General features: G+C 45.8%; 53 protein-coding genes (1 of these 53 running past the window's edge). 32 read left to right on the forward strand and 21 right to left on the reverse strand.

Annotated features, from left to right (window positions below; translation table 11 throughout):
• Positions 1–272 precede the first annotated feature (272 nt).
• The 3 genes from QUA38_RS02110 to QUA38_RS02120 all read left to right on the forward strand — a co-directional run bounded on the left by QUA38_RS02110 (position 273) and on the right by QUA38_RS02120 (position 1,295).
• The gene (locus tag QUA38_RS02110; RefSeq protein WP_333158778.1) at positions 273–443 is read left to right on the forward strand and encodes a ribbon-helix-helix domain-containing protein; all 171 of its coding nucleotides are present in this window, start codon (positions 273–275) and stop codon (positions 441–443) included.
• A gap of 83 nt (positions 444–526) precedes the next feature.
• A complete protein-coding gene (locus QUA38_RS02115; RefSeq protein WP_333158780.1) occupies positions 527–865 on the forward strand; it encodes a hypothetical protein in 339 nt (112 codons plus the stop codon).
• Positions 849–1,295 (forward strand): DUF5958 family protein, encoded by a 447-nt coding sequence (locus tag QUA38_RS02120; protein ID WP_333158782.1) that lies wholly within the window; start codon positions 849–851, stop codon positions 1,293–1,295. The genes QUA38_RS02115 and QUA38_RS02120 overlap by 17 nt, the downstream gene beginning before the upstream one ends.
• 216 nt (positions 1,296–1,511) lie before the next feature.
• Here QUA38_RS02120 and lepA read toward each other — a convergent pair whose 3' ends face one another.
• Positions 1,512–3,326 (reverse strand): translation elongation factor 4, encoded by a 1,815-nt coding sequence (gene lepA / locus QUA38_RS02125; RefSeq protein WP_006632512.1) that lies wholly within the window; start codon positions 3,324–3,326, stop codon positions 1,512–1,514.
• A gap of 327 nt (positions 3,327–3,653) precedes the next feature.
• Here lepA and QUA38_RS02130 point away from each other — a divergent pair, with 327 nt between their 5' ends.
• The 3 genes from QUA38_RS02130 to QUA38_RS02140 all read left to right on the forward strand — a co-directional run bounded on the left by QUA38_RS02130 (position 3,654) and on the right by QUA38_RS02140 (position 7,928).
• Positions 3,654–3,881: a type II toxin-antitoxin system CcdA family antitoxin gene (locus tag QUA38_RS02130; protein ID WP_333069950.1), complete on the forward strand. Its 228-nt coding sequence runs from the start codon at positions 3,654–3,656 to the stop codon at positions 3,879–3,881.
• 561 nt (positions 3,882–4,442) lie between these two features.
• Positions 4,443–6,341 (forward strand): ATP-binding protein, encoded by a 1,899-nt coding sequence (locus tag QUA38_RS02135; protein ID WP_333158784.1) that lies wholly within the window; start codon positions 4,443–4,445, stop codon positions 6,339–6,341.
• Between the two features lie 777 nt (positions 6,342–7,118).
• A complete protein-coding gene (locus QUA38_RS02140; protein WP_333158786.1) occupies positions 7,119–7,928 on the forward strand; it encodes a GAF domain-containing protein in 810 nt (269 codons plus the stop codon).
• A 309-nt stretch (positions 7,929–8,237) separates the two neighbouring features.
• Here the strand turns inward: QUA38_RS02140 and QUA38_RS02145 are convergent, their stop codons facing one another.
• Positions 8,238–9,776, reverse strand: coding sequence for a PAS domain S-box protein (locus tag QUA38_RS02145; RefSeq protein ID WP_333158788.1), 1,539 nt, complete (start codon positions 9,774–9,776; stop codon positions 8,238–8,240).
• 320 nt (positions 9,777–10,096) lie between these two features.
• Here QUA38_RS02145 and QUA38_RS02150 point away from each other — a divergent pair, with 320 nt between their 5' ends.
• The 7 genes from QUA38_RS02150 to QUA38_RS02180 all read left to right on the forward strand — a co-directional run bounded on the left by QUA38_RS02150 (position 10,097) and on the right by QUA38_RS02180 (position 18,360).
• Positions 10,097–10,747 carry a DUF3386 domain-containing protein gene (locus QUA38_RS02150; protein WP_333158790.1) on the forward strand — a complete coding sequence of 217 codons (651 nt, stop codon included), beginning with the start codon at positions 10,097–10,099 and terminating at the stop codon, positions 10,745–10,747.
• Positions 10,748–11,024: 277 nt separating this feature from the next.
• Positions 11,025–11,261 carry a NifU family protein gene (locus QUA38_RS02155; RefSeq protein ID WP_006632519.1) on the forward strand — a complete coding sequence of 79 codons (237 nt, stop codon included), beginning with the start codon at positions 11,025–11,027 and terminating at the stop codon, positions 11,259–11,261.
• Positions 11,262–11,439: 178 nt separating this feature from the next.
• A complete protein-coding gene (locus QUA38_RS02160) occupies positions 11,440–13,686 on the forward strand; it encodes a glycoside hydrolase (RefSeq protein ID WP_333158792.1) in 2,247 nt (748 codons plus the stop codon).
• A 354-nt stretch (positions 13,687–14,040) separates the two neighbouring features.
• Positions 14,041–16,608 carry a PAS domain S-box protein gene (locus tag QUA38_RS02165; protein WP_333158794.1) on the forward strand — a complete coding sequence of 856 codons (2,568 nt, stop codon included), beginning with the start codon at positions 14,041–14,043 and terminating at the stop codon, positions 16,606–16,608.
• A 359-nt stretch (positions 16,609–16,967) separates the two neighbouring features.
• Complete coding sequence (locus tag QUA38_RS02170) at positions 16,968–17,360, forward strand: response regulator (protein ID WP_190655560.1); 393 nt, start codon at positions 16,968–16,970, stop codon at positions 17,358–17,360.
• A gap of 462 nt (positions 17,361–17,822) precedes the next feature.
• Positions 17,823–18,041, forward strand: coding sequence for a hypothetical protein (locus QUA38_RS02175; RefSeq protein ID WP_190655558.1), 219 nt, complete (start codon positions 17,823–17,825; stop codon positions 18,039–18,041).
• Positions 18,042–18,147: 106 nt separating this feature from the next.
• On the forward strand, positions 18,148–18,360 hold the full coding sequence (locus QUA38_RS02180) for a hypothetical protein (protein ID WP_333093764.1): 213 nt from the start codon (positions 18,148–18,150) through the stop codon (positions 18,358–18,360).
• 191 nt (positions 18,361–18,551) lie between these two features.
• Here QUA38_RS02180 and QUA38_RS02185 read toward each other — a convergent pair whose 3' ends face one another.
• On the reverse strand, positions 18,552–18,695 hold the full coding sequence (locus QUA38_RS02185; RefSeq protein ID WP_015176459.1) for a chlorophyll a/b-binding protein: 144 nt from the start codon (positions 18,693–18,695) through the stop codon (positions 18,552–18,554).
• Positions 18,696–19,323: 628 nt separating this feature from the next.
• Between QUA38_RS02185 and QUA38_RS29240 the strand changes: the two genes are divergently transcribed.
• The 4 genes from QUA38_RS29240 (at position 19,324) to QUA38_RS02200 (ending at position 22,253) form a co-directional block, all read left to right on the forward strand.
• On the forward strand, positions 19,324–19,551 hold the full coding sequence (locus tag QUA38_RS29240; RefSeq protein WP_445305021.1) for an HNH endonuclease: 228 nt from the start codon (positions 19,324–19,326) through the stop codon (positions 19,549–19,551).
• Between the two features lie 120 nt (positions 19,552–19,671).
• Positions 19,672–20,868 (forward strand): ribonuclease III, encoded by a 1,197-nt coding sequence (rnc, locus tag QUA38_RS02190; protein ID WP_333158796.1) that lies wholly within the window; start codon positions 19,672–19,674, stop codon positions 20,866–20,868.
• A gap of 43 nt (positions 20,869–20,911) precedes the next feature.
• A complete protein-coding gene (gene rnc / locus QUA38_RS02195; RefSeq protein ID WP_333158797.1) occupies positions 20,912–21,604 on the forward strand; it encodes a ribonuclease III in 693 nt (230 codons plus the stop codon).
• A gap of 49 nt (positions 21,605–21,653) precedes the next feature.
• Positions 21,654–22,253 carry a DUF1824 family protein gene (locus tag QUA38_RS02200; protein WP_333158799.1) on the forward strand — a complete coding sequence of 200 codons (600 nt, stop codon included), beginning with the start codon at positions 21,654–21,656 and terminating at the stop codon, positions 22,251–22,253.
• A 133-nt stretch (positions 22,254–22,386) separates the two neighbouring features.
• Here the strand turns inward: QUA38_RS02200 and glgA are convergent, their stop codons facing one another.
• The 6 genes from glgA to QUA38_RS02230 form a co-directional block, all read right to left on the reverse strand.
• A complete protein-coding gene (glgA, locus tag QUA38_RS02205; RefSeq protein WP_333158801.1) occupies positions 22,387–23,814 on the reverse strand; it encodes a glycogen synthase GlgA in 1,428 nt (475 codons plus the stop codon).
• A gap of 568 nt (positions 23,815–24,382) precedes the next feature.
• Positions 24,383–25,210, reverse strand: coding sequence for a trypsin-like peptidase domain-containing protein (locus QUA38_RS02210; RefSeq protein WP_333158803.1), 828 nt, complete (start codon positions 25,208–25,210; stop codon positions 24,383–24,385).
• 357 nt (positions 25,211–25,567) lie between these two features.
• Positions 25,568–26,539: a hydroxymethylbilane synthase gene (gene hemC, locus QUA38_RS02215; RefSeq protein WP_333158805.1), complete on the reverse strand. Its 972-nt coding sequence runs from the start codon at positions 26,537–26,539 to the stop codon at positions 25,568–25,570.
• A gap of 48 nt (positions 26,540–26,587) precedes the next feature.
• Positions 26,588–26,812, reverse strand: coding sequence for a hypothetical protein (locus tag QUA38_RS02220; protein WP_333158808.1), 225 nt, complete (start codon positions 26,810–26,812; stop codon positions 26,588–26,590).
• A 288-nt stretch (positions 26,813–27,100) separates the two neighbouring features.
• Complete coding sequence (locus QUA38_RS02225) at positions 27,101–28,105, reverse strand: hypothetical protein (protein WP_333158810.1); 1,005 nt, start codon at positions 28,103–28,105, stop codon at positions 27,101–27,103.
• A 146-nt stretch (positions 28,106–28,251) separates the two neighbouring features.
• Positions 28,252–28,812 (reverse strand): hypothetical protein, encoded by a 561-nt coding sequence (locus QUA38_RS02230; protein ID WP_333158812.1) that lies wholly within the window; start codon positions 28,810–28,812, stop codon positions 28,252–28,254.
• Positions 28,813–29,002: 190 nt separating this feature from the next.
• Between QUA38_RS02230 and QUA38_RS02235 the strand changes: the two genes are divergently transcribed.
• The 3 genes from QUA38_RS02235 to QUA38_RS02245 all read left to right on the forward strand — a co-directional run bounded on the left by QUA38_RS02235 (position 29,003) and on the right by QUA38_RS02245 (position 31,722).
• On the forward strand, positions 29,003–30,088 hold the full coding sequence (locus QUA38_RS02235; protein WP_333158814.1) for a T4 RnlA family RNA ligase: 1,086 nt from the start codon (positions 29,003–29,005) through the stop codon (positions 30,086–30,088).
• A 119-nt stretch (positions 30,089–30,207) separates the two neighbouring features.
• Positions 30,208–31,056, forward strand: coding sequence for a phosphatase domain-containing protein (locus QUA38_RS02240; protein ID WP_333158816.1), 849 nt, complete (start codon positions 30,208–30,210; stop codon positions 31,054–31,056).
• A gap of 75 nt (positions 31,057–31,131) precedes the next feature.
• Complete coding sequence (locus QUA38_RS02245) at positions 31,132–31,722, forward strand: Uma2 family endonuclease (protein ID WP_333098243.1); 591 nt, start codon at positions 31,132–31,134, stop codon at positions 31,720–31,722.
• Positions 31,723–31,875: 153 nt separating this feature from the next.
• On the opposite strand, the gene QUA38_RS02250 is transcribed toward QUA38_RS02245, so the two are convergent.
• Together QUA38_RS02250 and QUA38_RS02255 are read right to left on the reverse strand one after the other, a co-directional pair.
• On the reverse strand, positions 31,876–33,411 hold the full coding sequence (locus QUA38_RS02250; RefSeq protein ID WP_333158819.1) for a mercuric reductase: 1,536 nt from the start codon (positions 33,409–33,411) through the stop codon (positions 31,876–31,878).
• A gap of 16 nt (positions 33,412–33,427) precedes the next feature.
• Positions 33,428–34,159 (reverse strand): TVP38/TMEM64 family protein, encoded by a 732-nt coding sequence (locus QUA38_RS02255; RefSeq protein ID WP_333158820.1) that lies wholly within the window; start codon positions 34,157–34,159, stop codon positions 33,428–33,430.
• Positions 34,160–34,237: 78 nt separating this feature from the next.
• Here QUA38_RS02255 and QUA38_RS02260 point away from each other — a divergent pair, with 78 nt between their 5' ends.
• From QUA38_RS02260 to QUA38_RS02270, 3 genes are all read left to right on the forward strand, one after another.
• A complete protein-coding gene (locus QUA38_RS02260) occupies positions 34,238–35,266 on the forward strand; it encodes an isochorismatase (protein ID WP_333158822.1) in 1,029 nt (342 codons plus the stop codon).
• A gap of 170 nt (positions 35,267–35,436) precedes the next feature.
• On the forward strand, positions 35,437–35,925 hold the full coding sequence (locus QUA38_RS02265; RefSeq protein ID WP_333158824.1) for a hypothetical protein: 489 nt from the start codon (positions 35,437–35,439) through the stop codon (positions 35,923–35,925).
• A 45-nt stretch (positions 35,926–35,970) separates the two neighbouring features.
• Positions 35,971–36,156, forward strand: a complete 186-nt coding sequence (locus QUA38_RS02270) for a hypothetical protein (protein WP_333158826.1) — start codon at positions 35,971–35,973, stop codon at positions 36,154–36,156.
• Between the two features lie 3 nt (positions 36,157–36,159).
• Here the strand turns inward: QUA38_RS02270 and QUA38_RS02275 are convergent, their stop codons facing one another.
• Complete coding sequence (locus tag QUA38_RS02275; protein ID WP_333158827.1) at positions 36,160–37,182, reverse strand: cysteine peptidase family C39 domain-containing protein; 1,023 nt, start codon at positions 37,180–37,182, stop codon at positions 36,160–36,162.
• Between the two features lie 416 nt (positions 37,183–37,598).
• Between QUA38_RS02275 and QUA38_RS02280 the strand changes: the two genes are divergently transcribed.
• From QUA38_RS02280 to QUA38_RS02295, 4 genes are all read left to right on the forward strand, one after another.
• Positions 37,599–39,053 (forward strand): methyl-accepting chemotaxis protein, encoded by a 1,455-nt coding sequence (locus tag QUA38_RS02280; RefSeq protein ID WP_333158829.1) that lies wholly within the window; start codon positions 37,599–37,601, stop codon positions 39,051–39,053.
• 10 nt (positions 39,054–39,063) lie between these two features.
• Positions 39,064–39,351, forward strand: a complete 288-nt coding sequence (locus QUA38_RS02285) for a hypothetical protein (RefSeq protein ID WP_333158831.1) — start codon at positions 39,064–39,066, stop codon at positions 39,349–39,351.
• Positions 39,352–39,761: 410 nt separating this feature from the next.
• A complete protein-coding gene (locus tag QUA38_RS02290) occupies positions 39,762–41,219 on the forward strand; it encodes a CHASE3 domain-containing protein (RefSeq protein WP_445305022.1) in 1,458 nt (485 codons plus the stop codon).
• Between the two features lie 10 nt (positions 41,220–41,229).
• Complete coding sequence (locus tag QUA38_RS02295) at positions 41,230–41,517, forward strand: hypothetical protein (protein ID WP_333158831.1); 288 nt, start codon at positions 41,230–41,232, stop codon at positions 41,515–41,517.
• Between the two features lie 148 nt (positions 41,518–41,665).
• Here QUA38_RS02295 and QUA38_RS02300 read toward each other — a convergent pair whose 3' ends face one another.
• Entirely contained in the window at positions 41,666–41,899 is a 234-nt protein-coding gene (locus QUA38_RS02300) for a hypothetical protein (RefSeq protein WP_333158835.1), read from the reverse strand.
• Between QUA38_RS02300 and QUA38_RS02305 the strand changes: the two genes are divergently transcribed.
• A complete protein-coding gene (locus QUA38_RS02305) occupies positions 41,898–44,663 on the forward strand; it encodes an HAD-IC family P-type ATPase (protein WP_333158837.1) in 2,766 nt (921 codons plus the stop codon). The genes QUA38_RS02300 and QUA38_RS02305 overlap by 2 nt on opposite strands.
• A gap of 97 nt (positions 44,664–44,760) precedes the next feature.
• Here the strand turns inward: QUA38_RS02305 and QUA38_RS02310 are convergent, their stop codons facing one another.
• Entirely contained in the window at positions 44,761–45,972 is a 1,212-nt protein-coding gene (locus QUA38_RS02310) for a leucine-rich repeat domain-containing protein (RefSeq protein WP_333158839.1), read from the reverse strand.
• A gap of 849 nt (positions 45,973–46,821) precedes the next feature.
• Between QUA38_RS02310 and QUA38_RS02315 the strand changes: the two genes are divergently transcribed.
• The 4 genes from QUA38_RS02315 to QUA38_RS02330 all read left to right on the forward strand — a co-directional run bounded on the left by QUA38_RS02315 (position 46,822) and on the right by QUA38_RS02330 (position 52,392).
• Entirely contained in the window at positions 46,822–48,207 is a 1,386-nt protein-coding gene (locus tag QUA38_RS02315) for a CmpA/NrtA family ABC transporter substrate-binding protein (protein ID WP_333158841.1), read from the forward strand.
• A gap of 79 nt (positions 48,208–48,286) precedes the next feature.
• The gene (gene ntrB / locus QUA38_RS02320; protein ID WP_333158843.1) at positions 48,287–49,129 is read left to right on the forward strand and encodes a nitrate ABC transporter permease; all 843 of its coding nucleotides are present in this window, start codon (positions 48,287–48,289) and stop codon (positions 49,127–49,129) included.
• Positions 49,130–49,361: 232 nt separating this feature from the next.
• Positions 49,362–51,362: a nitrate ABC transporter ATP-binding protein gene (locus tag QUA38_RS02325; RefSeq protein ID WP_333158846.1), complete on the forward strand. Its 2,001-nt coding sequence runs from the start codon at positions 49,362–49,364 to the stop codon at positions 51,360–51,362.
• A 184-nt stretch (positions 51,363–51,546) separates the two neighbouring features.
• A complete protein-coding gene (locus tag QUA38_RS02330) occupies positions 51,547–52,392 on the forward strand; it encodes a nitrate ABC transporter ATP-binding protein (protein ID WP_333071208.1) in 846 nt (281 codons plus the stop codon).
• A gap of 597 nt (positions 52,393–52,989) precedes the next feature.
• On the opposite strand, the gene QUA38_RS02335 is transcribed toward QUA38_RS02330, so the two are convergent.
• The 7 genes from QUA38_RS02335 to QUA38_RS02365 form a co-directional block, all read right to left on the reverse strand.
• A complete protein-coding gene (locus QUA38_RS02335; RefSeq protein ID WP_333158848.1) occupies positions 52,990–55,221 on the reverse strand; it encodes a leucine-rich repeat domain-containing protein in 2,232 nt (743 codons plus the stop codon).
• A 38-nt stretch (positions 55,222–55,259) separates the two neighbouring features.
• Positions 55,260–55,784 (reverse strand): DUF6745 domain-containing protein, encoded by a 525-nt coding sequence (locus QUA38_RS02340; protein ID WP_333158860.1) that lies wholly within the window; start codon positions 55,782–55,784, stop codon positions 55,260–55,262.
• A 64-nt stretch (positions 55,785–55,848) separates the two neighbouring features.
• A complete protein-coding gene (locus QUA38_RS02345; RefSeq protein ID WP_333158850.1) occupies positions 55,849–56,058 on the reverse strand; it encodes a hypothetical protein in 210 nt (69 codons plus the stop codon).
• The gene (locus QUA38_RS02350) at positions 56,045–56,338 is read right to left on the reverse strand and encodes a hypothetical protein (protein WP_006632553.1); all 294 of its coding nucleotides are present in this window, start codon (positions 56,336–56,338) and stop codon (positions 56,045–56,047) included. Before QUA38_RS02350 ends, QUA38_RS02345 begins: the two co-directional genes overlap by 14 nt.
• A 117-nt stretch (positions 56,339–56,455) precedes the next feature.
• Positions 56,456–56,740: a Uma2 family endonuclease gene (locus tag QUA38_RS02355; protein ID WP_333158862.1), complete on the reverse strand. Its 285-nt coding sequence runs from the start codon at positions 56,738–56,740 to the stop codon at positions 56,456–56,458.
• Positions 56,741–57,037, reverse strand: coding sequence for a hypothetical protein (locus QUA38_RS02360; protein WP_333158852.1), 297 nt, complete (start codon positions 57,035–57,037; stop codon positions 56,741–56,743).
• Between the two features lie 146 nt (positions 57,038–57,183).
• A protein-coding gene (locus QUA38_RS02365; protein ID WP_333158854.1) for a diguanylate cyclase crosses the window boundary here: on the reverse strand, positions 57,184–57,671 show its 3' end. Its footprint extends 2,287 nt past the window's final position; 488 of the gene's 2,775 nt are visible here — the last part of the coding sequence; its start codon lies beyond the right edge, outside the window — the gene reads right to left on this strand; its stop codon occupies positions 57,184–57,186.

Consider the following 57,671-nt stretch of genomic DNA (forward strand, 5'->3'; position numbering starts at 1 on the left):
AAATTGAAAAGCGATCGCCCTTAATCTCCAAAAGTGCGATCGCCCTCGATAATTTGACAGTTAACTTATCAAAAACCCTCCCTCAAAAAAGTTATCCTCGGCGAGAGGGTAAATCAAACACCACTTCAAATCGGATGTTGGGCACTCGTTGCCGAAACAACTGAAGATGTCCCTCCGCATCCGATCGGCTACGATAGCGACAGACGATCGCCCATTGCAAGCTGGACGGGCGAGGTGGCACAATAGGGAAAACTTCCAACAGATTGCAGGGCATGAGCGACAGCGAGCGGATTTCAGTGGTTTTGCCAACACAGGCTAAAAAGGCTCTCGAAAAGTTGTGCGATCTCGAAAAGCGATCGCTCTCCAACTTTGTCTACCTTCTGATTCAAGAGGCGATCGACCAAGCAAAAGCATCCGGCAAGCTCAAATCAACAGAGGACTGAAACTAAAACTTGATTTATCGTGCTTAATTTTTAAATCGAGAAGTGCGAAAAAACTCGCCTACTGCAATGCTAATATTCATTAAATGAGAGGTGTAAAAACATGGCAAGAAGCAGGCATATCTCCAGAAGATGCCAGGAGAATTCAGAATGCAGCCGATCGGACAAAACAAACCATCATAGTTGTTGGCAGTCGAGCAAACGGGAAAAGTACGCCAACTTCTGACTGGGACTATATAATGTTAGGTAAGTCTCGCCAGCGGCATTCCGCTAGCAGTTCCATCCCTCGCGGTACAAGTGGCGGCGAAATTAATAGTTCAGGTCGAGAAACGGGAATCGATATTTTTACTGGCCGCCTCATCTCAGGAGAACCTCACGTTATATTTGAGCCAGACTTAGGAGAGGCAAATGAATCTAGCCGATGAAATTACACTCAATAAAATTCAACAAGAATTAATTAGCCAAGAAGATGCAAAAAAGTGGTTTTTAAGGTTCCCAACCGAATACCAGCAGGAAATATTGCAGCGGCTATCCTACATGACCCTCCAAGCAGGGGCGCGAGAAGAAGATGTTTCCCTAGCTATTGCCAAATCAAAACTTCGCCCAACTTACACCCCTTGTGTATTGCTGAGTAGAGGGCGATTAAAAGAACAAATGGCAAAGCTTTTGAAACTGCCGCCCTCAGAATTGATCAAAACCTTTTTCCTGTTAATGAGTTTATTGGCAATTGCCGATGCGCGCAGGTACTGCAAATATTGTCAAGATGGCTGTAGCCACTGGTGGCATCGCGATTTGAGCGATCGCAAAGTTGTAGATGAAATTCAGCGCGAATTTCAAGAAAGCATTCTTGTTTAAGTTGTAGTAAGCTGTGATGCGAGCGGGCGATCGCCACTCACGCTGCCGCCATATTCTGGGCTGCCACAGGGACGGGCAAGATGACCATCCCACAAGAAAACTAACTCTTTGTGGAACAGGCCCGAAAGCCTGTTCTAGATGACTGCAAATAACTACAAAAAATAGACTCTTTGTGGAACAGGCATCTTGCCTGTTCCTGACAAAAGGCGACACAGATTACGAATCCCGATCGAGCTTCAGCACAGCCATAAAAGCCTCCTGTGGCACATCCACAGTACCCACAGACTTCATCCGCTTCTTACCCTTGGCTTGCTTTTGCAGCAACTTCTTCTTCCGCGAAATATCACCGCCGTAACACTTCGCCAACACATCCTTCCGCAAAGCCGGAATGTGTTCCGAAGCAATCACCTTCGCGCCAATTGTCGCTTGAATCGGCACCTTAAATTGATGGCGGGGAATCAACTCCTTAAGTTTTTCCGTCAATCCGCGGCCCACATTATAAGCCTTATCGCGGTGTACGATCATCGCCAAAGCATCAACCGGATCGCCATTAATTAAAATGTCCATTTTCACCAACGGATTTTCGCGATAACCGATGAGGTGATACTCCATGCTCGCATAACCGCGCGATCGCGATTTCATCTGGTCGAAAAAGTCAGTCACCACCTCCGCCAAAGGCAACTCGTAAACCAGCGTAGTTCGGCCTTGACTCAGATACTTCATATCCATAAAAATGCCCCGCCGACTTTGAGACAGTTCCATCAGCGCGCCGACATAAGTTTCTGGCGACAGCATTTCTACCCGCACATAAGGTTCCTCAATTTTCTCGCGATACTGAGGATCTGGCAAGTGGCTGGGATTGTCAATTGTTAACACTTCCCCTTTAATTGTTGTGATTTGATAAACCACAGAAGGAGCCGTAACAATCAAATCCAAATTGTATTCTCTCTCCAGTCTTTCTTGCACAATTTCCATGTGCAGCAATCCCAAGAAACCGCAGCGGAAACCAAATCCCATCGCACTCGAAGTTTCCGGTTCGTAAGAAAGCGCCGCATCGTTGAGTTCGAGTTTTTCTAAAGCTTCCCGCAAATCTGGAAATTGGTCAGCATCGATCGGGAACAAGCCGCAAAAAACCATCGGTTTTGCTTCTGTATAACCCGGCCAAGGCTCCGGTGCAGGCTTTTTGACCAAAGTAATCGTATCGCCGACGCGAGCATCAGCTACTGCTTTAATTGCCGCGCCCAGATAACCCACTTCCCCGGCGTGCAGTTCGTCTACTTGAACTTGAGTCGGTGAAAGAATGCCCAATTCATCGATGACATATTCCTTACCCGAAACCATCAACAAAACTCGATCGCCCTTTTTGACACTTCCGTCCATCACCCGGAAATACACAATTACCCCGCGATAAGGGTCGTAATAACTGTCAAAAATTAGCGCCCGCAGCGGTTTGTCAACAGTATCCTGCGGCGGCGGCACCAATTCGACGATCGACTCCAAAATTTCATCTATACCAATTCCTTCCTTAGCAGAAGCCTCAATCGCCCCGCTACAGTCCAGACCGATAATTTCTTCAATTTCCCCTTTTACCCTTTCCGGTTCTGCCCCCGGCAGGTCAATTTTATTTAAAACAGGAATAATTTCCAGATTGTTTCCCAAGGCAAGGTAGACATTTGCGAGGGTTTGTGCTTCCACGCCTTGAGATGCGTCTACCACGAGCAGCGCCCCTTCGCAAGCAGCGAGCGATCGCGACACCTCGTAAGAAAAGTCCACGTGTCCGGGAGTGTCGATCAGATTGAGTACGTACTCCTGACCGTCCTTGGCAGTGTAATTCATCCGAGCCGCTTGCAGCTTGATCGTAATGCCGCGTTCGCGTTCGAGATCCATATTGTCTAAAAACTGCTCCTTCATCTCCCGTGCCTGCACAGTCCCAGTCGCCTGCAACAGGCGATCGGCCAAGGTCGATTTTCCGTGGTCGATGTGAGCAATAATCGAAAAATTACGAATGCGAGATACAGGGACGTTAGTCATGTTTTTTATCGAAGAGCTAATCGGCAAAGGATACTTTTTGTTGTATGATTACACAAGCAAGAGTAGAGTGCTTACTTCAACCTCTTACTGGGGATTGAGATGAAACCACAACTGAGACAAACCTCAAGAGTATCAGTTATTACCCTTCAAGTGTGCGGGCTCGGTCGGACACCCAAAAGGAAAAAACTTTTCTCTGTCTCATTGTACAGAAAGCTGTTAAGCGGTTGAGGAAAGGTGGGGTGCAAATTAGGGACTGCAAATATCTAGTCCAGTCGGTTGTCATGAAAAGAATTGAAACTTAAGAATTAAAACTAGGATTTTTTAACTATGAGCCAGCCAAGTATACCCTCCCACAGTTCGTCAGAAAAAGTGGAACTATCTATCCATATAGATTCGGAACTGCTAGACCAAATTAAGCACTTGACGAATGACCCCAGCAAAGTCATTGAAACAGCAATCAAGCAGTGGCTCAGAGGCGAGCGCCGGGAAGACGAGCTGGCTCTGAGTTTACGCCGCAACCCCCCAGTCCCGCCACGTGGTGAATGGAACGACTGAGCTGCTCTCGCCCCTGACGGCGCGCGCAAATCAGCAGGCTATGAAATTTAGAGCGGGCGGACGATCTCCGGCAGATTTCGTGGCGAAAGCTACAGGTTGTGGGCGAGTTAACTCGGCTAACTGACAACCTCGGAACTATTCAAGGTGACGGAAAAAATGCCTGAGCCAGTCCCAGAGTTGAGCTGTTGGCAGCCTCAGATTTTGGCGTAATTTTCAAACTAGATCGTTAATCGGTGCAGATTCCTAATTCCTCAATCTAAATTTTTATTTCTTAATTACCCAAAACGGCTGAGAACGAATAGTGTTGAGTTTTGAGTTGAGTTCAGAATTAAATAATTAATACTTTATGAGTTCATTAATCACTCAAAAGTCAATAGTAGAAGCATAAAGTTTTTGCAAAGTGTGAGTGTTGAGCGATTAATGTTTTAATTAAAAAGCCAACAATTTTTTTGATTAATAACTCACAAATTAACAGTAGAAGCGCCAAACAGTGGGGAGTATTGAGTTCTTTATTAAAAACTCAATACTCCAAAATCAGAACTACTTTCATCCCCTACTCTGATGGACTCTAACACAGATTTCCGGCGATCGAGCCTCGCCTCTACAGCCTTTTTTCAAGAGTTAGGGGCAGAATTAGTATTTACCCAAGACGGCTCTGGTCAATATCTATCTTTTTATTGGCAAAAAGCCGAACAGTACAACCTTACAGCAGAACAAATTGTCGATCGCCCCCTCAGCGAAACCCTGCAACCCATCCCCCCTGCGCCTTATCTCGATATCCTGCAGCGGACGATCGAAACCCTCGTACCGCAACGGTTCAGCTATCCATTTTGCCACGCCGGACAATATTTTCTCTTCGATTTGACACTTACTCCGGCGATCGACTCAAACGGCAAAGCTGCAAAAGTCTTAGTTATGGGAAGGCTGCTGTCTGACAAACCCACAGACAGACGGCCCGACTCCCCAGAATTTATGCTCTATCCAGCTTTGCCATCCCCATCGGACGCCCGCCCACAAATGCCGCTTCCAGCGAGCCACATCCCCGGTCGAGTTCTCCCTTCCTACTCGGAAATCGACCGCAAAATCATCTCCCAAATTGCTCACAACTTGCACAAAACCCTCGATTTAGACACAATTTGGCAGCAAACTGTTAACAGCTTGGGTCAAGTTTTGAACGCGAGTCGCTGCATCATCTGTTCCTACAAACAAGACAGCGAAAATCTCGAAACTTCTCCCTTCCTTGCCTCGGAAAATCCGCAGAATTCGACCGCAGCAGCAGCCGAATTACAACAGTCAATAGCTAAGGACTCCTCGCCCCCGCTTTCCCCAGCTCAAATCGAAAATCTCCAATCGAAAACTTTTAAAGTAGTAGCTGAATACCGCCAAGAAGCTTACTCTTCTATGCTGGGATTAGAACTGCGCGCAGCCGAACAGCCAGGGTGGATTCAAACTTTAGCCACCTTAAAACCAGTAGCAGTCGATTACACCTCCCCCGCCGCAGATCCCTTCCACCGCCATTCCGTACTCGTAGCAGCTACCTTTTATGAAGACCAACCTAATGCACTGATATGTTTGCACCGCTGCGGCAGTTCCCCAAAATGGAGTCATGTCGAACTCGAATTCGCCCGCGAGTTAGTCGCTCAAGTCGGCAGTGCGATCGCCCACGCTACACTTTACCAAGAATTGGAACAGGCGCGCGCCGAAGCCGTAGCTCTTTCCCAACTTAAAAGTCAATTTCTTGCCAATACTTCTCACGAACTCCGCACCCCCCTCAACGGCATCCTCGGCTTCCTAAAACTGCTTGTGGACGGCATGGCAGATGACCCCGAAGAAGCGCACCTATTTATCGAAGAAGCTTACCGATCAGCATTACATTTGTTCAATGTCATTAACGATATTTTGGATATCGCTAAAATCGAAGCTGGCAAAATGGAGTTAGACCTCGCTCCCGTCAAACTCGGCGAACTTTTGCAACAAGTTGAGAATTTTACACGGGTTCAAGTCGAGCAAAAGCGATTGCAATTTCAAATCCAAAAACCTTCTGTTGAGGACGAGATTATTGTGTACGGCAACTACCAACGCCTGCTTCAAGTAATCTTGAACCTCACGGGGAATGCGATTAAATTTACTGGGGAAGGGGGAATTCGCATCAGTGCTGAGGTTATTAAGAAAAAGGTGACTGTTCACAACCAGCAGTTTCCCGGAATGGTGAAAATCCGAGTCGCTGATACTGGCATTGGGGTTTCTCTCGACAAGCAAGATAAATTATTTGAGTCGTTTTTTCAGGTGGATGGCGCTCGTACCAGACAATACGGCGGCACCGGTTTGGGATTGGCTATTTCTCAAAAACTTGTAGAAGCAATGGGGGGTACAGTAAATTTTTACAGTATGGGGGAAGGACTCGGAGCTACGGTTACTTTTACTGTACCCCTTTATCAAGAACCACTATTTAAAAATTAATCATCGGTAATCAATCATCAATAATTTCTCCTCCGCACGTTGAAGGAATTAGGAAGCCTAAATTAGGAATCAGCAAAAAGTAAGAAGCAAGAAAGAATCAGGAAGCAGCAAAAAACAGCTATAGCAGTTCTCAAATTTCGTGAGACACTCGGAAGCTTTCTTACCAATTAAAAAACTGTACCTGACTCACTTAAAAATTGTTATATTCCTGTACTTGTGAGTTTTTTTGCCTTAATAAAAGTCATCGATAATGGGTAATTATCCTACCAACACAGTTCGATCGCCCACCAGCGTATAAATTTTGACTTTTATCCGTCGCCAAGCTCCCTCCTTGGGAGTTTTGGACTGCTATCGATCACCCACGCCACTTCCGATCCCCACCCAGAATTGGCATAAATCAAATCCGGGGGATACGGATAACAGCTCATCTTTAATCTATCGGCTGGCAGCTAACACCTCTTAGTAAACCCCCACAACCCGCCAACTTTACAAGAACTTAATGCCTGCTTTTAGAACTGATTCAGCTTCCGAATCCCCTACTGTAAAGGATTGTTAAGAAAACTGTTGCATAGAAGGACGCTCTCCGTTCTGTGTGCAGATCATAAAGATCTTGTAAAGACAGCCCAACTACTTAGTAATTTTTGAAAGCGTGTGGCAATATTTAAGTAGAATTACGTAATTCATAAGTGGGACAGCCGCAGACTGGCAAATTGAGTAAATTCCTGCTCTGTTGCCGGAGTGGTAAACTTTTGCCAGTCTAGTAGAAAAAGGGTTGCTATGAATCAGCAAATATCAGCTCAATCGCAAAAGCTTTTACTCCAAATTGGCAGAAATATTCGTCGAACCTTGGATATCAATACCATCTGGCAGCAAACAGTTAACACTCTGGGAGAAACACTAGGCGTCAGCCGCTGCATCATTTGTCCCTATGAAAGTTCTAACCTGCAAGTCAAAGTAGCTGCTGAATACTGCCAAGAACCATTTTTACCCATGCTGGGAATGGAAATCTCGCTCACAGCAGCACCTCATTTCCTTCAAGCTCTAGCTACCCTCGAACCAGTGGTAGTAGACTCCTTTGCAGCCAATGACCCTTTTGGGCCCCAGTCGCTGCTAGTGGTGGCTACCGCTTACCAAGAGCAACCTAACGGCATAATTAGCTTGCATCAGTGCAAAGGTCGATCGTCGGGGAAGGGTAAGACCGATCGACCTTGGACTCAATGCCAGATCGAATTCGCACAAGAACTCGCCGAGCAAGTAGGAAGTGCGATCGCCCTCGCCACCCTCTACCAAGAGCGCAGCAAGCGAGTACAAGGACTATCCCAGCTCAAAAAGCAATTTTTGTTGAAGGCATCCCACGAGCTCCGCACTCCCCTAAATCACATCATCGGCTATCTACAACTAACCATAGACGACCAAGCTGACGATCCCATAGAGGAGAGAGATTTTATCGAAGAAGCTCACCGTTCGGCTATCCACCTTTCTCAGGTAATTTCCAATATCTTAGATTACATTGAGTTAAGTGAAGCTTGCCAAACTCACGCAGAGTTAGCCACTTTCAGGAGTCAGGAAAAATCGGGGTACCAGTAAACATTCTAATGGCGTATTTAACAAGTCTAATATTTACCGTGCCAACCATTTTTACCCTGGAAAAAGCTGATACTTTATCGATAGATTCCCTAAATAAATTCGGTAGCTGGTTCATCAATTATTTTTAGGGAATTATAGTTTTACACAGTACAGCATAGCAACTACTACGCGTAGTAGCCCGGTGTGTTAATCATATTATTTCCGCTGGAACAACTTCCATCAAATAGGTTATTTGACCGGAAAGGATATTGCACGCATAAGATTGCACTTTCGCACTTTTAATGCTTTTAACTTGTGCTTGATATAAAATTACCCACTGCCCTTTTTTTTCGGAGTTTTTGGAGGGCTGACATATCGCGCCCAAAAAGGTTCCTCCATATCTTTCATCGCTGCTAATTTTTGGCGTTCTTCCTCTATGCGCTTGCGTTCTGAAAGATCAGAAAATATGTTGATACTGCCGACAGTCTGGCCGCCCGCATCTCGCACGCGTGCGGCAAACAGCCAAACATCGATTGAACGACCGTCTTTTTTCAACAAAGATATTTCCAAACCGTTTTGCGGTTTGCCATTAGACGCAGACTTTAGCAGCGCGTAAAAATCTTGCTTTTGGCCTTCAGGAATATTCGGTAAAGGTTTGCCTAAAACCTCAGCAGCAGTCCAACCAAAAAGTTGTTCGGCAGCGCGGTTCCAAACAACGGTATTGCCGTCATTGCTGGTACAGTTAATCGCCAGCGGCGCCGATGCTATCTGGGCTTGCAAAACTTGGTTAACGAGTTGCAGTTTCAATTCTACTTGCTTGCGATCTGTTATTTCCTGACAAGCGCCCCACAAACGGACAACCCGTTCAGCAGTTTTGTCCCACACCACTTGCCAGTAGTCCCGTACCCAGCGCACCTCGCCTTTTTGATTAATAATGCGATACTCATTAGCTCCAGTGCGGCTGAAAGTACAGCCTTCTAATTGTTTAATTAACATTTCCCTGTCGTCGGGATGAACGAGTTCAGAGTTCCACCAACCAAACGATTCTAATTCTTCAGGAACGATCCCGGTGCAGCGCTCAAAAGCTTCTGTCGCCCACTCGCAGGCGAACTTGCCGTCGGGCAGTCCTTTAAAAGAATAGGCAAAATCGGAAGTGATTTGCGACATAACTCTGTAGTGGAGTTCTGACTCTCGAACTGCGATTTCGGCTTGCTTTCGTTCCCCTATTTCCCGCGAATTAATTATAATTCCCTGCACGCTAGAATCGTAAAGCAAACTGTTACCTATCGACTCCATGTAGATCCAAGAACCGTCAGCATGGCGTTTCCGATATTCGATTGCCCCCCCAATTCCTGGAGATTCTAACAACTTACCAAAATACGTCTGCCAAGCCAGCAAATCGTCTGGATGGATTAACTCGCCATGAAATTTGCCAATTCTTTCTTCTGGATTGTAACCCAAAAGCCTCTGTAGGGCTCCGCTGTGGTATCGAACTCGCCCGTCGGAGCCAACAATGCTAATTAGATCGGGAGAATTACGCAGCATAGCTTGCAGTTTAGCTTCACTTTTAGTTAATGCTTGATTGTCCCTGCGATGCTGGCTGATTTGTTTTTCCAACTGCTCCCGTAGCTGTCTGATTTGCCCTACTTGCTGGGCTACAGTGCGTTCCAAAAGGCGATTATTTTTTTCAAGCTCAACCAGCTTTGCGGCGTTATTTGTGGCGCTTTCAAACAAGCGGCTGCCTGCCAATTCTTGTAGAGAATTTGATAAATTTTCCAAAATCTTTGTAAAAATTGCCTGTTGGGGGTGTGGCAATTCCCTAGCTTGTTCCTGCAATGTTTCTAAGTGTTTGTAGACAGTTTCTAGCATTTTATTAAGGGGGGAATCTAATAGTTGCCTGCGGGTGCAACCCCTAAAAAGCGGACACAAGTTTTTTCAACATAACCCATAACAAAGACTGGTAGGTGGCGATCGACCCATCGCGCTCTCAATAACCAGGCATTTTGGGACTTTATTTTCAAATCATAGCAATCGATAGAGACAGTAAATTCTTGTTGCGCCCTAATTGCCAGCCCAGCAGCACCCCCAAAAAGTGCTCGCCAAGAGTGCGGGTAACTCCCCTAACCAGTGAATGTGGGGCTTCTCGCGGTTAAGCTAAACTAGATGGGTGTCAAGAGAAAGAGGGATTTATGACAGAGCAAGCCAACGCTCGCGATTTGTTTCGCGCTGCTTACGAACACCGCTATACCTGGGATGCCAATTTTCCCGGTTACAGTGCCGATATTGAACTCAAACAGGGCGACGAAGTATATACGGGTCATGTTTCCATCAAACCCGACATGAGCGTGGAAGTCAGTGGCATTGAAGATGAGGAAGTGCAGCAAAGCGTATACACCCAAATGCGCGATATTGTCACCCACCGAAAACGCTCGACATTTGAAAAATCTCACGGCAAAAATAGCTTTACCCTGGGCGAGAAGGACAGCACCGACGCTGTGGACATCTTGGTGCAAGGTGACTCAATGGGCTCGAATTATAAAATCCGAGGTCTCTCAATTTGTCAAGTCAGCCGGGTGATGGGTCGCATGGCTTTCGTAATTGACACACACAAAAGCTTAGAGACCCCCGAAGGTTCTTTGGCGACTCACTACGATGCCGTTTTCCGCAACCCCCAAACAGACGAAATCATCAAAGAACTCGCATTTGAAGATACCTTTGAGAAGATAGGCGACTATTATGTCATGACAAAGCAAGTAGTTCGAGCAAAAGAAAAAGGTCAACTGACAACAACCGAGTTCAACTACTCCAACGTCAAACTGCTAGAACCAGCAGTAGTGTAGCGCGATCAAAAACCCCATTTCTTAAATAAAACGGGTTTTTTGGATAACGTATCAGAATCAACTTGATTTGGCAGCAAGTAACGCTACGATCGAACTAGAGAGCGAATTCTGATCGAGCATCAGCATGACAGAAACCGGGTTTCCGGCAGCCAGTTCACCTGAGTGCACAAGTCTTTTGTCAAGGAACCCGGTTTCTTAAATCTCGTGCGGTTGAGAATGCTGCCCTTGAGTCAAATAGAACAAAATCAACTGCAAGAAATCATCACAGAGGCAAAATATGACACTAGCACTAACCAGAGATAACGTCGAAACAGTTCTCGATGAAATGCGCCCCTACTTGATATCCGACGGCGGCAATGTCGAACTCGTAGAAATAGACGGTCCAGTCGTACACCTGAGACTGCAAGGAGCTTGCGGCTCTTGCCCGAGTTCCACAATGACTCTGAGAATGGGCATTGAACGTCGCCTGCGCGAGGCTATCCCAGAAATTGCCGAAGTCGAACAGGTAATGTAATTAGTCAGTTGGCAATTGGCAGTTGGCAGTTGACTGTTGACGTTTGACAGTTGACAGTTGACAGTTGACTGTTACCAATTACCAACATTTAATTGCCAATTACTAATTACCAAATTTAATTACCAATTACCAATTACCAATTACCCAATTCAATTACCAATTACCAATTACCAATTCAATGTCTCACCCCCTTTATGTAGCCTTCATTTGGCACCAACACCAACCGCTATACAAATCCCGAGTATCAGGTAGCGCAGGAGCAGCGCAGTACCGGCTGCCTTGGGTGCGCTTGCACGGAGTCAAAGACTACTTGGATTTAGTGCTAATGCTGGCAAAATATCCAAACCTGCATCAAACAGTAAACTTGGTTCCCTCATTGATTTTGCAGATAGAAGACTGCATCGCAGACAGAGCATTAGACCCTTACTTGGCGGTGACATTAAAGGCAGCGGAAACTTTAAATATCGAAGAAAAAGAGTTCATTTTAGAACACTTCTTTGACGCCAATTACCACACCCTGATTCAGCCACACCCCCGCTACGCTCAACTCTACACTCAGCGGCAGGAAAAAGGCATTCAGTGGTGTTTGGCAAACTGGAAATTGCAGAATTTTAGCGACTTGCTGGCCTGGCACAATTTAGCTTGGATTGACCCGCTGTTTTGGGACGATCCCGAGATTGCAGGGTGGCTGAAACAAGGACAAAATTTTAGTTTGGTAGACAGAAAAAATATCTACTCAAAACAAAAAGAAATCCTCGCTCGCATCATTCCCCAGCACCGTAAAATGCAAGTTGAGGGACAGTTGGAAGTCTCCACAACTCCCTACACGCACCCGATTTTACCGCTGCTTGCCGACACTAATGGCGGCCGCATAGCTATTCCAAACATGACGCTGCCACAACACCGGTTTCAGTGGGAAGAAGATATTCCCAGACACCTGAGAAAAGCCTGGGAAATGTATGAAGATCGGTTTGATTGCCAACCGCGCGGTTTGTGGCCGTCGGAACAAGCAGTCAGCCCGGAAATTTTGCCCTACATTGCCAAACAAGGCTTTAAATGGATAGTCTCGGACGAAGCAGTATTGGGGTGGACAATTAAACACTTTTTCAACCGCGACGCGACAGGGAATGTCTACGAACCAGAATTCTTATATCGCCCTTACCGTTTAGAAACTCCTGACGGCGATTTAGCCATAGTATTTAGAGACCACAGATTGTCCGACTTGATCGGGTTTACCTACGGTTCGATGGAACCGGAAAAAGCAGCATCAGATTTAGTGGGACATTTAGAAGCGATCGGCAGAACTCTCAAACACCGACAGTCCGACGGCCAAACAGCTTTAGAAAATCCCTGGTTAGTGACGATCGCCCTAGACGGCGAAAATTGCTGGGAATTCTATCCCCAAGACGGCAAACCGTTCTTAGAATCCCTCTATCAAACTCTCAGCGACAATCCAGATATCAAATTAGTCACAGTCTCGGAATTTCTCGACCAATTCCCAGCAACCGAAACAATTCCCGCAGCCCAACTGCACACCGGTTCCTGGGTGGACGGTTCCCTCACAACTTGGATCGGTGATCCCGCGAAAAACCGGGCTTGGGACATATTAGGGCCCGCCAGACAAATGCTGGCCAACCATCCAGAGGCCACAGAAGAAAGCAACCCAGAAGCTTGGGAAGCGCTGTATGCAGCCGAAGGTTCCGACTGGTTCTGGTGGTTTGGCGAGGGACACACGTCGAACCAAGATGCCATGTTCGACCAGCTATTTCGCGAACACGTAGCGGGAATTTACGAAGCTCTCGGCGAGCCCGTACCTCCGGAAGTGCGGCGAGAAGTAGAGGTGCACCAGGTTCAAGGCGACCACCTGCCGCTGAGCTTTATTCACCCGGTGATTGACGGTATCGGCAACGAACAGGATTGGGACAAAGCCGGCCGGATCGAAGTTGGGGGAGCAAGGGGTACGATGCACCGGAGTTCGGCAATTCAGCGGCTTTGGTACGGGGTTGACCACTTGAATTTTTACATTCGCGCCGACTTCAAGGTAGGGGTGCGGCCGGGAATTGATTGCCCGCAGCAGTTAAATTTGTTCTGGTTTTATCCCGATCGCACGATGCACAACAGTCTGATTCCGCTGTCGGGTTTGCCTGACGAAGCACCGCTAAACTATCGATACCACCATCAGTTAGAGATTAATTTGCTGACGAAATCGATTTGGTTTCAGGAAGCAGAAGAGGGCGATCAGTGGCAGCCCCGCATTAGCCGCGCCCAAGTGGGAGTGGATAAATGTCTGGAGGTAGCAGTACCCTGGGCGGATTTGCAGATTATGCCCGACTGGCAGGTGAGGCTGATTGCGGTTTTATCGGATGGGAGTTGTTACTCTAGCTGTATGCCGGAAGATGCTTTGATTCCGATCGGAATGCCGTAAAAAGTCATTAGTCATTAGTCATGAGGCTGTAGGGGCGGGTTGCACCAACTTTCATAGAACTGACAACCCAAATAAATATCAACCCGCCCCCTGAATTAGTAATTAGTCATTAGTCATTTCTTGAACCAACAAACAATTAAATAATTATCAAATTATATTAAATTGGGGCTTCAACTCTGGCTACCTAATGCCTCGATCATTTCGATCGCGTCCGGTTGATATAAGGCTATAACATTTGTTTGCAGTGAGGGCTTAATTCCTACTAAAAAAGAGGACTTAAGTCCTCACTACAAAAGATATAATAGTTAATTTACCGGACATCATATCATTAGTCATGGGGAAATTAACACACTAATGAGCCACATTTTACTCTTGGTCGATCGCCACCAACAACTTAATTTGCCGATCGCCCACCTCAACACCGAGCATGAGGTGCTCGTACTCGATCGCGCTTTAGATCCCAACTCCGAATTTCCCATTCCCCAAATCGCTTTTGACTTGTGCATTCTCGACGAGGCAAATTTCGATCGCATCGGGCCGCTGGTAGAATCATTAAAAGCTGCCGCCGAGCCAATATTTTTACCGTTTTTGCTTGTTAGTAAGTCCCCAACGCCTGCTCTTTTTGACCAGCCATTTTCGCAGCAGGCAAAACAACTAGAACGCAGAATAGACGATTTGATAGTAAGTCCCGCCGAACCTGCCCAACTGCATTTGCGGGTAGAAAATTTGTTGGCGCGCAGGCGGCTGTCCCTAGAACTCCACAAACTTCAGGAAGTAATTAAGGAAAGAACTTTTACAGAAAGTTTGTTAAAGGACTCGCTGCAAACGGCAAACGAAAACCTGCAACGGGAAATCGCCAAGCGGGCGGAGGTAGAAGCTGCACGGCGAGAAAACTCCTATCTCGACTCGCTGATAAATGCGATGCCAGATATTGTCTGCTTCAAAGATGGTGAGGGCAGGTGGCAGGAGGCAAATAGAGCGATATTGGAAGTGTTCGAGCTAGAAAAAATAGACTACCGCGGCCTCAAAGATTCTCAGCTAGGAGAACTCAGCAGTTTTTACCGCGAGGCGCTACAGGCCTGCGAGGTGAGCGATAGAGAAGCGTGGGAAAAAGGTGAGCTTTCTAGGGGAGAAGAAGTGATTCTCCGCTCAAACGGTACTGTGAAAATCTACGACGTGATTAAAGTACCCGTATTTCACCCCGACGGTAGACGTAAAAGTATAGTGATTTTGGGTCGGGACATTACCGAACACAAGCAAACAAGAGACGAACTCGTGCGCTTGGCGTCGATTGTCGAGTCTTCCGACGACGGCATAGTCGGCAAAACCCTCGCCGGGACCATTCAGAGCTGGAACGCAGGAGCCGAGAAGATTTACGGCTACTGTGCCGCGGAAATCAAGGGCCAGTCGATCGAGATTTTAGCCATACCCGAACGCCCCAAGGAAATGCCGCAAATTCTGGAAAATATTAGGGCTGGAGCAAGCATCGACCATTACGAAACCGTGCACTTGCGGAAAGACGGTCAACAGATAGATGTGTCGTTGACGATTTCTCCGATTAAAGACGCCACTGGAGCGGTAACGGGCGTTTCGACAATCTCTCGCGACATCAGCGACAGCAAGCGAGTCGAAAAAGCCTTTGAACAACTCCGCCACCAAACAGAAATGATTTTGTTCTCCGCAGGAGAAGGAATTTGTGGGTTGAACAAAGAGGGAAAAGTAACTTTTGTCAATCCTGCGGCGGTGAGAATGGCTGGGTGTGAATCGAAGCAATTGATCGATCGACCGCTCTATGAAAGCTTACATCGTTCACAGGAAGAAGGTTCAAAGGGGATCCAGCAACTCTCACCTGTAACAGACATCAATTCAGGGTCTGAGCTGATCCCACACTGCGCCGCACCACAGGCGGGCAAACTGCTGCCGAACCGGGTAAGTTCTCAAATTTTAGCCACCTTGGAAGACGGAGAGGCGCGGCGCGTCACCGATGAGATTTTTTGGCGGCGAGACGGCAGCAATTTTCCGGTTGAGTACGTTGTCGCTCCCATGCGAGAAGAAGGCGAAATTATTGGAGCTGTGGTGACTTTTAAGGATATCACCGATCGGCTTGCCGTCGAGCGCATGAAAGATGAATTCATCTCTGTTGTCAGCCACGAACTGCGGACACCCATGACCTCAATTCACGGCGCCCTGGGCCTCCTCAACAGCGGCCTGCTGGACGCTTACCCCCAGAAAGCTAAGCGGATGCTGGAGATTGCTGTCACTAACACTGACCGCTTGGTGCGGTTAGTCAACGACATCTTGGATTTAGAGCGGATGGAGTCGAGTTACAGCACTGCCATCAAACAAACTTGCAATGTGGCTGAGCTGATGTTGCAGGCGGCTGACGAGATGCAGGGAATGGCTCAGCAGGCGGGAGTTACTCTGTCGGTGAAGCCTGTGGGGGGGCAATTGCAAGCTGTTCGCGATCGGCTAATTCAAGCTTTGACAAATTTACTCAGTAATGCTATAAAATTTTCTCCCTCCGGCGCTACGGTTTGGCTGAGCGGGGAGTTGACCCACAACCCCGATTTGACAGAAAAAGCAGCGCACAAGTCGGTGTCGTCTCCGTCTTTGTTATCTCCTGAGCCTGCCGCCGCGCCTCCGCATTTGCCAGTTCCGAGCTCGTGGTACATCGTGATTGCTGTGAAAGATCAAGGGCGGGGTATTCCGCCAGACAAACTGGAGATGGTTTTTGAACGCTTTCAACAGGTTGATGCTTCTGATTCTCGCCAGAAGGGAGGTACTGGTTTGGGGCTGGCTATTTGTCGCAGTATTGTGCAGCAGCACGGGGGACGGATGTGGGTGGAGAGCGTTGTGGGGGAGGGCAGCACTTTTTTCTTAAGTCTGCCACTTCTCAGGGAGGGGCTTGCAACTGAAAGTTAATTTCTACCCAGGTGTACCCAAAGTTACTGATTTTGTGCAAATTGTTCGATCGAGTCATCGACAAACAATCTCAGCCTTTTCTGCAGTTTGGGGACAGCAGGCAAAAAGCGCGATTTGAGGTCGAAAAGCGGCTTTTTTTGGGTGGGATGTTTTACAGCAACCGCGCCAGACGGTTAGGATGTTCTTAGTTGAAATCCTGCCGCTCGATTGCAACTTCGGTCTTCCTTCTTCCTTCTTTCTTCAATATCTGCTATACAGTTTTGAAAATTTACTGTAAAGTCCGATCGGCTAAAATAATTTGCTTTACAAAATATTCACATTTCGCCTCTAATCTGTGATCAGTTCTCATTTCTAAAAAAATGTTAATTTTGACTGCCAAGCGCATCTTGGTTATTGACGATGCGGAAGATATTCGGGAAGTAGCTCAAGTCAGTCTTGAACTGGTGGGGGGCTGGGAAGTCCTGACAGCGAGTTCGGGCCGCGAGGGGGTTGCTAAGGCTCTTGCCGAACAGCCTGATGCTATTCTATTGGACGTGATGATGCCCGACCAAGACGGGCCTACTACTTTTCTACAGTTACAAGCTAATAAGGCTACGCAGCACATTCCGGTAATTTTATTGACTGCTAAGGCTCTGGCTGGCGACAGGCGGATGTTCGCGGATTTGGGGGTGGTGAGCGTGATTGCCAAGCCTTTTGAACCGATGTTTTTGGCGGCTCAGGTCGCTGAGGCTTTGGGCTGGGAGCAAGAATAGATCGATCGCGCGCCTTGAATTGTACAGCTTTTCGAGCAGTAGTTTTGCAGGCAAAGAGAGTTAAAAAAACTTGCTTTCTTTGGTATGGTTCATGAGGTCGAATCGGATTGATCGGACAAGATATATGTAGCGACTTAGGCGCCGTGCCTTTCATCCTGTCAGCTTAAGACAAAAAACCTCAGTCCGGTATCAATTACAACCCTGTCGGTGTTGGGGTGAAATTGATACAAATTATGGATGCCTAAGTCCCTATTGGTAGTGCGCTTATTTAACCGCATTCGGCCTCAGCCATGAACTGAATATTCCTGTGGGTTTCTCGGACAAATATAAGCTGGCAAAATTATTTTACTTTTTGTAACAAATCACTCGTCTTCATAAGTTCTTCAGGTTTTAGTTTTATGTTTAAGCAGAACGTCAGGGATCGCTCCTGACTGTTGGCAGACACATTGGGAGAAGACGACTATGCCCTCAGCTTACATTTTGCTACTAATAGTTTCTCTGGCAGCAGTCTGGGTTTACTGGCAAACCTCTCAAGATATTTTTGTTCTTGTGGCTTGGGCCGGTCTGGGTTGTTTTATTTGGGGTTTCTCTTGGGCTCCTTGGAGCGTTCAGCTTTTGATTGTGGTGTTACTGTTAGGCCTCCAAAAGTGCTACTTGCGCGACGCTCAAAGCTGTGAGTGAAAGAGATTTTTTATTTTTGTGCCTGGAATTGAGATATGCAGGCATTCGTGAATCTCTCTAATGATTTGGTTATCGCTCCATATCTTCAAAAAAGGTTTAAAATATCATGAATAGTTGCCCTTGTTGCTCCTCTAAATTGCTCCGCCACGCTCGCCACAATCGCGTTTATTGGTTCTGCTCGCACTGCTGGCAGGAAATGCCCGATCTGTCGGAGATGATTTTGGGTAACAGCGTGCGGACTCACAAACGCGACGGTTTGGTGAAGGTGGCGACTTTGACTCCTAAATTGAGGATTTTTGAGTCTGTAGAAATTGCTTAGTTTGCTGGAGTTAGTCTCCCGATAAATATTGAGACGGAAAAGATTTTTGATTGTCTCATCTGTTAGATTTTTTGATAAAAAATGCAAAAGCCCCTTCCGTGTGAAGTGAAGGGGACTTAAGAGCGGGGGACTTTTGCACTTGTGATGGGGTCGATCGCCTGAATTTCAGCTATTGTATGCAGTTAAGCTGATTACATCAAACCGATTTGAGAGAGAATGCCTTGACCAGTGAGGAATTCGGTAGCTAGGCCGATAACGAAGCCCAACATTGCCAAACGGCCGTTCCAGGTTTCAGCAAACTCAGTGAAGCCAACTTTTGCGTCTTTGTTTTCCATGACCAGAAACCTCGTTTAATTTCAACCTTATGTAACTAAACTTAACACAGCAGTACCAAGTTTGCAACATATTTTTACATTTACTGTTCAAACGCCGGAGATCAGCGGGAGGGGCCCGCAGCGAGAGGGGCTCGCGGGGGAAAGATTGACATAGAGCTTCGCTGTCTGCTAGGCTTGAGCGAAATCATTGGTTCATCAAAATTCCAGTGCCGAGCGTGGGCTGCTGTCTCACCTATCGTATATGTATATTTTTTTACATATATGCTTCAATATGTGATTAGTAAATAACATTGCTAAGTATTTATCTAAATATCTATTGCAGTTGTCTATTAATCTCATATAGATGTATACATATAAGAATATTTACATATACGGTAGATGAGACATCAGCTCACACCTAGCGTCACATGAAAAGTGTTTGCTTAGTGTGAGTTGTTCTCATTTATGAATTGTCCGACAGAAAATTATCCCTATAAGATAAGTAAATTAGAAGTAGCATTAATCCCTACTTTTAAATCTTATTTGTTTGAGAATATTCATCTCTTCCCAATCCCTAAGCAACATTCCTTATTTGCTGGATAACTGATGTTTCAATGCTGTTGTAAACAACAAGCAAAAGGAAACCGAAATGAATCCAAAGCAGAAGCATAACAAGAAGCAAAAACTGATCGATGATTATGGTCAGAACTGTTGGTGGTGCGGTAAATTTCTCCCAAGGAATCAACTGACTATTGAACATTTGCGCCCCAAAAGTCGCGGTGGATCTGACTGTATAGAAAACCTACGACTTGCTTGTCTTTCATGCAACCAGTCTCGCGGAAACAGTCTCTACCCTCCCAACTGGGTAAGGGGGTAAGTGTTTATAGGTAACATCTCAATTCATCACCCCGGTTTTTCAAATAAACCGGGTTTTACCCAGAAATAAAAACCATAATTTACCTTAAGTGTTCGAGAGAAGGAAATAACAAAGATGGCAATGAACAATAACGAACGAGTTGGCAATGCTTTAAAATTTCTCTGTCAGAGATTGTACCCTTATGTGGAACAGCAAATGCAAGCATTTTACGGCGAGCGCTGGCTGGCAAAGGCTCAAGATTGCTTGGTCAACAATAAAATACCCAAAAGAAAAATAATAGATAATATTCTGCGTGAAGATGTTTTGACCCTGTTGTCAGTCATGTCAAAGCAGTGGGATAATGTCTTCAAAAAGCATCTAACTCCTTTTGAAAATGCTCTAGTGATTGAACTTATAGAAGTCCGCAATAATTGGGCGCACAATTCCTCATTTTCCAGTGAAGATACCTATCGCGCTCTCGGCAGTATTGCCAAACTACTTAAAGCTATAGCTGCCTCAGATGCAGATATTAAAGAATTAGAAAAGCAAAAACAAGATGTCATGCGACTTCTTTCTCAAGAGCAAACTCGTCACGAAACTCGAAGTTCTTCTGCTGAAGAATCTCGCTTTAGAGCAAGTTTAGCAGAATTACTAGAAACACTAAATTTTCAGGATGCTTCTTTGTTAAACCAGGCACTGACTCACCGCTCGTATCTTTACGAAAATCCGAAAGAAGTAAGTGAAGATAACGAGCTACTAGAGTTTCTTGGTGATGCCTTGTTAACTTTCCTGAGCGCTGAGTATCTCTATCGTGATTATTCAAATAAAAGTGAGGGTGAACTGACTTGCATACGTTCTGCGTTAGTAGATAAGGCACAGTTAGCGAAGTTTGCGATCGAGTTAGACATTGGCAAATGGATGCGATTAAGCAAAGGTGAAGCAACAAATGGAGGCACCGCTAAAGAGTCGTTGCTCAGCAACACTTTTGAAGCAATTATCGGCGCGTATTTTCTAGATTCCGGCATTGAGGCAGTCCGCGATTTTGTAGAACCGCAATTTACGTCAGTAGTGGAAGAAGTTATTTCTTCTCAGCCAGAACCGGACTCTAACATTTTTGTAGATCCAAAAAATCAGCTTCAGGAATGTGTACACCAGAATATCGGGCCAATTACCCCTCAATACATCACGATCCAGGAGGCAGGGCCAGATCACGCTAAAGAATTTACTGTGGAAGTGCGTATAAATGGACAAGTATACGGTCAAGGTAGCGGTCGCAGTAAAAAAGAAGCTGAAAAACGTGCTGCTGAAGTCGCACTAAAAAAAGTCCGGCTAATATAGAGACGTTTTAGATATTAATTTCCCAGCAAGTCAAGACATAAAAATGTACAAACTACCAAAATTTAAAAATGAATCACTCCTCATTCGCGCGCTCACTCACCGTTCCTACGTTAACGAACACCCAGAAGCAGGCGAACACAACGAGCGACTAGAATTCCTCGGCGACGCCCTGCTAGGTTATCTAGTTGGCGAAGTCTTGTACAAGCGCTATGAAGATTTTAGCGAAGCTCAATTAACTCGCTTGCGTTCTGGATTAGTCGATCAGGATCAGCTAGCAAAGTTTGCTGAGCAACTAGGTATAGGCAAGTTAATGCGCCTGGGAAAAGGGGCAGAACAAGATAAAGGTCGCCAAAATCCCTCTTTGCTTTGCGATACTTTTGAAGCGATTATTGGTGCATACTATCTCGACTCAACCATTACACCTGTCCGCGCCTTTGTTAAAAAGCTGTTTATTCCAGTTGCTGATAGTATGATTTACCCTCAGTCCGATGCTGGGCAAAAAAACCTTGTAGATTCTAAAAATCGATTTCAGGAGTGGGCTCTGGCAAAATTCGGTCAAAACCCGGAATATTCAATCATTGACGAGGAAGGCCCGGATCATGCCAAAGAGTTCACGGCAGAAGTGTATGTCAGCGGTAAAATGTACGGTGTTGGCCGGGGCCGTCGCAAACAAGATGCTGAGAAAAATGCGGCAGAAGATGCGCTAGCAAAACTGAAAAAACCCGGACCGATCTAAACTTGAAAACGCGGGTAAAAACTACTAGCTTTTTTCTGCGATACGGGCGTTGGCTAAGTCATTGAAGACGATCGCCAGAATTGATTTCCAGAGCACACAATGGGCTATAATCAGGACTTGTGCAAGTGTTACCGCCGTCGATCGAGGGTTGCAATGGCAGAAATTCGTTGACGAGTACCCCAGTGTCGATCGTAATTTTGGGAAATATTCAGAGCAATTCATGTCTACTCAAAACCCGACTACCCTAACTGTTGAAGAAGCACAGCAAATCCTCAAGGATTTCACTTGTCTGGATATGCAATCGGCAGCATCACCGCTGGAAAAAAAGGCCCTCCGTCAAGCTATTTTGTTGGTAGCAAGTTTGTCGGATTATCAAATGTTGGGAGTGTGCGCTGCTTCGACGGATGAGGGGTTTTTAGCTTTAGAAGCTTATTTGAAAGCTTTGGGATATCAAGTTGTTTTAGATCCCAATGCTGTCTCGACCTTTGCTGGTTCGGTTTATATTAAGTTCAATACTTTGAAGGGGTCGTATTATGTTGACGGCTATCCCGGAACTTACCGGGGCGTTTTGATTTCGTGTCAATCTGCCTCAGAAGGTGGAGTTACGGGCACTTACGGTCATTTACCTCTCGATTTATTTATTGATTAATTTGTCAGTAGGTAGTCGATCGATTAAATTCAATCAAAAACTGACTCATGCACCTTACTAAGCTGTAGGGTGCGTCAGCCGAGCGCCCTTGGATTCAGTTGAATCGAACACCGACTGACGCACCTTACTAAAATTAACCCTTGCCAACGCTCAATTCTGCCTCTGGTTCCGGTGCGGTTTCTTCTGGTGGCAGTCCCAAAACATCGCTGTACAAGTTGACGTATTTCCGGGCCGAAATATCCCAGCTAAAATCTTCTCTCATGCCGCGCTGTTGCAGTTCTTTCCACTTATCTTTGTAGCGGAAACCTTCCCAAGTTCTGATCATGCAGGTGAACAAATCGAGGGGTTCGTAGCGATCGAAACAGTAACCTGTACCAGTATTGTCAATCGGGTTGTTGTGGGAAACGGTATCGACTAAACCGCCGGTGCGGCGAACCATTGGCACGCACCCGTAGCGGAGGGCGAGCATTTGGCTGATGCCGCAGGGTTCGAAACGGCTGGGCATCAGGAAGCTGTCGCAGCCTGCGTAAACGCGCCTGGAGAGGGCCTCGTTGTAAAGTAGTTGGGTGGACATCCGACCGGGATAGCGGGCTGTCATTTGCCAAAGTTGGGTTTCGTAGTAGCGATCGCCCGTTCCGAGTACAATAAATTGAGCGTCGGTATAGGCCATGAACAGATCGAGCATTTGAATTATCAAATCCAATCCCTTCTGTTCTACCAGCCTTGTCACCATGCCGATCAAAAAAGCATTTTTATTCACTTCCAAGCCGACTTCTTCTTGCAGCGCAATTTTATTAGCGGGGCGCTTTTCAATAGTATCAACACTAAATTGTTGATGGAGGTACTTGTCAGTGGCGGGGTTGTAAGATTCTGTATCAATTCCATTCAAAATGCCTGATACTTTACCGCCGAGGTAAGACAGCAAACCTTCCAAAGTTTCCCCATAAGCTGGGGTTTTGATTTGCTCGGCGTAAGTCGGTGAAACTGTATTTACTCGATCGGCAAACTGTACAGCAGCGGCCATTGTATTGTGACCTTGCATATACCAAGGACACCAAGTCATCTGCTCCAAACGCCAGCGCCATGGCCCTTGATAAGCTAAATTGTGAATAGTAAAAACCGTGCTGATATCGGGGTCTTGGCTCATCCAAACAGGTATCATCCCCGTATGCCAGTCGTGACAGTGGATAATTTGGGGCTTCCAATGATTCCAGGCAAATTCAGCCGCAGCATTGGCAAAGAAAGTGAACCTCCAATCTTCATCTAAACCGCCGTAAACTCGGCGCGGCAAGAAAGATGGATGTTGTAATAAGTATAAAGGTACATCGGTTCCCGGCAAAACACTTTCAAAGACCGAGAAGCTTTGGAACATGGCAGACCCATCCCAAACAGGTTTTTTGGGAACGTCCATTTTGTCGGGGATAAAACCGTAGTAGGGCATGAAGATGCGGACATCGTGTCCCATGCGCCGCAAAAATTTAGGCAAAGCGCCGACGACATCGCCCATACCGCCCACTTTAGCGAGAGGTGCTGCTTCGGCGGATACAAATAAAATACGCATTATTTTTTTGTGTTCCTTGAGATTGTTAGTCTAGATTAAGTTTAAATGGGGAGCGTCACAATATTAACGCGATCGTGCCAAATAAATAATTTTCGATCCCTATTCTCAGATCGGCGTCGGTTCATCTGCAATAAAAAAGAGAGCGATCGCTTTTTGAGGTAACAGTGGCAGAGGATGAAAGTGCGATCGCCCGTACTCTCCTCCCGCGATAATTTTCACGCTTTAATCAAACTTATCTGTCACTTTCTGAGGGACGGTAAACATCAAAAATTGTATGAAGTCTGCTCACCTTTACCCATTAGTAAAACTGCCCCCAAAGCCATCAGTATCTAATTAAGGAAATAGCGAGTACCTTTTTCATACCCTCTGAGAAAAAAAGCGCTCTTCTTCGAGGGCTTCGCCAACGCCCGAATCACATATTATGGACAACGGGAGCATCTTAATGAAAGTAGCCAATGGAGTTTTGAGGCAGGAGACAGGAGGCCCGAAGCTGCGAGGAAAGGAGAAGAAGGAAGGAGCCAAAAGAAGTGTTTTTACAAATATGAGATCCTCCCCGGACAACTCCCGGCTAATTCTGAGAATTGTCCTCAAAAGTCTCCTCAAATCCCGCTAGAAAATCATCCAAAGCTTCAGAGGCGATCGCCAAATTAATATTATCAGCATCTTCCCATCCCCACGTATTCACCCCAACAACTTGACCTGCCATATTAATCAGCGGTCCGCCGGAATTGCCCGGATTAATGGCTGCATCTGTTTGCAACACCTTCACCTCAGCAACATCATCTTCGTCGTCATCGCCTTCTTCATATTCCTCCGGTTCGCGAATTGCACTCACAATACCTTGAGTTACAGTTGAAGCAAACTGGCCCAAAGGATTGCCCACAGCAATTACTCTATCTCCCACTTTCACATCAAAAGACAACTCTAGGGGAGGATATTCTTGGGGAGAGTCCACTTGTTCTCCTGTGTTCGGGTCGAAGGTAAAATCGCTAATTAAGAGTAAGGCTAAATCTTCTTCAGCATTACCAGTAAACACCACCTCGGCCAATCTCAATTTTCCGTCGTGAGTTTCGACTAAAACCTGTTCGATTTCATCTTCTTCATAGAAGTAATCTTGATCGGCAATATCTTCTATAACGTGATAGTTCGTGACAATTATGTCCGGCGATACAAAGAACCCGCTTCCAGAAGAAATTTCTTCTTCTGTATCCCAATCCATGACGTAAATTGACACTACCGACGGCAAGACTTGCTCGACTACATCCGACAAATTTCCTGCTTGAGTTTTGAACTCTTTCAATTGCTTCTGCAAAGCTTGTTGGTCGGCCTGCATTTTGCTATACAGTTGCTGAACGTTTTTCAATTCCAGCTTTAATTGAATTTCTCTAGCGCTCATATTTGGCCTTTACCTGAAATAAATTGCTGATTAATTTTGGATGTTTGATTGTAGATTGTGGATGGGTAGGTTAAGAATTATAGGACTTACGAAAAAAAACCGGTTTTTACCATAAATCTTGGGCTATACAGCGAGACTTACATCATAAACCGGGTTGCTTAACACCCGTGCGGAGCGTCCTAAATTAGTCAGATATTTTTGAAATCTATCGCGCAAGTCTTACCTAAAATCCCATCAAAAATCTACAACCAGACTGCTACTCTACCTGTTTTGCCAAAGCAAACCGCCTGTTATTTTTATTTTATAAAAGGCGATATATCGCGTCTAAAAGCATTGACAAAGAGATGCGGATGGGTTTTAGGAACCACGTTGAACTTGGACAAATATTTCCTCCAAAATTGCACTAGCACCCTGTTGGCGCAGGCGGTGAGCGAGGTCAATTCCCAGCATTTCAGCAGTCTCGGCGGCACCGGAAACAGTATCTTTGACGAACCGCTTGCCGTCGAGACTCGATACCATTCCGGTTAAGGTTAATTGACCGTTTTCTATTTTGGTATTGACGCCGATCGGCACTTGACAGCCGCCTTCTAATTCCCGCAGAAATGCGCGTTCTGCATAACATCTTTGGGCGGTTTCCGAGTGTTCGAGAGCTTTAATCAGTGCCATGATTTCTGTGTCTCCGGCGCGGCATTCGATGCCCAAAGCACCTTGTCCGACGGCGTGAAGGGAGATTTCAGCAGGGATAATTTGGTGGATGCGATCGCCCATTCCCAATCTTTCGAGGCCGGCAACTGCTAAAATAATCGCGTCGTAACCGCCCTCATCTAATTTAGCGAGTCGAGTATTGAGATTACCGCGAATATCTTTAAATTCAAAATGAGGGAAATGGTGTCGCAGTTGAGCTAGCCGCCGCAGGGAAGAAGTGCCGATTACTGAACCTTCTGGCAGGGTGTCGAGTTGCTTGTCTTTATGCTTGGAGTGAACTACCAGGGCGTCAGCGGGATTTTCCCGTTCGGTGACGCATCCTAAAATTAAACCTTCCGGCAAATTGGTAGGCAAATCTTTGAGGGAATGAACGGCAAAGTCCGTTTCATTGTTAATCATCCCCGTTTCTAATTCTTTGGTGAAAAGTCCTTTATCGCCAATTTTAGCGAGGGCGACATCAAGAATTATGTCCCCTTGGGTGGACATGGTGTGGATTTCAAAAGTGTGTTCCGGGAAGTGTTTCTGTAGCTGTTCTTGCACCCAGTGGGTTTGCACGAGAGCGAGTTGGCTTTTGCGGGAACCGATGCGAACGGTTCGGGAAGGGGCAGATGTGGTTGGGGACATAAGATCGATCGGAGGATAGCTTGAAATCAGCCAATATATTCACCTGATCTAGCGTACCGCAGGTGGGGACTTTAATTGCTGGTTGGGATAATTCAGGCGATAAAATAGAAATACCAGATTTTGACCGCCTGTTTGAAAAAAGGATGCAACGGTAGGCAAGCTCCAAACCTTTACATAATAAGCCATTGCCAATCTAAAATCAAAAATCGTATGACCGCCAGTAGCAGTTATTCTTGATGATGTTTCCCATCCAGCATTGGGCGTTGCTGGCATGGGGGCGATCGACATTCCGAAGCAAAGGCGGCAGGCGATGTAAGATTTACCTAAGGTCGAGCCGGATGAACCTAGTTGGCACGAGCAGTTAGCTCAACAGCAGCGAGAAAGAATTAGCTCAAAGGTTGCGGGATTTGGGGAGAGAAATGTAGTGGCGAGGGAAAAAGGGCGATCGTATTTATTTGTAGCAGCTTCGTTGACCAAAGAGCGATTCCCTACCCTTCGGGAATCCGTTCGGGGAAAGGGATAGCTTCGCTCGCGCGTAGCTTTTCCATTTCCCACCCAAATTTAACGTTGCCCTGCTTGAAGAGCAGAATTTGCTATCCCAACAACTTCTGACTGCCTTCCATTTTTGAGACTTACTCGGTAAAGTACACCCAGCCTTTGCCACTCCACATAAGAAATGCAGTAATTACCACAAGTCTGGAAATAAATTCCCCTCATTCCGCCTGCTAATTCAATGCTTCTATAAGTATCCCTCGGCAATTGCGATGGAGGCGAAAACGGTTCATTTTTTTTAGCTGTGATTGTGCCAAAAGCACAAGCTCCGCCGCGGCAGTCTTTGCCTAAATACATTTCAACAATGTAACCGTGGGAGCCAGCTTGCACGTCAAAATCAAGTTGCTGAGTGTCAGATAAAGGAAGTAGGCTCGGTAGAAAAACAGGTACTCGAGTTTTGCCTTTGATTTGCTGAGAAATGTTACTTACTGGAAAACGAGTATTAGCTTGATTTGTACCTGAATTGTTGGGAATTGGGGGGAATTTTTGGACAAAGTTTCTCCATTGTACAACTCTAGTTTTCTCAACGTTCAGAGTAGGAATAGAATATTTTTTTACAGCAACAGATGGCTGGCCGCCTGGAAGGTCGAAATTGCGGCGAATTACTGTAATTTCTGGTTTCCCTAACCCGTAAGTTGTGGCTGTGGTACGGGCGAGATTGCAGCTAATTTTGAAGTTTCCCATGTCAATGTTGCCATTTGCGGCTCCGTAAGACCAATTGTAACCGGCCCAAGTGCGATCGCGATCGCACAAAAAACGCGAAATCTCAAACATCTTGGCAATATGAACATCGTACAACCGCAACTTGGAGCTGCCGGCAGATTGTGTAGTATTGCGATCGGGTACAATAAATTGTATCGGTTGCCAGCTATCTTCACTGGAATAATTAAACCAGCGGATTTCTGTAATCGGGAGTTCAGTCCTTGCTAACGCTGAGTTTGGTGTCAAAGGTGCGATAGTAAAAGCAGTCACCACACAAGCAAAAATCGCCGCAAATAGCCATCTTCCCCTCATTCTGATTTCTCCCTAAGTAGATCAGCGCAAAAAAACAATAGCATCTTGTAAGGGGCGAGTGCGAGTTAAGATATATCATACAATAAGGGTAAGGTGCGCCCTTACGCACCCTACATATAGAAGTTGCGCCTCCCCGACTGCTAAACTTAACGCTTCCCAGCTTGAATAGCAGAATTTCCTATTAAAATTACATCAGATTCTCGTCCGTTCTTAATGGCGACGGTATACATAAAACCCTGAGTTTTCCACTGAAGAGTTGCTGTGCAGTAAGCCCCGCAACCGTTATGATAAACTCCTTTCACTCCGCCCGCAAGTTTGACATTTTTTAACGTCTTAGTTACCCCTTCTAGTTTTGTAGTAAACTCCCCGCCTTTTTGACCTAGAATTGACCCAAAAGAGCAAACTGTCGTACCGCCGCAATCTGGTTTATAATCGATTGAAATAGTATAGCTATTTGCTTGTGCTGTAGTTGGATAGTACATTTTTCCCGAAAGCGGAATCCTGCTGGGAATAAAAATAGGCACTTGCGTTTTGCCTTTTAACTTTTGCAAAATTTGATTTACCGAAACCGCAGTGTCTCCTTGAGCAATTTGTGTTGTTCCCGATTGTCGCTGCGACAATGGCGAAGAGCCAAAAACAACTGAGAGAGGTACTAAAGCAGTCAATACACCAGCAGAAGTAGCCAAAAGTAATAATTTCTTCTTCACGGTCTTTTCCCTTAAAATTCAAAGAGTTTAGTTGGGTGGCAAACCACATTCACCTATGTACAACCATAATTGAAAATACAAAATTAACACTCGCTTTTCCGGGAGAAATGTTTTTTGACTATCTTGACAAGGTTGCCAGAATATGGAGTCATCTATAATATAGAGAAGGCGAGCAATTTAGGAGTCGATCGTGGAACTGCAAGAGTATTTGCGCCAGCACGGATTGGAAAGTTTGTCCGAAACTTATCAGATCAAAGTTACCCGCCACCGCCAATATCCCGATTTAGTCTGTCTGAAATACTCGCAGATAGAATCTCCCCTAGGCGACAAAATAGTCCAGCAGTGCCGAGGCATTATTTTAGATTCATCTCAAGATTGGCAGATAGTTTCTTATCCCTACGACAAATTTTTTAATTACGGAGAAATTCACGCCGCTGCAATTGATTGGAGAAATGCCAAAGTTTATGAAAAACTAGACGGTTCTCTGACTGTACTGTATTTTTACAACGGAGAATGGAGGGTACAATCTAGCGGCACTCCCGATGCCGCCGGCGAAGTTAATGGTTTTGGGTTCAGCTTTGCGGAACTTTTTTGGAAAGTCTGGCAAGAATTGGGATATCAATTGCCACAAGAAACCGACCAGTGTTTTATATTTGAGCTGATGACGCCTTACAATAGAATAGTTGTCCAGCAACAAAACAATCAAATCGTGCTACACGGGGTTCGCAACACTCAAACGCTGCTAGAAACAAACCCAAGTATTTGGGCAAATAAATACGGCTGGGAATTGGTAGCATCCTATCCTTTAACTAGCTGGAAAGAAGTTATTGAAGCGGCTCAACGTTTAGATCCTATGGATTCGGAAGGGTATATTATATGCGACGCTAACTTCAACAGAGTTAAAGTTAAGTCTCCGCAATATGTCGCGATTTCCCATCTCCGCGAAGGGTTTTCGACTCGCCGCCTGATAGAAATTGTTTTAACTAATGAAGGAGAAGAGTTTTTAGCTTATTTTCCTGAGTGGAGTGAGTTGTATCAAAAAGTTAAGGACAAATATCAATCTTTGGTTGAAGAAATCGAGGAAGCTTACCGACAGCACGAACATATCGAATTCCAGAAAGATTTTGCATTAGCTGTGAAACATTTGCCGTATTCCGGGATTTTGTTTTCTTTGCGAGCCCGAAGAGTTGCGGGAGTGAAAGAAGCTCTTCGTGATGTTACGATCCATAAAATAGAGGAGCTATTGAGTTTAGATTACATCCATCTAGGATTGTGAGGTTCGCAGAAAATCGGCGGTTGAAACCGCTCCTACACAAACAAAGTCCGCCTACGCGGACTAAAGAATTAAGTTGCAAATTAGCAATTACCAATTATCCATTACCATTACCAATTGGCATGAAAAGAGTTCTTGTACTTGTTGGTTTACCTGCTTCGGGTAAATCTCAATTTGCTAGGGAGTTGCTGCTGTCGGAACCTGCAAAGTGGGTGCGTAGCAATAAAGATTTGCTCAGAGAAATGGCTCACGCTTCTCATTGGTCGCCGGCCAATGAAAAATTTATTGTGCAGTTGAGAGATACGATTATTTTGACGGCTTTGGAAAGTGGCAAGCACGTCATTGTTGATGATACTAATTTCGGGCCTCACATCGAGCATATCAAGGAGTTGGTTAAAGGTAAAGCTGTTGTGGAAGTTAATGATTCTTTTCTCCAAGTTCCCGTTGAGGAATGTATTAAACGGGATTTGAAAAGGCTTAATTCAGTGGGCAAAGATGTGATTATGAAGATGTACAATAAGTACGTGCGTGTTCCTGTTGCGCCGCCGGAATATAACCCGGATTTGCCGGATGCAATTATTGTCGATATGGACGGTACCCTGGCACTTCTCAACGGCAGAAATCCTTTTGATGCTTCGAGGTGCGATCGCGATTTGCCCAATCAGCCCGTCTTAGATACCGTTCGCAAGTGGCAGTCCAGCGTTAATATTATTGTAGTGTCGGGCCGCACAGATGACTGTCAGCCTCAAACTAAAAAATGGTTGCAGCAGTACGAGGTTAATTATGCCAGTCTTTATATGCGGAAAACCGGAGATATGAGGAAGGATTCGATTATTAAAGAGGAGTTCTATCGGCGACATATTGAAGGAAAATATAATGTTAAGTTTGTGTTGGACGATCGCCAACAAGTTGTTGATATGTGGAGAGGCTTGGGATTGACGGTATTCCAAGTAGATGAAGGCGATTTTTAAGGCAGGGTTTGTTTGCGCGGGCGCTCTCCCAACTCCTAATGCTACAATCAAAGTAACATTGACAAAAATTTTGTTATGATATCCATTCCCCAACCAGCCCAAAAAATGACCGTTGAGGAATATCTCGAATGGGAAGCTCAACAAGAGATTCGCCACGAATATGTCAACGGCGAAGTTTTTGCCATGACGGGCAGTACAATTCCTCATAACGATCTTGCACTTAACTTTTACACTGCATTACGCCCGCATCTGCGTTCCATAGGCTGTCGGATGAACGTGTCAGATGTGAAATTGCAAGTTAACTTTCAAAGCCGTTACTACTACCCTGATGTGATAGTCAGTTGCGATCCAGAAGACATTAATTCGCGCAATTTCATTCAGAATCCTAAAATCATTGTGGAAGTTCTTTCTCCCAGTACAAGTGCTAAAGATCGGGATGAAAAATTCACTTGTTACCTAAAAATTCCGACTTTGCAAGAGTATATCTTGATTGATTCACAAAAGATTTTTGTTGAGCGTTACTGTCGGGGAGAGGGGAGAACGTGGCTGTACTATTCTTACACTGCTGGGGAGATTATCACTTTATCAACTATTGGGTTTGATTTGCCGATCGCACTTTTGTATGAAGGTGTTGGATTTGAAACAAAAACAGAAACAGAAGCATAAAAACACCCTTCATTTTGCACCTCTTTCCTGAACACGCTTTCTGGCCTGTTCCACAGAGAGTGAATTTTCTTGTGGAGAGTAGGGGTTGGGCTTCGACGCCGCCCATAAAAGCCGATAATGAACAGGCAAGATGCCTGTTCCACAATTATTTATCTATCGCGTCCAAGCCAGCCAGCGGTTAAACAAATTTTTCACAAACGGCGTCAAACGAGTGCGATTGTAAGCATCTCCCGCTTTCCGAATTGCATCAGCTTGTGTCGGATACGGGTGAATTGTGCTAGCAATTTTTCCTAAACCAATATTGTTAACCATTGCCAAAGTAATCTCGCCGATCATATCCCCAGCGTGTCGCGCTACAATAGTTGCACCTAATATTTTATCGCTGCCTTTCTTGACGTGAATTTTCACAAATCCTTCCTCTTCGCCGTCAATAATTGCCCGATCGACTTGACTGAAAGGAATTAAAAATGTATCGATATCAATGCCTTTTTCCTTAGCCTCGTGTTCCCCAATTCCGACGCGCGCAATTTCCGGGTTTGTGTAAGTACACCAAGGTATCGTCAAAGCGCTGAGCTTTTTGCGCCCGAAAAATAGAGTGTTTTGAATTACCATTCTCGCAGCAAAATCAGCAGCGTGAGTAAATTTATGTTTCATGCAAATATCGCCTGCGGCATAAATTCGGGGATTTGTAGTTTGCAAATTGTCGTTGACAAATACGCCTGTTCGTGTATCGTATTCAACGCCGATCGCCTCCAGATTCAATCCTTCCACGTTAGGCGATCGCCCTGTACTCACAATAATTTCATCTACTGTTACCGATGCTTCCTTATCTTGATATTTATAATAAATTACTTTGCCTGCATTTGTTTTTTCAACGCGCTCTATTGTGGATTCAAGTATTAGCTGAATTTTTTCCTTTACAAAAGCCTGTTGTAGAATCGTAGCAGCATCCGCATCTTCCTTGTCTAAAATCTGAGCATTTTTGTGCAGCAATACGACTTCCGAACCCAGCCGCCGAAAGGCTTGAGCTAATTCGCAGCCGATCGGTCCTGCACCAATTACGACCAAACGTTGAGGTCTTTCTGTCAGGTTGAAAACAGTTTCATTTGTCAGATATCCAGCTTCTTGTAAGCCGGGAATTTGTGGTTGTCGCGCCCTTGCACCTGTGGCAATTACTGCTTTTTTAAAGCGGAGAGTTTGACCTGCAACTTCTACTGTATTGTTGCTAGTAAAACGACCAGAACCCAGAAAAACATCGACTCCTAATTTCTCCTGATATCGTTGAACAGAATCAACATCGCTGATGCCCGCCCTGATGCGGCGCAGCCGTTCCATCACAGCGGCAAAATCCACTTCTACACTGTCAGAAATATTAACACCGAATTTACTTGCTTCCCAGATATCGCCAACAGTGCGGGACGATCGAATTAAAGCTTTTGACGGCACGCAACCGACATTCAAACAGTCGCCGCCCATCAAATGTTTTTCAATCAAAGCAACTTTCGCGCCCAAACCTGCCGCACCGGCAGCAACAATTAATCCAGCGGGACCCGCGCCAATTACTACTAAATTATAAGAACTAGCCGGCTGCGGATTTACCCAATCGGACGGATGCAAATAGGAGACTAATTTCTGGTTGTGTTCGTCCATCGGGGGGACCGTTACGCGATCGACTTTTGACTGGGGCATTCGCAAATCCTCCTAATTAAATACTTTCTTCCAAAGCTTTGCTGGCTATCCTAGTGAGAAAAACAGTTACAGCCACAGTAGCAAGAAAACCGAGGATATTGAGCGACCATTTTGCTGCTTCTGTTTGGGGATTTGTTGACTGACATATCGCACCGATCGCCGCAATATTTCCCACCAAAGAACCGGAGTAAACGTACATAATTGTACCAGGTATCATGCCAAAGGAACCCAGCACGTAATCTTTCAAAGAAACTTGAGTGATTCCCAGAGCGTAATTCAATAAATTGAAAGGAAATAAAGGACAAAGACGAGTCAAAAAAACTATTTTTAACCCTTCTTGAGAAACTGCGCGATCGAGAGCTTTAAACTTGGGGTGAGATTCCATATATTTTACCACGCGATCGCGGCACAAATAGCGCCCGATCGCAAAAGCAAACACAGCGCCTAAAATGGACGCCGCAAATACGTAAACTGAACCCCACCACAAACCAAAAATCGCCCCCCCTCCCAGCGTCAGTACCGAACCCGGTACAAACAGCACAGTAGCCAAGTTGTAAGTAGCTACAAAAGCCACTGGCCCCCACCAGCCTAAATCCTCAATCCACATTAACAGAGTTCTCAAAATATCTTGAACGTAGGCAGATCTAGTTGCTACAATTAAGAAAGCGAGCAAAAGGGCGATCGAAAAAAACAATACTATGTGTTTAAAATTTACCCTATAATAATCTTGGATTCGTTCTTTTGCCATGATTTACCCGCAAATATTTATCAGCATTATACTCCCAACTTAAATTATTACTGTAAACTCCCCTACAAGCGATACGTCATGACACCAAAAGCCCAACTTCCAATCCCCGAACATTTCGACCCCAAAAAAGTAGGCGAAGTCTGGCGAGTCCCCTACCAAGAACGTGCCGTCCAAGCGCAAGATTGGGCAAAGCAGCACAGCATCCAGCCAGCATCCAGCGATAAAAACCGCATTTGTTTGCTGATAATTGATGCCCAAAATACCTTTTGTTTGCCCGAATTTGAACTATTTGTTGGGGGGCGTTCCGGTAGCGGTGCAGTTGATGACAACCTGCGGCTGTCCGAATTTATATACCGCAATTTAAACGCAATTACAACCATTGCACCTACCATTGATACCCACACCGCCATGCAAATTTTTCATCCAATCTTTTGGATCAACGAAGCAGGCGAACACCCCTTACCCGCCGCCACATTAATTACTTTAGAAGATGTGCAGGAAGGCATTTGGAAAGTCAATCCAGCCGTCGCCGATAGCATCAGCGGGGGCAATTTGTTGACCCTGGAAAAACAGGTTTGCCACTACGTCAAAAAACTCAGCGACGATGGGAAATATCCCCTGACAATTTGGCCCTATCACTCGATGCTGGGTGGCATCGGACACGCCCTGGTTTCCGCGGTTGAAGAAGCAGTATTTTTTCATACAATAGCCCGCAACAGCCAAGCACTTTTTGAAATCAAAGGCGGGAATCCGCTAACAGAAAATTATTCGGTTTTGCGGCCAGAAGTTTTAGATGGATTCGACGGCAATCCGATTGCGGAAAAGAATGCTAAGTTTATGGATAAATTGCTCAATTTTAATGCAGTAATTATTGCCGGCCAAGCCAAAAGTCACTGCGTTGCTTGGACAATTGATGATTTGTTAACGGAAATTTTGGTGCGAGATCCGAATTTGGCAAAGAAGGTTTATTTGCTGGAAGATTGCACTTCGCCTGTGGTTGTTCCGGGGGTTGTAGATTTTACGGAACAAGCAGATGCAGCTTATCAAAAATTTGCGGCTGCGGGAATGAATGTGGTTAAATCTACTCAGTTAATTTTGGGCAATTAAAGACGAGTGTTTTCGCTTGGGGTTTTCAGTGCAAAAAAAGTATACAGGATTAACCAGAGGCGGTAATTTTTGTTCGCGTGGCACTCGGCTGCGATCGCCTTTAACGGATTACTTATGATATCATATCCGAAAAATCACTTACTGTAGAAGTGTAATCAAGGAGTTTCCCGATGGCTGCAAGCGAAATTTATAGTGTGGTTCTTTTTCGAGATGCGAGTGTGCAAGCAATTTCAAAACTCTCGGTGGCGATCGCCACTACTATTCTGAGCACAGTTGTAACTGCAACCCAAGCCTACGCAGTTCCCATAACCTACGATTTCACCATCACTGTTACCAAAGGCGGGTTAGCAGGCAATTCATTCGACGGTTCTTTCAGCTACGACGATGCCAAATTGAAGGGAATGGGAGTGGAAGAATTGGGAATTACTGAGGGATTAACGACCTGCCTAAATTACCTGGGACGCACTTATCGCGAAACCGATGATACCAGTTATCCTACCTTTCCCACACTCAGATTTGAGGATGGCAAGATCGTGCAACTAGACTTCTGGATTCAGCCGAATAAGCGAGTTAATTGGTGGAATTTACCTGGATGGGAAGTCAAGCTGTCTGAGCCTAAAAGGGGCGATTCAACTGTTCCCAATTGTCAAAAACGGTGAGGTTAGCCCAAGTGCGATCGACCTTAAAAATATAGGAGGAATTAGATGCAGCTCCCTACGCTTACGGTAATTTCATGCAGCCACGCTACCAAGGTGCGATCGCCGATCATCTGCTGGGTTTATCAAATCTTTGCGATCGCTAAGAACGGATGGCTCAACTATTGTTTAAAAAAACTGCACAATTCCTCTTCCCTCTGCGTCAAGAGTGCGTCTGCAGTTGACGATTTTTAATAACTATTTCCCATCCAATCTGGGGACTTCTTGCAAAAAACTGCCGCTCAACATTAATTCAGTCATCCGGTCTAACTTGCCACTGACTTTTAATTTTTTATCTGTTTGAAAGCGCTCGATATCGGCTTTTAAATCGCCGCTATTATATCCTAATTTACTCAAATAATCCATAGCTTGTTTGTCACTTAACCAGATATCTGCAGAACGAAAAATCGGCACGTATTCCTCGCGCCAAATCTGGGCAAAAGTTGCCCTATCTAAATAGAAAATCCTGCCCCGCGCCGGGTCTCCAATTGCAGCAATACTGTCATTCATTCCCAGCAAAGCCACCGCGTGCGGTAGTTTCCGAGGACCGTCAAACAGCCAAACTGCTAGCACTCCGGGGCGATTAATTTGCTGAATTTGCTCCCAAGTGGGCGCCAGTTCGATCGCATTTACGCCCAAAGCTCTTGCTGCTATTATTAACTGAGGCATGGAAGTTCCCAAGCGACTAGTGCCGGCAAAACGCGCTACACTCGATTCCGTCGCCTCGATTCCCCAACGTCTCAACACTGTTGCTAGCGCCGCCGGCGCGCAACTGCTGTTAGATGTTTGTCGAAATACACCGTTGGGCAGCAAATTATCTATTAAATCAGCGTAAATGGGCGCCATAAAATAGTTTTCAGCGCCTGTAAATCCTCCGAATCCTAACAAGCAAATTAAAATTACTGCGATTACTTGCGATCGCGCGGTAAACCAACTTATACTAAAACCAATACCGCAGACTCCCATCAACATGACTCGTAGCAAAGTCCAAGTAACTCGCATCCCGTGAAAGCGCCACTCGATCGGCAAAGCTGGCATTTGAGGCAGATTTAGAGCCAGTAGCAGCAAGGCAATATAAAAACCCAAAAAAGCTAGGGCGATCGAATTTCTGCCCTTAAACAAATCGTTAGCCGTTACTCCAGATCGAACTAACACCCGCCCGAACCGCATTCCCCAGAGTAACATCACCGAACCCAGCACCAGCGTCACAAATATTTCCATAAGTTCAGAATTTGATCGCTTAACTAGGTTGTAACATTTATGCGATCGACTTACACCCCAATCAAGAGTTGGAGGGAGTCCGAGTGGGGGAGAGAATTTGACGATGTTTGGGCTTTGTTCCTCCATTACCCGCTACAATCGAATAAACAGGATTTATCCAAAATCGAAGCAGGCAAAACAATCCTCAAGCCTAAAAACTTTGACCTGCATCGATTTTGGATATTAAGTTTTGCCATATTTTTTTGATGAGTCTGAATAAATGGTTGAGAATCAGATAATTTAGCTACCTAACCTAAAAGGAGATATTGCCATGTTTGCCAATTTAAAGCTGAGAAACCTGATGTTACTCGGATATGCAGTTCCTATTGCTTTGAAGGCGATTAAGTGATTTTTTGTAACAATAAGGAAAATTTTCGATGATTAACTTCAAAGCGACCAAATTAAGACAGCGTATCCTGTGGGGATATTCCATACCGATTTTGCTTTCAGTTGGAGCAGCTACTTTGGTTTTTTTTAATGCTAAAGAGGTAGAAGAAAAAGGAAAATTGCTAAATAATTCTCATGCTGTTGTTATAGATTTGAAAGAGCAACAGCTAGGATTTGCAGGTATGCAAAAATCTGCTCGCGGGTATTTTTTGGCAAAAGATAGTGATTTTTTAACTGAATACAATAATGCGGTAAAGAGCTTTGACGAATTCTATCAGGATTTACTGAAGCGGGTTCAAAATCCACAGCAGCGCCAGCGGCTAGAGGAAATGAATGTCTTACAAGATAAGATAGACAAAGGCTATAACCAAGCCTTTTCTTTGGTTGACCAAGGTAAGCAAGACGATGGACTTAACTTATGGAAGAGCCAAATTGTACCAAAGCTTCGTCAGGTTGATGCTATCGCTAAGGAGTTTCAAAGAACCGAGGAAAGTAATTTATTCGCTCAAGAAAAGAAACAGATTCAAGCTTTGCAGTTCCTGAGTACAGTGGTGATTTTAAGCACGGCTTTAGCAGCGATTATGGCAATTGCGATCGCTCGGTGGATTGCTTCAGGAATTGCAGAGACACTGAATCAGTCCGTCAATATGATTGTTAGTTCTTCCACAAAAATTGCGGCCACAGTTGAACAGCAGGAACGCACAGCAGCACAGCAATCTAGCTCTGTAAATCAAACTACAATCACAATGGATGAGTTGGGCGCTGCTTCCCAACAATCAGCCCAGCAAGCCCAAGCTGGTGCGGAATCTGCACGCCAAGCTTTACAGATCACTGAAAAGGGAGCCCTAGCAGTGGAGCAAACCCTGGAATCGATGATAATTTTGAAAGAAAATGTCGGGGCAATTGCGGCACAAATTCTGCAATTGAGCCAACAAACCCATCAGATTGGCAATATCTCTACTGATGTCACAGATTTAGCCAATCAAACAAATATGCTGGCACTAAATGCCTCAGTAGAAGCAGTCCGGGCGGGCGAAAACGCCAAAGGTTTTACTGTCATAGCCACAGAAATCCGCAAACTAGCAGATAAAAGTAAGAAATCAGCCGAGAAAATTAACCGCCTAGTCGATGATATCAAGAGTGCGATTAATTCCACTGTAACGGTGACAAAGGAAGGTACTAAAACAGTAGAAGAAGGAACAAAAATTAGTCAAGAAACGGCAGCCGCTTTCTCGGAAGTAGCAAATGCCGTTAACAATGTGGTATTGAACAATCAACAAATTTCTCTAACTGCTCAACAACAAGCAGTTGCTATTAAACAAGTAGTGGAGGCGATGAACAGCCTCAACCTAGCAGCCAAAGAAACCGCTAGTGGTATTACTCAAACCAAAGTAGGGACTCAACAATTGAACGATGCAGCCCAAAATCTCAATTCAATTGTCTAAAGTGTGCTCAGTGTTTGGGGCCAGCAGGCTAGCAATTGATGGCATTGAGTCATCAATTAATCTGGCAGCCCTCCCAGCTTGTCAAACAGCCGGCATTGAAGTCAAAATGTTTGCAGGCGATGGCATCGCGAAAGCCAAGATGATCGAATTTCTGCCCTTAAATAAATGCTCTTCTGTAACGGACGATCGAACTAACACCCGCCCGAAACGCATTCCCCAGACTAACAGCACCGAACCCAGCACCAGCGTCACTACTATTTCTATAAGTTCAGAATATTGTAGCTTAACTAGGTTGTAACATTTATGCAATCGATTTGAACTCCAATCAATAGTGGGAGAGAAGAAGAGTGGGGGGAGAGAATTTGACGATGTTTGGGTTTCGTTCCTCAATTTCCCGCTACAATCGAATAAACAGGATTTATCCAAAATCGAAGCAGGCAAAACAACCCTTAGTTCTAAAGGCTTGACCTGCATAGCTTGCTCGAAATTAAGCTTTTCCAGATTTTGCTTGATCAGTCTGAGTCAATGTTTGAGTTAGTAAAGCAAGGAAAGCCAAAAGAAGCGCTAAATTTTTTCTAGACAAAAAAGGCATTAATTATGAATTAGTATTAGGGATTAAATAATTACTTGGGTAAAAAAGAGCAGGCATTTATTGATACTGCAACTTACCCACAAAAGTCAAAAACGAATCAAGGAGTAAAAAGTGAAATGTGGCAAAATATTATTCGGCTTAGTAAAGTAGTTCCGTTGGGCTTCGGCTCCATTTTTTTGTTAATGCTTAGCATCGGATTTGCCACTAAATTGAGTATGGATAACTTAGCCGAAGCTATTGAGTGGCAAACGCACACTTATGTAGTCAAGACAAATTTGCAAGCCCTAGAAAAAGATTTACTGGATGCTGAAACAGGACAGCGGGGGTTTATATTCGCTGCTAAGGAGGAATTTTTACAACCTTATAAAAGTGGTCAATTAGCATTTTATAAAACAGTAAATGAGACAAAAGAGTTAATAAAAGATAACCCTGAGCAACTTAAAAATTTGAAGCAAGTTGAAAAGTTGGGTCAGCAAAAACTAGATGAATTAGCGGAAACTATATCCCTGAAAAGGGCTGGGAAAGAACCAGAGCTAAGAGCCTTGGTGATTTCAGGTAAAGGCAAGATATTTATGGATGAAATTAGGGATAAGCTGGCAGAAATGCTTAAGGTAGAAGATACTCTACTGGTTCAACGAACAAAATTAGCAAAACAGTCGGAGCAATTAGCGACAATTGTTTCTATAGGAGGTACGGCTATTGCTGTAGTATTGGGTTCATTTATTGTATTATTTATTTCAAATAAAATTATCCGACCAATCAATCAGGTAGCAAATACGATCGCCAGTTCTTCCACAGAAATTGCGGCCACAGTTGAACAACAGGAACGCACAGCAGCACAGCAATCTAGCTCTGTAAATCAAACTACAATCACAATGGATGAGTTGGGCGCTGCTTCCCAACAATCAGCCCAGCAAGCCCAAGCTGGTGCGGAATCTGCACGCCAAGCTTTACAGATCACTGAAAAGGGAGCCCTAGCAGTGGAGCAAACCCTGGAATCGATGATAATTTTGAAAGAAAATGTCGGGGCAATTGCGGCACAAATTCTGCAATTGAGCCAACAAACCCATCAGATTGGCAATATCTCTACTGATGTCACAGATTTAGCCAATCAAACAAATATGCTGGCACTAAATGCCTCAGTAGAAGCAGTCCGGGCGGGCGAAAACGCCAAAGGTTTTACTGTCATAGCCACAGAAATCCGCAAACTAGCAGATAAAAGTAAGAAATCAGCCGAGAAAATTAACCGCCTAGTCGATGATATCAAGAGTGCGATTAATTCCACTGTAACGGTGACAAAGGAAGGTACTAAAACAGTAGAAGAAGGAACAAAAATTAGTCAAGAAACGGCAGCCGCTTTCTCGGAAGTAGCAAATGCCGTTAACAATGTGGTATTGAACAATCAACAAATTTCTCTAACTGCTCAACAACAAGCAGTTGCTATTAAACAAGTAGTGGAGGCGATGAACAGCCTCAACCTAGCAGCCAAAGAAACCGCTAGTGGTATTACTCAAACCAAAGTAGGGACTCAACAATTGAACGATGCAGCCCAAAATCTCAATTCAATTGTCTAAAGTGTGCTCAGTGTTTGGGGCCAGCAGGCTAGCAATTGATGGCATTGAGTCATCAATTAATCTGGCAGCCCTCCCAGCTTGTCAAACAGCCGGCATTGAAGTCAAAATGTTTGCAGGCGATGGCATCGCGAAAGCCAAGATGATCGAATTTCTGCCCTTAAATAAATGCTCTTCTGTAACGGACGATCGAACTAACACCCGCCCGAAACGCATTCCCCAGACTAACAGCACCGAACCCAGCACCAGCGTCACTACTATTTCTATAAGTTCAGAATATTGTAGCTTAACTAGGTTGTAACATTTATGCGCTCGTCCGGGGGACAGCGGAGGAGGAGGAGAGAGGGGAGTGGAAGCATTTTTCTTTTGCCTCCTGCCTTCTTCCCTATTTCTTTAACCACACCTAAAATTTGCCAAATGTCAAGAGACTCGATCGACTTTTCCCCATCTTAGCCACCAAGTCCCAAACAAGATTTAGCGCCGAAAAAAATCCCCAAAAGCTCTTGCCACAAACGGGCACATCCGTTGTAATATAGATGTAAGTCACAGCCCGTTAAAGTAATCAACAAACAATTAGGTCGCTCAATATATTCACGCTCCAACGAGCGGTGAGTTGTATTGAGCGTGCCTATTAAAGAGCGATCGAAGCTCGTCAGACACCTCAAATATTCAGGAAGAATCATGCCATCAAGATCCGCCAACGATGTAGACGTAGCAGAGCAATATTGGCACTACCTAGAAATATCCCAGGTTGCAACAATCTTAGAAACCAACCTGGAAAGCGGTTTAGAACCGACAGAAGCCAACCATCGCCAACAGAAATTCGGGCCCAACGAACTAACTGTTAAAGCAGGGAAACCAGCCTGGTTAAAATTTATCCTGCAATTTAACCAACCCCTCCTGATCATCTTGCTGAGTGCAGGTTTAATCAAAGCAGTGATCGGAGAATGGCTAAACGCTAGCGTAATTTGGGGCGTAACAACCACCAACGCTACTATTAGTTTCATCCAAGAAGCTGGAGCCGAGAAAAAAATTGAAGCCCTAGCCCAAGCTGTCACCACCGAAGCCACAGTCATTCGGGGCGGGAAAAAATTAAGAATTCCCTCCAAAGAACTCGTTGTCGGCGACTTAGTAATCCTGACTTCCGGCGACAAAGTACCGGCCGACTTGCGCTTAGTGAAAGTCCGCGACTTGCAAATCGACGAATCGGGACTCACCGGGGAATCTGTTGCTGTCGAAAAAGAATTAGGACAGTCTGGAGACATAGTTCTGCCAAAAGAAACGCCACTAGCAGAACGGGATAACATGGCCTATGCCGGCAGTTTTGTCACTTTTGGCCAAGCTAGCGGCATCGTAATTGCGATCGCCAATAAAACCGAAACCGGCAAAATCTCCCAACTACTAGATCGGCACATCGATCTCACCACCCCCTTAACCCGCAAATTCAACCAATTCAGTCAAAACTGGCTGCTATTCGTGTTGGGAATGGCAACCTTGACGTTCGCCGTCAGATTGGGGAGGCCAGTCCCTGCGGGAGTTTCAGCCTTTAAAGAAGCAGTCGAACCCGCTGTCGCCCTGATTGTCGGCGCCATTCCCGAAGGCTTACCCGCCGTCATCACCGTCACCCTAGCCGTAGGCGTTTCCCGGATGGCAAATCGCCACGCGATCGTCCGCAAATTGCCCGCAGTGGAAACCCTCGGCGGCGCTACAGTCATCTGTTCCGACAAAACCGGAACCTTGACGGAAAACCAAATGACGGTGCAAGAAATCTATTCTGGCGGCGAATCCTACTCGGTTACGGGTACGGGATACAGCCCCGAAGGTGAAATTCAACTCAACCAACTGCCAATTACTGTCAGCCAAACTCCAACTTTGCAAGAATGTTTGCAAGCCGGACTCCTTTGCAACGACTCTCACCTGGAATTCAAAGACGATAATTGGATTGTCGTCGGAGATCCGACAGAAGGAGCGTTAATTGCTGCAGGCAAAAAAGCTGATTTGAGCCAGCAAACTTTGTCCAAGTCAATGCAGCGGCTGGATTCAATTCCCTTTGAATCTCAGTTTCAATACATGGCGACGCTGCACCGAACTCCCAGTGGCAAAATTTTGTACGTCAAAGGTTCCGTAGAATCAATTCTCGGCCGCTGCGGTTCCAGTCTCGATACCCAAGGAAATCCGGTAGAAGTCGATCGCGCGCAAATTCACCATCAAGTCGATGAAATGGCAAAGCAAGGCTTGCGCGTCTTGGCTTTAGCAAAAAAGCCAGTACCCCAAAGCCAAAATTCCGTCGATCACTCGGATTTGGAGTCAGGCTTGGTTTTCTTGGGACTGCAAGGCATGATTGACCCGCCGCGGGCTGAGGCGATCGCAGCCGTCCAAGCTTGTCAAACTGCCGGCATCCAAGTCAAAATGATTACCGGTGACCACATCGCTACAGCCAAGGCGATCGCCCGCCGCATGGGATTCCGCAAAACCAAGCACCACAGAGAACTTGTAGCCTACACCGGCGCCGAGCTCGCCTCCATGAGCAAGCAGGAACTCGGCGAAGCTGTAGAAGCAGGTTCAGTTTTTGCCCGCGTCGCCCCCGAACAAAAACTCCGCCTCGTAGAAGCTTTGCAGCAAAAAGGCGAAATTGTGGCGATGACGGGAGACGGCGTTAACGACGCGCCCGCCCTCAAACAAGCGGATATCGGCATTGCGATGGGCAGCGGTACGGAGGTTTCTAAGGAAGCCGCCGACATGATTTTGACTGATGATAACTTTGCATCGATAGAATCTGCTGTCGAAGAAGGGCGATCGGTTTACAAAAATCTGCTCAAAGCAATCAGCTTCATTCTCCCAGTCAACGGCGGAGAATCGATGACAATTTTGCTCAGCACCCTCCTCGGTCGAGAATTGCCGATTTTGTCGCTACAAATTCTCTGGCTGAATATGCTCAACTCGATCACCATGACTGTGCCTCTGGCTTTCGAGCCCAAGTCAGCGGGAGTCATGAAACAGCAGCCCCGACCGGTAAACGAAGCTTTCCTCACCGGAAATCGGATCAAGCGGATCATCGCTATTTCTCTTTACAACTGGACTCTGATTTTCGGAATGTTTGAATGGGTACGCCAAGCTCCTTGGGGAACCTTGGAACTGGCCCGCACGATGGCGATTCAAGCTTTGGTAATGGGGAGAATTTTTTACCTGTTGAGTCTCAGCCAGTTGTTGCCTTCTTTGATTGCTAAATTTAGCGGATCTAAGGAAGAAGTTAGTGGCGCTCCCGCCCTCGGTGTGGGAATTGTCCTGGCGATAATTTTGCAGATCATCTTTGCTAATTCTCCGTTTGTCAATCGCATATTTGAGACGGCTCCGATGAATCTGGATCAGTGGTTGATTTGCTTCGGAGTCGCGCTACCGATGATCGGTGTTGCTTTGTCGGTGAACCGATTCGATCCGCCCAACTAATTCACCATTAACCTGTATGGTGCGTCAGGCTTGTGGTGAGCACGATAAACTCGGATTTTCCCACTGACGCACCCTACCGCCTGTAAAGTTTTAGCATTTAATTTAAGGGTTCCCAATGACAGATAGACTCTGGTTTGAGGGGACAAGTTTTGGGAGCGATCGGATTTCCGTTGAGCCCGAGTTCAGTCAGGTTAGTCAAAGATGCTAGCGGTTTGATGTCACCGATCTGATTGTTGACGAGCCGGAGATAAGTCAGGTTAGTCAAAGATGCTAGCGGTTTGATGTCGTTGATTTCATTGCTGTCGAGCCTGAGATCGGTCAGGTTAGTCAAAGATGCTAGCGGTTTGAGGTCATCGATCTGATTGTGGCTGAGGTCGAGCTGTGTCAGGTTAGTCAAGGACGCTAGCGGTTTGATGTCATCGATCTGATTGTTGTTAATCCAGAGTTCAGTCAAGCTAGTCAAGGATGCTAGCGGCTTGATGTCACCGATCTGATTGTTGTAGAGGAAGAGCTGTTTCAGGTTAGTCAAGGATGCTAGCGGTTTGATGTCGCCGATTTGAGTTTTGTCGAGCCAGAGCGAAGTCAGTTTAGTCAAAGATACTAGCGGTTTGATGTCGCCGATCTGATTGTAGCTGAGGTTGAGTGAAGTCAGGTTAGTCAAAGATACTAGCGGTTTGATGTCACCGATCTGATTTTCGCTGAGCCAGAGCAAAGTTAGGTTAGTCAAAGATACTAGCGGCTTGATGTCACCGATCTGATTTTTCCAGAGCTCTAGACGCTTTAGGTTAGTCAAAGATGCTAGCGGTTTGATGTCACCGATTTGATTTTCGCCGAGGGAGAGTACAGTCAGGTTAGTTAAGGATTCTAGCGGTTTGAGGTCGCTGATTTTATTGCTCCTGATGTCGAGATCGATCAGATTAGTTAAGGATTCTAGCGGTTTGAGGTCGCTGATTTGATTGAATGTGAGGTCTAGATCAGTCAGGTTGGTCAAGGATTGCAATGGTTTGATGTCGCTGATAGAATTGTTGATGAGGTCGAGTTCAATGAGACTCGAAAGTTTCCGATCGGCCTCATCACAGTTTGTAGTCTCAGCTTTTTTCAACAGCACCTCAACAGTATGTTTAGCTTCAGGACTCAAATCAGCTTTTTGGCGACACCAATCAGCAAATGTTCGTCTACTGTTGGACGATCGCGTTTCGGCGGCATCAGCAGATAGTCCACTTCCACATAATGCTAGGACGATCGCGCTACAAGTAACTGCGATCGATCTTTGTAAATTTCTGTGTTTGTCTGCAACTATAAGTGTCATGATGTTGTACCTCTAATATTCTGAACTCTCAAGTTTTAGCCTTTAATATTTAGTTTGGTAAATCACTTACGATTAAGCGCCAATTTTAGTCCACCACTGAAAACCAGTTAACCGTGTGAAAACAGCAGAAGCGTAAAATAATAATTATTTCTGTATAATTTACTACAATTAACGACTCAAAAAAAGTAAAGATATATTAACAAAGTAAATGTGTGGTGGTGGCGATATTTGTCGCTTATTGACAATAGATTTGAAAGCCCCCCGATCGGCATTCGCTACAACTTTCACCCAGCAAATCTTGGTTTGAAGAGTTTTGATAAGCAAACCCGATAGCTCTTCCCAAGGCATCCTTATCGATACAGGGCTGTTTCATTGTCAGGAAAACCAGCGTTTTGACTCTTGTCGTGCCTCCGTGCCGACCCTCCCTATCCAGGATTTATTAAGCATTTGGTGGGATTGGGGCAGCCACAGGGGGCAGCCCTACAAGAGAAGGAAACAGCCCTGCTTATCGATAGCGCACTCCTAAAAGATTTGCTTATCAATCAAATTTAATAATTGTTTTATAATTTCCGCAAGAGTACGGTAAGCTAATAACGAAGCCAAGGAAACGTGCGGCTCGCAAAAAGTGAGTTCACACAACTCGGCAGCTCGAAATATCGATATTAATCAAAAAAGTCAAATCAGCAGGGATAGTTTAAAGACTTATGCTAGCGATAAATCTTTTGCTCCCTCCTGCCAACCTGCGCTCAAAACAGTTCGCTCAACCCAATTAGCGAACAGAAAAAAAGCGCATTGATAAACTTCAGTGATGTCGTTACAGAAGATTATGAATTGCAGCGAGGCTAGACTATGACAAGATTTTCCGATCAATTTTCCAGGCGCAAATTTATCGTCACAGCAGGTGCATCTGCCCTGGGTTCAATACTGCTCAAAGGTTGTTTGGGAAATCCCCCAGAACCTGGTGCAACTGCCGGTGCTGACGGCGCAATACCTGCAGCTACCTCAGTAGTGGCTGTTGCCAACGAGAAAAGAGTCGAAGGAATTGAAAGCACTAAAATCACATTGGGATATATCCCGATCGTCGAAGCAGCACCTTTAATCATTGCCCAAGAAAAAGGCTTTTTTGCCAAATACGGCATGACCGAAGTCACGATTGCTAAGCAAGCAAACTGGGGCTCGGCAAGAGATAACGTAGAAATTGGATCTGCCGGCGGCGGCATTGACGGCGGCCAGTGGCAAATGCCGATGCCTTATCAAATTAGTAAAGGCCTGATTACCAAAAACAGCGTCCAAATCCCCATGTATGTTCTAGCCCAGTTGAACACTCAAGGGAATGGAATTGCGATCGCAGCCAAACACCGAGGCAAAGGCATCGGGCTCAAACTAGACCAAGCGGCCCAAGACTACATGAAAGGCCTCAAAAAAGCAGGCACGCCCTTCAAAGCAGCCTACACCTTCCCCAAAGCCAACCAAGACTTTTGGATTCGCTACTGGCTAGCAGCTAACGGCATCGATCCCGACACAGAAGCCGAGTTGCTAACAGTACCGTCAGCGCAAACCGTAGCCAACATGAAAACCGGCAGCATGGACGGTTTCAGTACCGGCGACCCCTGGCCCCTGCGGATCGTCACAGAGGACATCGGCTTCATGTCCGCCCTGACTGGCCAAATCTGGAAAGATCACCCAGAGGAATATCTCGCTATTCGTGGCGACTGGGTAGACAAACACCCCAAGGCCACAGAAGCCCTGCTAGCAGGACTGATCGAAGCGCAGCAGTGGTGCGACAAACCAGAAAATCGCCCAGAATTAGTAGCCATTACTTCTGGCAGAAACTACTTTGACGTAGCTCCGGCAGTTTTGACACCTCCCTACCAGGGCAAGTACCTCATGGGTGACGGCCAACCAGAGATCGACGATTTCAAGATGAGTCCGCTGTACTGGAAAGACGACCTCGGCAACGTTTCTTATCCCTACAAGAGTCACGATTTGTGGTTTTTAACCGAAAGCGTTCGCTGGGGTTTCCTGCCGACAACAACCTTGGCAGATTCTAAGACAATCATCGATAAAGTCAACCGCGAAGATTTGTGGAAAGCCGCAGCAAAATTAGCCGGAGTTGCTGATGCTGATATTCCGAAAAGTACGTCTCGCGGCGTTGAAAAGTTCTTTGACGGCACAGAATTTAACCCGGAAAAGCCAGAAGCTTATCTCAAGAGTTTGGCAATTAAAAAAGTGTGATGGGGTCTTAGCTTCCCATAATTTAGTCTCGAAATTTAGTCTCGAAAATACACAGCACCAGACATAGGAGATTAGCAGCATGGCTGTAAGTACAAGTCGGAGAGGCGGCAATGCACAAGGAGCTTTTGGCGAGTTTTGGAAGAAGAATTCCCCAAATATCTTGCCGCCAATTTTAGGAGTTTTGGGGTTTCTGTTGGTTTGGCAATTCTTGTCAAGTACGGGACTGATCAAACTGCCAGGGCCGATCAGCATTTGGACTGACGAACGGACACGGATTTTGTTGCTGTATCCTTTCATGAACTCCAAAACCTACGGAATTGGCTTATTTTGGCAGACGTTGGCGAGTTTGGAACGGGTGGCAAAAGGCTACACTCTCGCGGCCGTTGTGGGAATTGGTACAGGTGTTTTGGTAGGTACAAATCCTTTTCTAAACCGCGCTTTAGATCCGCTTTTTCAGTTTTTGCGGATGGTGGCGCCTTTGGCTTGGGTGCCCATTGCCCTGGCTGCACTGCAACAAAACGAACCTGCTGCTTTGTTCGTGATTTTTATCACTTCAGTTTGGCCGATTTTAATCAACACGGCTGAAGGTGTTCGCCAAATTCCCGACGATTACAACAACGTGGCGAAAGTGCTGCAACTTTCTCGTCAGGAATATTACATGAATATCTTGTTTCCGTCAGCGCTTCCTTATATCTTCACAGGATTGAGAATTGCGATCGGTTTGGCTTGGCTGGCGATTATTGCTGCGGAAATCGTGATGTCTGGGATTACGGGTATCGGCTTCTTTATTTGGAATGCTTACCAGCAAAACTACATCAGCGAAATTCTGTTAGCGGTGTTCTACATTGGGGCTGTTGGTTTGTTGCTCGATCGCATGATGGCTTGGTTGCAGCAAAAGATTGCTCCTTCTCAAGGAAAGTAGTTTTGAGTTACTTCTTTGGGGTCGGAAGAATTAGGATTATTTAACCGCGAAGACGCTTATGACACGAAGGAAGAAGAGGGAAGAACAGGGAAGCAGTAGATAATATTCTACGGGTAACTGAGTCACAGGATTTATACTTCCCGTCTCTCCCTCCAATCTACTTCTCGGCTCTGCCTGGGAAGTTAATTAGCAGCTATCGAAATAACAAACCTACAAAAAAGGCAAGAAAATCATGTCTGTTTTGATTGCAGTAGAACAAGTCGGAAAAGTATTTAATTTAACAGACGGCGGCACATACATAGCCCTCAAAGGCATCGACTTAGAAATTAAAAAAGGAGAATTTATCTCCTTGATAGGACACTCAGGCTGCGGTAAATCTACGCTACTAAATATGGTGGCAGGTTTGGATCTGCCAACAGAAGGATTGGTGACAATAGAAGGACAAAGAATCACCCAGCCAGGCCCCGATCGCATGGTAGTATTCCAAAACTATTCGCTGCTACCTTGGCGGACGGTCAGAGAAAACATTACCCTAGCCGTAGACTCGGTAATGAGTGGCTTACCCAAGGCGGAACGCCTCGAAATCATCCAAAAACACATCGATATGGTGGGCTTGACGCCCCATGCCGAGAAGCAACCCGCACTGCTGTCGGGCGGACAAAAACAGCGCGTGGCGATCGCCCGTGCTCTGGCCCTGCGCCCCAAACTGTTACTCTTAGACGAACCCTTCGGCGCTTTGGATGCTTTGACTCGCGGCAACTTGCAAGAAAAGTTGATGGAAATTTGCCAAGAGTACGAAATCAGCGCCCTGATGGTAACGCACGATGTGGATGAGGCCGTGTTGCTGAGCGATCGAATCGTCATGCTCACCAACGGCCCAGAATCGAAGATTGGCGGCATTCTCGAAGTAGACATCCCCCGCCCCCGCAAACGGATGGAAGTAGTCTCACACCCCAGCTACTACGCTCTACGTAGCGAAATGATTTACTTCCTCAACCAGCAGAAGCGCGTCAAAAAACTGCGGGCGCGGAAAGTACCCGCGATCGCTCGCCACGGCCTGGAAAAAGTCAACCTCGAACTCGGCTTTATTCCCCTAGCAGCCTGTGCTCCCCTCGCTGTCGCCAAAGAAAAAGGCTTTTTTGCCAAGCACGGCCTCGATGAAGTCCACCTCGTGCGGGAAACAAGCTGGCGCGGCATCGTAGACGGCATCGCCGCAGGTTACTTAGACGCAGCTCAAATGCCCTCTGGAATGGCGGTGTGGTTGAGCTTGGGGGGCCACCAAGAGAAGCCGATTCCGACGGTTACAGCCCTCACCATGAGCCGCAATGGCAATGGAATTACCCTCGCGAGGCGCTTTTACGACCAAGGGATCTACACTCTGGGAGACTTTAAAAAAATGCTCCAGAGAACGCCCGCGCAAACGCACCGTATGGGCATCGTTCACCCGTCTTCGATGCACAACCTTTTGCTGCGTTACTGGCTGGCTTCCGGTGGCATTGACCCGGATCGCGATGTGTTGCTGAAAAATATCCCACCTGCTCAGATGATCGTTGACTTGCAGGGCGGCACTATTGACGGTTTCTGCGTCGGCGAACCTTGGAACTTGCGGGCTTCGATGGAAGGAGTCGGCTTTACGGTGGCGACAGATTTGGAACTGTGGCCCGGACACCCCGGGAAAATTCTGGGGGTGCGGGAAGACTGGGCAAATGCTTATCCCAACACTCACATTGCTCTAGTCAAAGCTTTGCTGGAAGCTTGCCACTATTGCGCCGATCCAAATCACGCCGCCGAGGTTTCGGAAATTGTCGCGGGAAGGGAGTACGTCGCTACTGATAAGAGTTACATCCAACTAGGCGACCCGAAATCTGTTGCTTGCAACCTCGATACTCCGATGCGGGAATACGCCCACCACTTGTTTTCTGGAGAGGGGGTGAATCGCCCAAGCCGCACCGAACAACTCTGGCACATGGTGCAGATGGCGCGCTGGGGTGATACTGTGTTCCCGCGCAACTGGGTGGAAATTCTGGAACGGGTGGTGCGAGTCGGTGCGTTCAGCACGGCGGCGCGAGAGCTGGGGATGGCTGATATTACTTACACTCGCGGTTCTCTCAGCTTGTTTGACGGCTCGGTGTTTAATGCTGACGATCCGATCGGCTATCTCAACAATCTGGCGATTAAACGCGATTTCACAATGGCTGAAGTTATACTCGATTCCGGCCGCCGAGCTGCTTAGAGGGGTTTTTAGTTCGATAAAAACAGGGTAATTGCTAATAGTTAGTTGTTGCTGTTTAGCTGTTAATTGCTAGTGATCAATTCCCTCTTCATGACCTCCGTTACATCCGTTAAATCCCGTACATTGCTCGTTGCAGAACTTCCTTCTTTCTTTGCGAATCACCCACTCACAATTTCCTAAACCCATGCTCAACACTACTAAAAACCAGACGAACACCAAAACTCAAATCCAGCGGGGAAAAAGCCGCCGCCAACCTTTTTTGGTGATGGACAATGTTTATAAAGTATATCCAAACGGTTACAGGGCTTTAGAAAACGTCAATCTAAATGTAGCTGAGGGAGAGTTTATTGCTCTGATCGGACACTCAGGCTGCGGCAAATCAACACTGTTAAATATGGTGTCGGGTTTTAGTCATCCGAGCCAGGGCACCGTGTCAATTAACGGAGAGCGCATTACGAAGCCGGGCCCCGATCGCATGGTGGTGTTTCAGGGTTATGCTTTGCTGCCTTGGCGGACGGTGTTTGAAAATGTTTATCTGGCGGTTAATGCTGTATTTCCGAATAAGTCGAAGGTGGAAAAAAATGCGATCGTCAAAGAACATTTGGCGATGGTGGGATTGACAGAAGCTGCTGAGAAAAGACCGCCGCAAATTTCGGGGGGGATGAAGCAGCGGGTTTCTATTGCCCGCGCCTTGGCAATTCGCCCGAAAGTGCTGATTTTAGACGAACCTTTTGGTGCTCTGGACGCAATTACTAAGGAGGAATTGCAGGAAGAATTGCTGAAAATCTGGAATGATCACCGCTGTACGGTGTTGATGATTACTCACGACATTGATGAAGCGCTGTTTTTGGCAGATCGACTGGTGATGATGACTAATGGCCCATCGGCGACAATTGGCGAAGTTTTGGAGATTCCTTTTCCGCGTCCGCGCGATCGGGTTCAAATGATGGAAGATCCGGAATACTACAATTTGCGGAACTACGCCCTAGATTTCCTGTTTCGTCGCTTTGCACACGATCACGATGCCTAATCGGTTGGCCAATCAAATTTAAAGAGGAGAATATGATACTTCTCGAAAAGTTTTAATTCTTGTGCGGAGTAGGGGTTGGGCATCCTGTCGGCCCAAGACGAGCTTTTTTGCAGAAGTCTATTGAAAAGTTGAAGCCCCAGTGTTCCCCGATTTCAGGGGAACATCGCTACGGGCGCAATTTTCCCGATCCGGTTGGGTAAACTGAAGCTTAATGGTGGGCGATAAGTTTTTTCGGACGTTCGGATCTTTTTCCGATATTTTACGTCTACCAGCGAAGAGACCCGATTGCCTAGCTGTCGGTAAGCTGGCATGAACAGAGCCCACCTTCGATCGAGGGTGGGCTTCTTCTTCATGTTATTAAGAGTTTTTGGGCGATCGGTGGTTGGTGCATTCCACCCTTGGAACTGGCACACTGCGGAACGTTTATCGGTGTTTCATGGATTAAGGCTGTTGTCAATATAGCCGTTTTCAGTTGAGTAAAGTACAGACGATCAGGTAGGGAAACGGCTGATCCTAAGTCCGGCGCAGGGTTCTGTGACTTTCAACAATTGGTATAAGACTAATGATTGTAGCAACACTTTTTTAAATTTGTATTACTCAGGTTTGCACGGAAAACTCCTCTGGGTCAATATCCCAATTTACCCAGCGAATTGCTTCTTGAGCCGTTAGCGAAGCCCTCGAAGAGGATCGCACTTCAGGTGGCACTCGCAAAGCGTGAATGTGTCCCGTGCTCGGACAGGTCATTTTTAACAAATAAACTGGCTTTGGATTACCATCGTCATCAAAATCATCGTCAAACTCGATGCTTAATAAAGTGTATTCCTGCCAACTATCTAATTCTGTCACCTCTAATTCTTGACAAATGCGATCGTAACCAATTCTCTGAATTAACAATCGACGAAGTTCGGCATTTTCTTCAGATAAAAGCCATTCTGCTTGCCAGCGATCGGGGTGTACTTTTCCGTATTCTTCGGGTAATTTAACGCCGTGGTGAAAGTATAAACTGTAGCCGTCGGCAAATGCGATCGCAGGTTCTCCTTCAGCGTGTAGCTCGTTGGCGCTGTCAAAGCGAAGGTGTAGGGGGCGATCGCAAACTAAGCAAATTTTCTCAAACGGCAATATCCAACCGCAATCCTCGAACAACTGTTGCTTGCAGCGAAATATTTCTTGTGCTTTCTCGTCGAGAGTAACACCAAATGTAGAGATAAAAAATTCAGTCAAATGGATTTCCTTTACCAGATCCGTAGGGGTTAGTGGCTGTAAATAGTTAGAATCTAAGAGGAAATCGGCTCCCACCGATTGTAGGTACATTTCCTCGTAGGAATCGCTGCACATCCCGCACGCGCCCTTTTGTTCAAGAAAATCAGATAGCTCCGGTTCTAGGTAATTTTTAACGAATTCCTGAAATTCTGACACGAGTCTGCGATCCGAGTTAGGCTCTAGTATTATGAGATTCCACAGAGCATTCCCCAACTCCCAACCCGCAACTCCTATGTCTACAGATGCAATTAGCTCCCTCAACAACGAATTTCCCAATACTAAATTTTTCTCTGCTATTTCCGATGTTTTATCTTGCGATATACGATCAATTTTCAGTTGTTTGAGTAGTTTTATATCAGCTACCTGCGGACTGCTGCAAACAATAACTTGGGGTGTTTCTAAACCAATAGCTGCATAGATTTTTTTCACTCTTTCTGTAGCTTTTTGAGAATCAATTGGCGCCGTCGATAGCCTCTGGTACTTCTGTGTAAGTTGGCTCGACAGATTTAAGACGGTAATTGGATTATTGTGGAGATAAAGTTCGGTCAGGTTGGTGAGTCCCCACAACGGAGTAATGTCCGTAATTTGATTGGTGTCGAATTTCAGCTCTGTCAGGTTAGTGAGTGCCGACAGCGAAGTGATGTCCGTAATTTGATTGCTGTCGAGAGATAGTTGTGTCAGGTTAGTGAGTGCTGACAGCGAAGTGATGTCCGTAATTTGATTGCTGTCGAGAAATAGTTGTGTCAGGTTAGTGAGTGCTGACAGTGAAGTGATGTCCGTAATTTGATTGCTGCCGAGAGATAGTTTCGTCAGATTGATGAGTGCCGACAGCGGAGTGATATCGGTAATTTCATTGTCGCCGAGATACAGTTCAGTGAGCTTGGTGAGTTCCGACAGCGGAGTAATGTTCGTAATTTGATTGCAGATGAGAGATAGTTGTGTCAGGTTGGTGAGTCCCGACAGCGGAGTGATGTCGGTGATTTCACTGTTGGTGAGACAAAGTTCATTGAGGTTGGTGAGTCCCAACAGCGGAGTGATGTCGGTAATTTGATTGCTGTTGAGATAAAGTTCAGTGAGGTTGGTGAGTCCCGACAGCGGAATGATGTCGGTAATTTCACTGGAAGTGAGATGAAGTTCAGTGAGGTTGGTGAGTCCCGACAGCGGAGTGATGTCGGTAATTTGATTGGAGGTGAGATGAAGTTCAGTGAGGTTGCTGAGTCCCGACAACGGAGTGATGTCGGTAATTTGATGGCTGTAGAGGGATAGTTTTGTCAGGTTGGTGAGTGCCGACAGCGGAGTGATATCCCTAATTGGATTGTAGCCCAGAGACAGGCTTGTCAAGTTGGTGAGTGCCGACAGCGGAGTGATATCCCTAATTAGATTGTTGTAGAGATAAAGTTCAGTTAGGTTTGAAAGTACCTTCTCGGCTTCATTACAGTCCGAAGTGCCAGCCTCTTTTAACAGCTCTTCAACTGTATGTCTTGCCTCTTTTGAAAGACTATCTTTGTGCTTGCACCAATCGGCAAAGCTGCTGAAATAAATTGGTTGGTTTGCTTCTGGTTCTGGCATAATAAATTTAGACTCCTGTTTGGTAAAATTTCAGTAATTCATGTTTGCACGCTAAATTCCTCTGGGTCGGTTCCCCAATTTACCCAGCGAATTGCTTCTTGAGCCGTTAGCGAAGCCCTCGAAGAGGATCGCACATCAGGAGGCACGGGCAAAGCGTGAATAAATCCCTTGCTCGGACAAGTCATTCTTAACAAATAAACAGGCTTTGGATTACCCACCTGATCAAAATCATCGTCAAACTCGATGCTTAATAGAGTGTATTCCTGCCAACTATCTAATTTTGTCACCTCTAATTCTTGACAAATGCGATCGTAAGTAATTCCATGAATTAACGCGCGCCGAACTTCTGCATTCTGTTCCTTCAACACCCACTTAGACTGCCACTGGTGCGGGTGCAGCCTACCGTACCATTCGGGCAAAATCACGCCGTGATAGGCGTAAATCGAAACACCGTCGGCAAATAGTACCGCTGGTGTTCCTTTTCCGTGCAAGCGGTGGTTGCTGTCGGCGGAAAGTGCGATCGGCTTTTCGCAGATAATGCAAACTTTTTCATAGGAATAAATCTAGCCGCCATCCTGCACAATGGATTTAAAAACAATCCAATTTCTGCCGTAGGAATGAGGTAAATTAAGAACCGAAATACAAAAATCCAACAGACTGCCAAATGATTTCCGGTGCTTTTTTGCCGATCGCACTGTAAGCCGATTTTATTGTTTCCGCAGCTTGCCAGCGATTTATCTGCCCAGTGGAAAGCGAGATCGCTCTCCACTTTTCCCGATAAACTGGAATCAAAGCTGCTTGTTCAGGCGTTAGTTTTTTAACCTTAGTCTGCGACATACCTCCAACCTTGCGGCTCATATTCCCGCTGAATTCGCACCATCCAATTACCTTCGGGAATTGCGATCGCATGGTGTTCTTCGTGACTCAATAAAGCAGTCGGTGAAAGCACCCGCAAGTACAGAGTGCCATCTTTTTCGTACAGTTCAGCTTGTCCCTCAATAATCTGGTGAGAATGTCCGGTGACTTCACCTTCGGCGAGAGTTAGGTGAGGTTTTTTTTCTCCTTCGATTTTCGGTACGGGAGTGAGAATTACGTCGCCTTGTCGGATGGGTTGCATAGGTTTTTTCTAAATTTTGTTTTCTGGTGTCGGTCGATCGAGCTTTTCTACCGCAACTCTATACTACATTCGTAATACATAGCTGTCAAGAACCACAAACCAAATTCCACTTTTTCTCTAAACTGCAGAAATCCCGCGCCGAAACTCCTTAACTGCTTCAACCCTAGAAGCCATCAGCAAGCAGCGAGACAGTAGGTTAATGTCTAAACCGGGCAGAACTTCGCTTTGGTCAATTTTTTCATATCCGTGCGATCGCAAATGATACAAACCAAACACTCCATCTTCCCAAAACCAAACTTCGGGTACTCCCAAGGCTTGGTAGCGATTCAATTTGCTTTCTCCCCCACTGCTAAACACTACTTCGATGGCAATATCGGGGGTAATACCTGTTGACTTGCCAATTTAAAAAGATTCATCAGCTTGTACTGAGACTTCCTGTTCCTTCTCTTGGGTAAAGCTACCCAACGGGTTAAACTCAATGTCTTTTTCAAGAAAGTAGTCCATCAGCAAACCTGCGATCCTCCTGCTGAAAGATTCATTTTCTTGCGAAACTGCCAAGATTTCCACCTCACCTTTGAAATAAAAAATTCGGATGCCAGGGGAATCAGAAAATCCCTGCTCGATTAGCTTAAATTGTTCCCAATCAATCCCGGAATGAATTAGGCGCTGGTCTTTTGTTTTGTCTAATGTTGCTGTCATGGCACGACCTCATTTAACTATTTTATAGCAATTTTAATTCGCACAAGTTTGCAAGCATATTTGTATGGTGCGTCCGATCCAAAAAATATGTTTAAATCGAAACGAGCGATCTCTGACACACCATACAATTTTATTTAACTATTATATTATCCTTCAAATGCGGCAACCGAAACTCGATCGCGCCCTGCTTCTTTCGCCCGATAAAGTGACTCATCGGCGATCGCAATTAGCGCCCCCGGATGCGACATCGGCGCCGGAATGCAGCAAGCTACACCCAAACTCAGCGTCACGTATTCGCTAACAGCAGATTTAGCGTGAGCTATGTGTAAACCCCGCACCTGTTGTGCGATCATTTCAGCTACGCAAGTGGCACCTTCAATATCTGTATTCGGCAAAACTACTACAAATTCTTCTCCACCGTAACGCGCTACTAAATCTGCCGCTCGCTTGACCGAATGCTGGATCACTGCCGCCACTTGCCGCAAACATTCATCCCCCGCTTGGTGCCCGTAAGTGTCGTTGTAAAGTTTGAAATAATCAATGTCGCACATAATCAAAGACAGCGGTGCTTCTTCCCTTGCCAAACGTCGCCATTCCGTATCGAGGTATTCATTAAAAGAGTGGCGGTTTCTTA

The sequence above is a fragment of the Microcoleus sp. Pol12B4 genome (genome assembly GCF_036701385.1).
Lineage (GTDB): Bacteria > Cyanobacteriota > Cyanobacteriia > Cyanobacteriales > Microcoleaceae > Microcoleus.

What these genes read in the sequence shown, in the direction of transcription:
- QUA38_RS02330 (WP_333071208.1), top strand. Translation starts at nt 51,547, where the DNA reads ATGCTCAACACTACTAAAAACCAGACGAACACCAAAACTCAAATCCAG.
- rnc (WP_333158797.1), top strand. Translation starts at nt 20,912, where the DNA reads ATGTACAAACTACCAAAATTTAAAAATGAATCACTCCTCATTCGCGCG.
- QUA38_RS02110 (WP_333158778.1), top strand. Translation starts at nt 273, where the DNA reads ATGAGCGACAGCGAGCGGATTTCAGTGGTTTTGCCAACACAGGCTAAA.
- QUA38_RS02130 (WP_333069950.1), top strand. Translation starts at nt 3,654, where the DNA reads ATGAGCCAGCCAAGTATACCCTCCCACAGTTCGTCAGAAAAAGTGGAA.
- QUA38_RS02155 (WP_006632519.1), top strand. Translation starts at nt 11,025, where the DNA reads ATGACACTAGCACTAACCAGAGATAACGTCGAAACAGTTCTCGATGAA.
- QUA38_RS02260 (WP_333158822.1), top strand. Translation starts at nt 34,238, where the DNA reads ATGACACCAAAAGCCCAACTTCCAATCCCCGAACATTTCGACCCCAAA.
- QUA38_RS02275 (WP_333158827.1), bottom strand. Translation starts at nt 37,182, where the DNA reads ATGGAAATATTTGTGACGCTGGTGCTGGGTTCGGTGATGTTACTCTGG.
- QUA38_RS02165 (WP_333158794.1), top strand. Translation starts at nt 14,041, where the DNA reads ATGAGCCACATTTTACTCTTGGTCGATCGCCACCAACAACTTAATTTG.
- QUA38_RS02170 (WP_190655560.1), top strand. Translation starts at nt 16,968, where the DNA reads ATGTTAATTTTGACTGCCAAGCGCATCTTGGTTATTGACGATGCGGAA.
- QUA38_RS02210 (WP_333158803.1), bottom strand. Translation starts at nt 25,210, where the DNA reads ATGAGCGCTAGAGAAATTCAATTAAAGCTGGAATTGAAAAACGTTCAG.
- glgA (WP_333158801.1), bottom strand. Translation starts at nt 23,814, where the DNA reads ATGCGTATTTTATTTGTATCCGCCGAAGCAGCACCTCTCGCTAAAGTG.
- QUA38_RS29240 (WP_445305021.1), top strand. Translation starts at nt 19,324, where the DNA reads ATGAATCCAAAGCAGAAGCATAACAAGAAGCAAAAACTGATCGATGAT.
- QUA38_RS02280 (WP_333158829.1), top strand. Translation starts at nt 37,599, where the DNA reads ATGATTAACTTCAAAGCGACCAAATTAAGACAGCGTATCCTGTGGGGA.
- QUA38_RS02310 (WP_333158839.1), bottom strand. Translation starts at nt 45,972, where the DNA reads ATGACACTTATAGTTGCAGACAAACACAGAAATTTACAAAGATCGATC.
- QUA38_RS02150 (WP_333158790.1), top strand. Translation starts at nt 10,097, where the DNA reads ATGACAGAGCAAGCCAACGCTCGCGATTTGTTTCGCGCTGCTTACGAA.
- QUA38_RS02220 (WP_333158808.1), bottom strand. Translation starts at nt 26,812, where the DNA reads ATGCCAGCAACGCCCAATGCTGGATGGGAAACATCATCAAGAATAACT.
- QUA38_RS02120 (WP_333158782.1), top strand. Translation starts at nt 849, where the DNA reads ATGAATCTAGCCGATGAAATTACACTCAATAAAATTCAACAAGAATTA.
- rnc (WP_333158796.1), top strand. Translation starts at nt 19,672, where the DNA reads ATGAACAATAACGAACGAGTTGGCAATGCTTTAAAATTTCTCTGTCAG.
- QUA38_RS02160 (WP_333158792.1), top strand. Translation starts at nt 11,440, where the DNA reads ATGTCTCACCCCCTTTATGTAGCCTTCATTTGGCACCAACACCAACCG.
- QUA38_RS02270 (WP_333158826.1), top strand. Translation starts at nt 35,971, where the DNA reads ATGCAGCTCCCTACGCTTACGGTAATTTCATGCAGCCACGCTACCAAG.
- QUA38_RS02345 (WP_333158850.1), bottom strand. Translation starts at nt 56,058, where the DNA reads ATGTCGCAGACTAAGGTTAAAAAACTAACGCCTGAACAAGCAGCTTTG.
- ntrB (WP_333158843.1), top strand. Translation starts at nt 48,287, where the DNA reads ATGGCTGTAAGTACAAGTCGGAGAGGCGGCAATGCACAAGGAGCTTTT.
- QUA38_RS02350 (WP_006632553.1), bottom strand. Translation starts at nt 56,338, where the DNA reads ATGCAACCCATCCGACAAGGCGACGTAATTCTCACTCCCGTACCGAAA.
- QUA38_RS02115 (WP_333158780.1), top strand. Translation starts at nt 527, where the DNA reads ATGAGAGGTGTAAAAACATGGCAAGAAGCAGGCATATCTCCAGAAGAT.
- QUA38_RS02250 (WP_333158819.1), bottom strand. Translation starts at nt 33,411, where the DNA reads ATGCCCCAGTCAAAAGTCGATCGCGTAACGGTCCCCCCGATGGACGAA.
- QUA38_RS02180 (WP_333093764.1), top strand. Translation starts at nt 18,148, where the DNA reads ATGAATAGTTGCCCTTGTTGCTCCTCTAAATTGCTCCGCCACGCTCGC.
- QUA38_RS02335 (WP_333158848.1), bottom strand. Translation starts at nt 55,221, where the DNA reads ATGCCAGAACCAGAAGCAAACCAACCAATTTATTTCAGCAGCTTTGCC.
- QUA38_RS02135 (WP_333158784.1), top strand. Translation starts at nt 4,443, where the DNA reads ATGGACTCTAACACAGATTTCCGGCGATCGAGCCTCGCCTCTACAGCC.
- hemC (WP_333158805.1), bottom strand. Translation starts at nt 26,539, where the DNA reads ATGTCCCCAACCACATCTGCCCCTTCCCGAACCGTTCGCATCGGTTCC.
- QUA38_RS02305 (WP_333158837.1), top strand. Translation starts at nt 41,898, where the DNA reads ATGCCATCAAGATCCGCCAACGATGTAGACGTAGCAGAGCAATATTGG.
- QUA38_RS02360 (WP_333158852.1), bottom strand. Translation starts at nt 57,037, where the DNA reads ATGACAGCAACATTAGACAAAACAAAAGACCAGCGCCTAATTCATTCC.
- QUA38_RS02175 (WP_190655558.1), top strand. Translation starts at nt 17,823, where the DNA reads ATGCCCTCAGCTTACATTTTGCTACTAATAGTTTCTCTGGCAGCAGTC.
- QUA38_RS02225 (WP_333158810.1), bottom strand. Translation starts at nt 28,105, where the DNA reads ATGAGGGGAAGATGGCTATTTGCGGCGATTTTTGCTTGTGTGGTGACT.
- QUA38_RS02140 (WP_333158786.1), top strand. Translation starts at nt 7,119, where the DNA reads ATGAATCAGCAAATATCAGCTCAATCGCAAAAGCTTTTACTCCAAATT.
- QUA38_RS02290 (WP_445305022.1), top strand. Translation starts at nt 39,762, where the DNA reads ATGTGGCAAAATATTATTCGGCTTAGTAAAGTAGTTCCGTTGGGCTTC.
- lepA (WP_006632512.1), bottom strand. Translation starts at nt 3,326, where the DNA reads ATGACTAACGTCCCTGTATCTCGCATTCGTAATTTTTCGATTATTGCT.
- QUA38_RS02265 (WP_333158824.1), top strand. Translation starts at nt 35,437, where the DNA reads ATGGCTGCAAGCGAAATTTATAGTGTGGTTCTTTTTCGAGATGCGAGT.
- QUA38_RS02185 (WP_015176459.1), bottom strand. Translation starts at nt 18,695, where the DNA reads ATGGAAAACAAAGACGCAAAAGTTGGCTTCACTGAGTTTGCTGAAACC.
- QUA38_RS02145 (WP_333158788.1), bottom strand. Translation starts at nt 9,776, where the DNA reads ATGCTAGAAACTGTCTACAAACACTTAGAAACATTGCAGGAACAAGCT.
- QUA38_RS02255 (WP_333158820.1), bottom strand. Translation starts at nt 34,159, where the DNA reads ATGGCAAAAGAACGAATCCAAGATTATTATAGGGTAAATTTTAAACAC.
- QUA38_RS02315 (WP_333158841.1), top strand. Translation starts at nt 46,822, where the DNA reads ATGACAAGATTTTCCGATCAATTTTCCAGGCGCAAATTTATCGTCACA.
- QUA38_RS02300 (WP_333158835.1), bottom strand. Translation starts at nt 41,899, where the DNA reads ATGATTCTTCCTGAATATTTGAGGTGTCTGACGAGCTTCGATCGCTCT.
- QUA38_RS02240 (WP_333158816.1), top strand. Translation starts at nt 30,208, where the DNA reads ATGAAAAGAGTTCTTGTACTTGTTGGTTTACCTGCTTCGGGTAAATCT.
- QUA38_RS02245 (WP_333098243.1), top strand. Translation starts at nt 31,132, where the DNA reads ATGATATCCATTCCCCAACCAGCCCAAAAAATGACCGTTGAGGAATAT.
- QUA38_RS02325 (WP_333158846.1), top strand. Translation starts at nt 49,362, where the DNA reads ATGTCTGTTTTGATTGCAGTAGAACAAGTCGGAAAAGTATTTAATTTA.